Origin of the sequence: Pseudomonas sp. URMO17WK12:I7 (assembly GCF_003269045.1) — a bacterium.
GTDB classification, from domain to species: domain Bacteria; phylum Pseudomonadota; class Gammaproteobacteria; order Pseudomonadales; family Pseudomonadaceae; genus Aquipseudomonas; species Aquipseudomonas putida_J.
Window position 1 is genome coordinate 110,794 of sequence record NZ_QLTL01000012.1, and the last position, 56,754, is coordinate 167,547.

Genomic DNA, 56,754 nt, shown 5'->3' on the forward strand with positions numbered 1-56,754 from the left:
TGAGTGGGTCGCCGGCAGGCGTGGTCCAGGCGTGGCCTTTGAGGGCCGTGCCGATCACCCAGGGCGCCAGCAGCAATACCGCAGCGACCGCGAGGAATGATGGGCGTTCGCGCAGGCGGTGCAGGTTGCACAGCAGCGCGGCACTCAGCGCCAGGGTGAAGGAGATAAGCCACACACCGCCCAGCGGCGCCAGGCCTGCGAGCGGGCCATCCAGCTGGCTGTAACCGGCATATAGCCAAGGGAAACCGGTGAGGAACCAGCCACGGAAGGCCTCTTGCAACAGCCATAGGGCGGCGAAGCAAAGGGCGTCGGCCAGGGGCGCCTCATTACGCCTGAACCAGCGCGCCCACAACCAGGTGGGCAAGGCGAAGAACCAGGCGAGGGCGGCGAAGAACGCCAGCAGCAAGACGATCGCCAACAGCGGCGAGGCGCCGCCGTAGGTGTTCATGCTGACGTAGATCCACCAGGTGCCTGCGCCGTAGAGGCCGAAGCCGAACCACCAGCCACGCCACATGGCCTGGCGCGGGCTGAGCTCGCGCAGGCCGAGGTAGAGCAGGGCGATGGACAGCAGGGCCAGTGGCCAGATGTCGAACGGCGCCAGGGCCAGGAGGGTCGATGCGCCGGCCGCCAGGGCCAGCAGGTTACCGGGCCAGCCGGGGCGGGTGATCCAACGCATGTTTGTCCTTAGCGGGTGATCGGAGTCAGGCGCAGCAAGTGTATCCGCCGGCTGTCGGCATTGAGAATACGGAACTTGTAGGCGCCGATCTCGGTGGTCTCGTTGCGCTTGGGCAGGTGGCCGAAGGCACTCATCACCAGGCCGCCGACAGTGTCGAACTCGTCATCCGAGAACTCGCTGTCGAAGAACTCGTTGAAGTTGTCGATCGGGGTCAGCGCCTTCACCAGGAAGTCGCCACTTGGCAACGGCTTGATGTAGCTGTCTTCCTCGACGTCATGCTCGTCCTCGATGTCACCGACGATCTGTTCCAGCACGTCTTCGATGGTCACCAGGCCTGCCACGCCGCCGTATTCGTCGATGACGATGGCCATGTGGTTGTGGTTGGCGCGGAACTCGCGCAGCAGCACATTCAGGCGCTTGGACTCCGGCACGAAAGTGGCCGGGCGCAGCAGGTCCTTGATGTTGAAGCTGTCGCCGTTCTCTTTGAGGATCAGCGGCAGCAGGTCCTTGGCCAGCAGGATCCCGAGCACATCGTCATGGCTTTCGCCGATCACCGGGTAACGCGAGTGGGCGGCGTCGATGACGGCCGGAAGGAACTCGCGCGGCGATTGGGTCGCCTTGATGCTGATCATCTGCGAGCGCGGGACCATGATGTCGCGAACCTGCAGGTCGGCGACCTGGATGGCACCTTCGACGATGGTCAGCGCTTCGCTGTCGAGCAGCTTGTTCTGATGGGCTTCGCGCAGCAGCTCAAGGAGCTCCTGGCGGTTTTTCGGCTCATGGGCAAAAGCCTGGGTCAGTTTACCCAGCCAGGACTTCTGCCCGTTGCTCGATCGATCTTCGCTCATGGCGGTTCTCGTGATCCTTGGTGTATCAGTGTGTGAGAAGTTCGTTTTCATCGTCGGCGTAGGGGTCGGGGTGACCCAGTTCTGCCAGCAATTCCCCTTCCAGCGCTTCCATTTCCTCGGCCTCATCGTCATCGATGTGGTCGTAGCCGAGCAGGTGCAGGCAGCCGTGGATGACCAGGTGCGCCCAGTGCGCTTCCAGCGATTTACCCTGTTCGGCGGCCTCGCGCTCTACCACTGGCACGCAGATCACCAGGTCGCCCAGCAGCGGTATGTCGAGCAGGTCGTCGGGTACATCGGCCGGGAACGACAGCACATTGGTCGCGTAGTCCTTGTGCCGGTAGGTGTGGTTGAGTTCGCGGCCTTCGGCTTCGTCGACCAGACGGATGGTCATTTCCGAGTCGGCCGTGCGCTGGCGCAATGCCAGTTCGCACCAGCGGCGGAAAGCAGCATCGTCAGGAGCGGCGGCATCCGTGGCCCGTTGCAGGTCAAGTTCAAGCATCTTTGTTGCCGGCCTCAGGCTTGGCTTGACGGGCTTCGAAGCGGTCGTAGGCTTCGACGATACGCTGTACCAGTGGGTGACGAACCACATCTTTGGGTTGGAAGTGGGTAAAACTGATACCCGGTACGTCCCTGAGCACCTCGATCACATGGGCCAGGCCCGACTTGGTGCCACGTGGCAGGTCGACCTGGGTGATGTCGCCGGTGATCACCGCTGTCGAGCCGAAGCCGATGCGGGTAAGGAACATCTTCATCTGCTCGAGGGTGGTGTTCTGGCTCTCGTCGAGGATGATGAAGCTGTTGTTCAGAGTGCGGCCACGCATGTAGGCCAGCGGGGCGATCTCGATCACCTGGCGCTCGATCAGCTTGGCCACGTGCTCGAAGCCGAGCATTTCGTACAGCGCGTCGTACAGCGGGCGCAGGTACGGGTCGATCTTCTGTGCCAGGTCACCCGGCAGGAAGCCGAGCTTTTCGCCCGCCTCGACTGCCGGGCGGACCAGCAGGATGCGGCGAACCTGCTCGCGCTCCAGGGCATCGACGGCGCAGGCTACGGCAAGGTAGGTCTTGCCGGTACCGGCCGGGCCGATGCCGAAATTGATGTCGTTGGCCAGGATTTCCTTGACGTAGCGCTGCTGGTTGACGCCGCGCGGGCGAATATTGCCCTTGCGTGTGCGCAGCGAGACGCTTACCTCGTTGACTGCCGGATTGTCGATGTTTTCGACCGTCGACTCCTGCAGATACAGGTGCACGGTTTCTGGCGACAGGTCGTTGGCCTTGGTCTCGCGATAGAGGCGGCGCAACAGTTGCTCTGCAGCGGAAGTGGTCTTGGGTTCGCCGATCAGCTCGAATTGGTTGCCGCGGTTGCGGATTTCGATAGCCAGGCGTTGTTCGATCAGGCGCAGGTGCTCGTCGAACTGGCCGCACAAGTTGGCGAAACGGTGGGCCTCGAAGGGTTCGAGGATGAAGCGATGGGGTTGTATGGGTGCGTTCAAGGTCGTTTTTAGCCGCTCGACGGCGATGGAGTTGAACTCAAGAATAACCCTTGAAGGGCAGTGGCGAAAGCACTGAAACGTTCAACGGTCTGTACTGCCTGTTCCGGCCCCTTCGCAAGCAAGCCTGCTCCCGCAGCTACTGCGCCACCCCGAGGGCTGCGGATAACCTGTGGGAGCGGGTTTGCCCGCGAAGCGGCCGGAACAGGTATCATGCGCGCCATTTCTTACGCATGTGTTAACCCGCCGAACATGAGCAAACGCGAATCCGCCATTTATAAAGTGATCTTCCTCAACCAGGGGCAGGTCTTCGAGATGTATGCCAAGCAGATCTACCAGAGCGACCTGTGGGGTTTTCTGGAAATCGAAGCGTTCGTTTTCGGCGAGCGCACCCAGGTGGTGGTCGACCCGAGCGAAGAAAAACTCAAGAACCAGTTCGAAGGGGTGATCCGCAGCTTCGTGCCGATGCATTCGATCGTGCGCATCGATGAGGTAGAGCGCCTGGGTACGGCCAAGATCAGCGAGGCCAAGGCCAGCGGCAACGTGATGCCGTTCCCCATGCCGATGCCGGAGAAGTAAGGCTCAGGGGAGTGGCGAGAACGGCGTGCGCCCTTCGGCGTTCTGCAGTTCGAGCAGGTATTTACGGAAGATCTGGCCGAGTACCTGGGTGGCGTGCTCCAGTTCGTCGCGCGGCATCTGCTCGGTGACTTCGTCGGCCATGTCCAGCGCATCTTCGGCGCCGTTCACCGCGGCCATCTTCAGCAGGATATAGGCCTGCACGTTGTTGGCCTTGACCCCTTCGCCATGGAAGAACATGGCGCCAAGGCGGTACTGGGCTTCGGCGTGGCCTTGCAGCGAGGCCTTTTCGAACCAGTCCAGGGCCTTTTTCAGGTCTTTCGGCGTCAGCGTGTAGTAATACTCGCCCAGCTCGAACTGTGCCTGGGCGTCCCCGGTCGCCGCTGTTTCCTCGCAGGCTTTCAGCGCGTTCTGCAGGTCTTCTGGCTGAACATTGAGCGTGCAGCGCCCCGTTGCCGGAATCAGCAACGAGTTACCGCCCTCCGCCAGGGCCAGCAGGGGCTGAAGAAGCAACAGGCAGCCCAAGGTCAGGGCGCGGCCGGTGCGGTTCATGGGGATCGACTTACCTCTGCAAAGCTGCGGCCAATGTCTCTGGTGGCACATTATGGGATAAGCAGCGCCAACCTTACAAAGTTTTACGCGAAATTCTGTCCGGGTGGGGAGGATAACTGATTGTGCAGGACCTTTTATTGCCTGTGCCGGCCTCTGTGGGAGCGGCGGTTCGGCGCCTCGACTTGCCCGCGAAGAGGCCGACACAGTTATTGCATTACTTCAGTGCGGCGAAGGCCTTTTCAGCAGCATCCAGGGTGATCTGCAGCTCTTTCTCCCCATGGACGATCGACGTGAAGCCCGCCTCGAACGCACTCGGCGCCAGGTACACGCCACCGTCGAGCATCAGGTGGAAGAAGCGCTTGAAGCGCTCGGCGTCGCTGGCCATCACATCGTCGAAGGTGACGATGTCGTCGGCACCACTGAAATACAGGCCGAACATGGCGCCCGCCTGTGTGGTGACGAACGGCACGCCCGCGGCATCGGCGCGCTGCTGCAGGCCGTCGAGCATACGGCTGGTAAAGGCGCTCAATTCGTCATGGAAGCCAGGGCGGCTGATCAGCTTAAGGGTGGTCAGGCCAGCGGCCATTGCCAGCGGGTTGCCCGACAGCGTACCGGCCTGATAGACCGGGCCCAACGGGGCGATGCAGCCCATGATTTCGCGTTTGCCGCCGAAGCAGCCCACCGGCATGCCACCACCGACGATCTTGCCGAAGGTCGACAGGTCCGGCTTGATCCCGTAGTAACCCTGGGCGCCGCCCAGCGAAACGCGGAAACCGGTCATCACTTCGTCAAAAATCAGCACCACGCCATGCTTGTCGCACTGCTCGCGCAGGCCTTCGAGGAAGCCAGGCGCCGGTGGCACGCAGTTCATGTTGCCAGCCACCGGTTCGACGATGATGCAGGCCACGGTCTGGCCGACCTCGGCCAGGGTCTTCTCGACGGCGGCGATATCGTTGAACGGCAGGGTCAGGGTGTGCTTGGCGAAGTCCGCCGGTACGCCTGCCGAGCTCGGCACGCCTTGAGTCAGCAGGCCGGAACCGGCTTTTACCAGCAGGCTGTCGGAGTGCCCGTGGTAGCAGCCTTCGAACTTGATGATGGCGTCACGGCCGGTATAGCCACGGGCCAGACGGATGGCGCTCATGGTCGCTTCGGTGCCGGAGCTGACCATGCGTACCATTTCCATCGATGGCACCAGCGAGCAGACCAGGTCGGCCATCTCGGTCTCCATCGCAGTCGGCGCGCCATAGGACAGTCCGTGCTGCAACTGGTTACGCACGGCGTCCAGTACTTCAGGGTGGCCGTGGCCGAGAATCATCGGGCCCCACGAGCCGACATAGTCGACGTAGCGCTTGTCATCTTCGTCGACGACGTAGGCACCTTCGGCATGCTTGAAGAACAGCGGAGTGCCGCCGACGCTCTTGAAAGCGCGGACCGGCGAGTTGACGCCGCCTGGGATGTGTTTCTGGGCTTTGGCGAACAGGTCTTCGGAACGGGACATGGGATCTTCTCTCGAAATCAGGAAGCGAACAGGGCGTTGAAGGCGCGGGCGCGGCGGGTGACTTCCTGCGCGCTGTCGGCACCGAACAGGCCGTGGATCACCGCCAGCAGGTCGGCACCATGGGCGATCAGCGGGGCGGCGTTGTCGAGGGTGATACCACCGATCACGGCGATCGGCAGTTTCACCTGGGCACGAGCCTGCTCCAGCAGGTCGACGTTGGCAGCCGGCGCACCCGGTTTGGTGACGGAATTGAAGAAGCGGCCGAAGGCCACGTAGCTGGCACCTTCGCTGGCGGCTTGGGCGGCCAGCTCGAGGTTTGCGTGGCAGGTCGAGCCGATGATTGCCTGGCGGCCGAGCAGCGCGCGAGCCGGCGTCAGCGGGCCATCGGTCTGGCCCAGGTGCACGCCGACACCCAGGCGTGCGGCCAGCTCGGCATCGTCGTTGATGATCAGTTGTGTGCCGTAACGCTCGCAAAGCTTCATCAGCGCTTCGGCCTCGCGCAACCGGCGGGCGGCGTCGTCGCTCTTGTCGCGGTACTGCAGCAGACACACCCCGCCTTCCAGCGCGGCTTCGACGTGGGACAGGAAACGGCCGGCGAGCAGCTGGCTGTCGGTGATTGCGTACAGACCGCGTAGCTTCATTGAAAGCCTCGTATCAGGAGCAGAAATCCAGGGGCAGGCGGCGCGGGACGAACTGGCCTTTGCCCAGCTGCTCGGCGTCGCGCAGGGTGCGCCAGGTGTAATCCAGGGCGCTTTTCACCGCGCTTTGCAGTTGCTCGCCAAGGGCCAGGCGACCGGCCAGGGCGCTGGCCAGGGTGCAGCCCGAGCCATGATAGCTGCCCGGCAGGCGCTGGCAGGTCCAGGTGTGGCTCTGGCCGTCGCGGCTGTACAGGCGGTTGTGGATTTCGTCCTCGTCGCCGTGACCACCGGTAATCAGCAGGTGTCTACAGAACGGCAACAGTTTTTCGGCACACTCGTCGGCAGTGCCGTCAGGCAGTTCGGCGAGGATGCGCGCTTCTGGCAGGTTCGGCGTGGCGATGGTCGCCAGCGGCAGCAGGCGTTCGCGCAGGGCATAGCCGACTTCGTCCTTGCCCAGGCGGCCACCGCCACCGGCACGCAGCACCGGGTCGCAGACCAGCGGCAGGTGCGGGTGGGCACTGAGCAGCTCGGCGACGGTGTCGACCATGCCGATCGAGCCGAGCATGCCCAGCTTCACGGCGGCGACCGTGGAGTCGGCCAGCACGGCATTGGCCTGGGCCAGGACCCATTCGCGGTCGAGCACCCGGAAGTCGGAAACGTTGACGGTATCCTGCACGGTCAGGGCGGTCACGGTAGGTGCAGCGTGACAGCCTTGGGCGATCAGGGCTTCGATATCTGCCTGCAAGCCGGCGCCGCCACTTGGGTCGTGGCCGGAGAGACAGAGGACAACGGGGCGGGAGCTGTAGGTATTCATGGTCGGCGAGCTTACCACCAAACCCATTTGTGCGGATCGTCCTACAAACGAGATTTGTTGATCGAGCGGTCAAATTTTATTGGCAATTACCTCTGAAAGCATTGATTTAGAGGCTTTTATCCAAAAATTGAAGTGGCCCATCGCCAGGGTTGAAAGCTATGCTAGAGTGCTCGGATAACTCGACAAACGGGCTCTGCCGGATTTCGTCGTCTCAAAAGGATTGGAGGCCATCGCGACGCGACCGGACAGGCCATGCTGGGGCTGTATGCGCTATTTGCTGATCATGCTTCTGGGCTTGCTGCCCGCGCTGGCTGGAGCCGTCGAATTCGACGAGGCGACCCGGCACCTTCCATTGGGCAAAGTCATGCAGGTCTACGAGGACCGTGATGGCAGCGCCAGCATCGCCCAGGTCAGCGCGCCCATTTTCGCCAGCCGTTTCCGTACGCACCGCGAGGATGTGCTGAACGCCGGCTACTCGAATTCGGTGTTCTGGCTCAAGGTCGACCTGCACTACGTCGCCTCTGCCAATGCATTGCCACGTCAGTGGTTGCTGGAGCTGGCATACCCGCCTATGGACCATATCGAGCTGTACTTGCCGGGCAGCGATGGCGAGTTCCGCCTGGCCCAGCGTACCGGCGACGCCTTGCCCTACGACAGCCGCCAGATACGCCAGAACAATTACCTGTTTGAACTACCCCTGCAGCCGGGGCAGTCGACCACCGCCTACCTGCGCCTGCACAGTCAGGGTTCGGTGCAGGCACCGCTGGCGTTGTGGTCCGCCGAGGCCTACATGGAAGATCAGCCGACCCGCCTTTATGTGCTGGGCATGATCTACGGCGTGCTGCTGGTGATGGCGGTGTACAACCTGTTCATCTACCTCAGCGTGCGTGACGTCAGTTACCTCTACTACATCCTCTATATTGCCTCGTTCGGCCTTTATCAGGTTTCGGTCAACGGGGCGGGAGTCGCCTATTTCTGGCCGGACAGCCCGTGGTGGGCCAACGCCGCAACGCCTTTGTTCATTGGCGCTGCGGGCCTGTTCGGTTGCCAGTTCGCACGTCACTTCCTGCAGTTGGGCAAGATCAGCCGCGGCCTGGACCGGCTGCTGCAGTTCCTGATGCTGGGTGGCGTGCTGGTGATGGTGCTGTCGGTGAGCATGCGCTACGGCATCGCCTTGCGCATGGCCACGGTGCTGGCTTTGCTGTTCACCGTAAGCATCTTTGCCGCCGGGTTGTATGCCTGGATACGTGGCTTGCGCGTGGCGCGCTGGTTCATCATTGCCTGGACGGCGTTTCTGCTCGGTGGGCTGGTCAACACCCTGATGGTGCTGGGTTACCTGCCCAACCTGTTCATCACCATGTACGCCAGCCAGTTGGGTTCGGCGCTGGAAGTCGCGTTGCTGTCGCTGGCCCTGGCTGATCGCATCAACAGCATGCGCGAACAGCAGGCGCAGACCCTGCGTGATACAGGCCTGGCGTTGGAGCAGATGAACCAGCAACTGGCCAGAAGCAACCACCTCAAAGACGAATTCCTCGCCACCGTCACCCACGAACTGCGTACGCCGATGAATGGCGTGATCGGCTCGCTCGAACTGATGCACACGTTGCCCATGAGTGCCGAGATGGCCCAGTACCACCGCACAGCGGTCGGTTCGGCCCAGGACATGATGGACATGGTTGACGACATTCTCACCCTGACCGAACTGCAGGCTGGCCGCATGCGCCCGCAGGCCATGCCGTTCAGCTTGCGGCGCACATTGCAGGACCTGCGTGCCGGCTATGCCGGAACGGCCTTGGGCAAGGGCTTGTACCTGAGCCTGGACATCCCCGCCGAGTTGCCGGACGAGTTGCTGGGCGATGCGCAGAAAGTGGCGCGCTGCCTGGGCTGCCTGGTAGACAACGGCCTGAAGTTCACGCACCAGGGTGGGGTGATGGTGCAGGTTCGCGGTCGCCGCCTTGGCCCTGAAAGCCTCGCGTTGAGTTTCACCATCAGCGACAGCGGCATCGGTTTCGACGACCTGGACCAGGCGATCCTCTACCAGCGGTTCTTCCAGGTCGACGGCTCGATGACCCGGCGCTATGGCGGACTGGGTATTGGCTTGTCGATCTGCCGGCAGCTCGCCGAGTTGCTTGGTGGCAAGCTGTCTCATGAGTCGACGCGGGGGCTAGGGAGCCGGTTTGAACTGACCTTGAATGTGGCCATTGCCCAGGTGCAGATGCCGCCGGGCAGAGCTGTTTCGGGGGCTACGCGGTTCTAGGTGCATGCCTTGAGGGCTTGGCGCCTGTGAGACCTTGTGGCGAGCCCCTGGTAGACCTGAGTCTCCCCCCTCGCCACATGTTTAGTCATTAATGTCACTTTGACTGACCCGCAGGGAGTGCTTCACTGGGCCTTTCAGGCATGCCCGGATCCAGGAGCTCCCGATGAACCTGCACCAGTACGCTGAAACCCACGAAGTCACCAACCAGCCGCCACCCCTCGACGGTGCCAACCTCTATCGCCTCGACCTGCCATTGCAGGAGTGGTCACGGCGCTTCGGGGCCGGTTGGGCCGAATCGCGGATCGACGCCTATGGCGCCCTGGCGGGCGGGCCGCTGATGGCCGCAGGCTTCCTGGCCAATGCGCACAAGCCGGAATTCAGCAGCCATGACCGCTACGGCCATCGCATCGACCTGGTCGAGTTTCACCCCGCCTATCACGAGCTGATGCGCACCGCCGTCGAACACGGCCTGCCTTCATTGCCCTGGGCCGAGCCTAGGCCTGGAGCCCATGTGGCGCGGGCGTCGATGACCTACCTGCACAGCCAGGCCGAAGCCGGTAGCGGCTGCCCGCTGACCATGACCTTCGCTGCCGTGCCCGCGCTCAGGCTGCAGCCCGAGCTGGCCGAATACTGGCTGCCGAAGATCCTTGCCTGCGAGTACGACCCGCGCAATGTCGGCGACCGGCACAAGGCCGGGGTGACAATTGGCATGGCCATGACCGAGAAACAGGGTGGCACCGATGTGCGCGCCAATACTACGCGCGCTTACCCGGTCGGCAGCGCCGGCCCGGGGCAGCCCTACGAGCTGGTCGGGCACAAGTGGTTCTGCTCGGCGCCAATGTGCGATGCCTTCCTGACCCTGGCGCAGACCGACAAAGGCCTGAGCTGCTTTTTGTTGCCGCGCCACCGGCCCGATGACAGCCGCAACCAGTTCTACATCCAGCGCCTGAAGAACAAGCTGGGCAACAGCTCCAATGCCTCCAGCGAAGTCGAGTTTCGTGGTGCTTTGGCGTGGATGGTCGGCGAGGAGGGGCGCGGCGTGCCGACCATCATCGAGATGGTCGCCATGACCCGCTTCGACTGCATGGTCGGCTCCAGCGCACTGATGCGTCAGGCGCTGACTCAGGCTGCACACCACTGTGCCCATCGCAAGGTCGGTGGCCGGGTGCTGAACGAACAACCACTGATGCAGAACGTACTGGCCGACCTGGCCCTTGAAAGCGAGGCGGCGCTGGCCCTGAGCCTGCGCATGGGGCAAGCCCTGGAGCAGCTCGACGACCCGCAGCAGGCGCACTTCGCGCGGCTCGTCACGGCAGTGGGCAAGTACTGGATCTGCAAGCGGGCGCCGGCAATGATCAACGAGGCCGCCGAGTGCCTGGGCGGTGCGGGTTACGTCGAAGACAGCATCCTGCCGCGGCTGTACCGCGAAGCACCGGTCAACTCGACCTGGGAGGGCTCGGGTAACGTGCAATGCCTGGACGTGTTGCGCGCGTTGTCCAAGGAGCCTGGGGTGCTCGATGCTCTGTTCGCCGAGCTAGGCGACGGGCATGGTGACCCACGCCTGGCCGCGCATATCGGCAACCTCAAAGGGGCGTTTGCCGATACCAGCGATATCCAGTACCGGGCACGGCAGCTGACCGAGGACATCGCCCTGGCGCTGCAGGCCAAGCTGCTGCTGGAGGCGGGTAATGCCGTGGTCAGCGATGCGTTCATCGGTAGCCGGTTGGCCGGTGGCGGGCGGGTGTATGGCGCATTGCCGCGCGGGGTGGATGCCGTGGCACTGGTGGCTCGGGCAACACCAGCCTGGGCAGGCTGAGTTGCCTTCTTCGCGGGCAGACTCGCACCCACCGGATTATCACCGACCTTGAAGGTGGCGCAGCTTGTGTGAAAGCGGGTTTGCCCGCGAAGAAGGCGACACCGATCAATGGGGATGTATTTACCCAAGAAGGCAGGCAAGATGGCTTACACGCATGTCCAGACAGGAAGCCCAGTGTGAGCCAAGCTTTTGTAGTCGTTGATACCCCCGAACAGGCCGTCGACCGTCTGGCGGCCTTGCATGAACAGGCCACCGGGGCCCTGAGCCAGGCCCTCAAGCGTTACCTCAAGGACCGTACCGAGCCGGATGCCGACGAGCGCGCCTTGTACCGCTATCCGGCCCTGCGCCTGACCTACTACAGCCACGGCGAAGTTGCTGCCACTACCCGCGCCTATGCCAAGGTCCAGGTAGCGGGCACATACAGTGTCACTGTCACCCAGCCCGCGGCATTCCGCGGTTACCTGCTGGAGCAACTGCGCCCGTTGATGCACGACTACACGGTGACCGTGGAAGTCGGCGTCAGCGAACAGAACATCCCGTACCCCTATGTGGTCGACCAGGGCGATGAGCTGGCTGGCAGCGGCATCACCGCCGCCGAGCTGGCGCGGGTGTTCCCCAGCACAGACCTGTCGGCGGCCACCGACAACATTGCCGACGGCCTCTACGACTGGGGCAACGCCGAAACCCTGCCGCTGGCGCTGTTCGATGCCGCCCGCGTGGACTTCTCCCTACGCCGCCTGGTGCACTACACCGGCAGCGACTGGCGCCACGTGCAGCCGTGGATCCTGCTGACCAACTATCACCGTTATGTCGACCAGTTCATCAGCCATGGCCTTGAGCAACTGCGTGAAGACCCGCGCTTCGTACGCATGGTGCTGCCGGGCAACGTGATGATCGAGAAGGGCATGGACCACGGCGAAGCTCAAGCCCTGGTGGCCAGTGTGGTCTGGCACCGCTACCAGATGCCGGCCTACCATCTTATCGCTGGCGACGGCGATGGCGTGACCCTGGTCAACATCGGCGTCGGCCCGTCCAATGCCAAGAACATTACCGACCACCTGGCGGTGCTGCGCCCGCACTGCTGGCTGATGATCGGCCACTGCGGTGGCCTGCGCCAGTCGCAGACCATCGGCGACTATGTGCTGGCCCACGCCTACATGCGCCGCGACGGTATTCTCGACCGCGTGGTACCGCCGAACATTCCGATCCCGGCGCTGGCTGAAGTACAGCTGGCGCTGCAGGAAGCCGCAGCGCAGGTAACCGGCGAGCGTGGCGAAGAGCTGAAAAAGCGCCTGCGCACCGGCACCGTGTTGACCTACGACGACCGCAACTGGGAGCTGCGCTGGGCCCAGGAGCGACCCTTGATCAACCTGTCGCGCGCCGTGGCGGTGGACATGGAGAGCGGCACCATCGCTGCCCAGGGCTATCGCCTGCGGGTACCTTATGGCACCTTGCTGTGCGTTTCCGACAAGCCGCTGCACAGCGAAATCAAGCTGCCGGGTTCGGCCAACGCCTTCTACAACCGTGCGGTCAGCCAGCACCTGAAAATCGGCATCGCCGCCCTCGACCTGCTGCGCACCGAGCTCAATTCGTTGCACTCGCGTAAACTGCGCAGCTTCGATGAGCCGCCGTTCCGCTGAGGATCCATGCCACTGCCCCCCCGTTCCAAGCCGCGCCGCCCCCAGGCGCGGCCTGCCGGCCCCCGTCGCCAGGCCAAGGCGCCACCGGCCGAGCCACGCCTGATTCTGTTCAACAAGCCGTTCGATGTACTGACTCAGTTCAGCGACGGTGAGGGGCGCGCGACCCTCAAGGATTTCATCGACATCCCGGGTGTATACCCGGCCGGGCGGCTCGACCGCGACAGCGAAGGCTTGTTGCTGCTGACCAACGATGGCGGGCTGCAGGCGCGCATTGCCGACCCGAAGCACAAGCTGCCCAAGACCTACTGGGTGCAGGTGGAGGGCGAGCCGAGCGACGAACAGATCCAGCGTTTGCGCGATGGTGTGGAACTGAATGACGGCCCGACCTTGCCCGCCGAAGCCCGGCGTCTGGACGAGCCCGAGCTATGGCCACGCAATCCGCCGGTACGCTTTCGCAAAAGTGTGCCGACCCGCTGGCTGGAACTGGTGATCCGCGAGGGGCGCAACCGCCAGGTGCGGCGAATGACTGCTGCCGTGGGTTTGCCGACCTTGCGCCTGGTGCGGGTGCGGATCGGTGACTGGGCATTGGATGGGCTGGAGCAGGGGTGCTGGCGCGAAGTGGCGCCGAAGCTTTAGACCCCTTCGAGAAACGCCACCACCACGCTCTTGATGATGAAGGCCAGCACCCCCAGCCCAAGCACGAAGAACAGGATCATCGTGCCAAAGCGCCCGGCCTTGGATTTTTTCGCCAGGTCCCAGACGATGAAGCCCATGAAACCGATCAATACGGTGACCAGGACGATCATCATCCACTCTTCGAATACGGCGGGATCCATCTGTGTTCTCCAGGCAGGCTGAGCTTGCGATTATACGCGGGAGGGCCGGCGCTTAGCGCAGGTGGGTCAATGGCAGCTCGGTGCTCGCCAGCACCTGGTTGAGCACGAAGCTCGAGCGCACGCTGGTAACGCCTTCGATGCGGGTCAGGCTGCCTAGTAGCAATTTCTGGTAGTGGTCCATGTCCGGCACCACCACCTTGAGCTGATAGTCGGCATCCATACCAGTGACCAGGCTGCACTCGAGCACCTGCGGCAGGTTACGAATGGCGGCTTCGAAGGTCTCGAAGCGTTCCGGGGTGTGCCGGTCCATGCCGATCAGCACGTAGGCGGTCAGGCTCAGGCCAAGCTTCTTGCGGTCGAGCAGGGCGACCTGGCGCGAGATATAGCCGTCGTCTTCCAGTTGCTTGACCCGACGCGAGCATGGCGATGGCGACAGGCCGATGCGTTCGGCCAGCTCCTGGTTGGAGATGCGCGCGTCACGCTGCAATTCGGCGAGGATGCTCAGGTCGTAGCGGTCAAGTTTGCTCATGGAAAAGGCCTTTTCTGTTCAAATTGCGGTGAATTATCGATCCAGGGTTAAAAATTGCGCAAGTGCTATTTATCTGAGCAATCTTCGCAATCCTCTGCCGCAACCTCTCCCGTATCGTTACCTACAGAATCACTGCCCGGACATCAGTCCACGGCGACGTGCCCTAGGCGGGCGGTCGCGGCCAGCCATCCAACAGGATCTGCAGGCCCCCGGGCTACACAGCTTTCAGAAGACGCTGTGAGGTGAGCCGGCGCCACAAGTGCCGAGCACGGACGACAATTCTCAAAGGGAGGCCAATGGCCTCCCTTTTTTCATGGCCGCGATTTCATCTGCCTGTGGTGCCGGCGCGGTAGACTGGCAGCCTGCCGTTTTCTTTACCGTGAGGAACAACATGAAGTCGCGCATCTGGCAGTTGGCAGGTGTTGGTTTGCTGGGTTTGAGCATCAGCTTCGGGGCCATGGCCGAAGGGCCGGGCGAGGGGCGTGCCAACGAGGGGGGGCCGGGCCGCTCACTCAACGCGCGTGACGAAGTGCAACAGACCCAGCCCGCGCGGCAGGGCTACTACCAGGATATCCCTCGGCACAATGGCGACAATCGCCACTGGCAAGCCGGCGGCCCGGGGCAACGGCCCGGTGGCGACTGGCAGGGGCGCCCGGACGGCCACGGTAACGGCTGGGGCCCCGGGCCGCAGTATCGCCCGGGGCACACCATCGACCACTTCCCGGACCGCTACTGGAAAGTGCCGTATCGCGGCCATGACTACTTCTACTCCGGTGGTTACTGGTACCGCCCGCACGGTGGTAGCTACGTGGTGGTGGCCCCACCCTACGGCGTGCGGGTCAACTACCTGCCGTCCTATGCGCGGGAGGTCTGGCTGGGGGGAGCGCTGTTCTTCCTGGTGGCCGACACCTATTACCAGTACCTGGCTGACAGCCAGGAGTACGTCGTGGTCAGCCCGCCCGCCATGGCACCGGCACCGTTGCCAGCGGTAGCACCGGCCGGCAACAGCTATGACGTGATTGCCTACCCGATGTACGGCCAAGGGCAGGAGCAGCAGGACCAGGACCGCTATCAGTGTCACCGCTGGGCCGTGAGCCAGTCAGGTTTCGACCCGGCAACGGCGCCCTATGCACCGCCCGTCGAGGTGGCGAGCAACTACCGCCGTGCGCTGGGCGCTTGCTTCAGTGGCCGCGGCTACAGCATCAACTGAAGCCGGAAAGCGCGGCTCCCCCAGGGGATCGCGCCAGCTTAAAGAAATTGAGCAAGACAGTTGCTCTCACAGAGATCACACCGGGTCGGCATGCACCATCACATCCGCCTGTGGATAACGCTGGCGGATGACTGCCGATGCCCGTACGCACAAGTCGTGGGCCTCATGCAGCGGCAACTGCCCGGGCAACTCAAGGTGCAGTTGCACGAACCATTGGTTGCCCGACACCCGCGTACGCAGGTCATGCACACCTTTTACGCCAGGAATGCCCAGGACCAGTTCGACCATCCCTTCGCCAATGTCTGCGGGCAATTCCTTGTCCATGAGAATCGCCGTGCTTTCGCGGGCGATCTGCAGTGCACTCCAGAGGATGTAGAGCGCGATGCCCAGACCGAACAGCGCGTCCAGTTGCGGCCAGCCGAAGCGTGCCAGCAGCAGCGCGAGCAGAATGCTGCCATTGAGCAGCAGGTCGGAGCGGTAATGCAGCGAGTCGGCGCGCACTGCGGTCGAGCCAGTCAGGCGAATGACCTTGCGCTGCAATGCCAGCAAGGCGACGGTGAGCGCCAGCGACAGCAGCATCACGCCGATGCCGATGGCGGTGTCACCCAGCGGCTGCGGGGCTTGCAGGCGCTCGACAGCCTGTACCCCGATCAGCACCGCGCTTACCCCGATGAACAATGCCTGGGCCATGCCGGCCAGGGCCTCGGCCTTGCCGTGGCCGAAGCGGTGGTCGTCATCGGCCGGGCGCAGGGCATAATGCACAGCCAGCAGGTTGAGGAACGAGGCGACGGCATCCAGTGCCGAGTCGGTCAACCCGGCCAGCAGGCTGACCGAACCGCTCAGCCACCAGGCCACCGCCTTGCTCACGACCAGGATGCTGGCCACTGCCAGTGAGGCGCGGGTGGCCAGGCGCAGTAAACGCTGGTGTTCTGCCGGGGTAATCATGCCCAGGGTGCTGTCCTCGTGGGTATCAGGCCGCAGGTACCAGGCCCAAGGCCGCCAGCTGCTCGGCGCTGCCGCGGTGCTGGATCAGCCGTGGGTCATCCAGCGGCAGGCGCTGGCCGAGTTCGCTTTCGAGAATGGCCTGCAGCTTGAGGTTGTCGACCTTGCCATCCGGGCTGACGGCATCGCGCAATTTTGCCGGGTCGACCTGGGCGGTGTGCCCGCCCCGGTAGTAGATGGCGCCGGTGGCGAAGTCGATGCCAAAGGCGATCAGGCCCGGGATCACGTAGAACAGGATGCCGATGGCGTCCATGGCGGCGACCACGGGGTCGATCTTGCCGCCGATCTGGCCACGGCGCTCGGGATAGAAAATGGTGCCGCAGGCCGTCAGCTGAGTCAGCAGGGTGACGATCAGGGCCCCACCAATGACGCGGGATGGGATGCGCATGTAAATCTCCGAAAGGTGTTCAGCAGGGCAAGCGAAGCGCCAGCACCTGAAGCTAAGACCATGATAGAGCAGGCTGGGTTCGCCGTTATACTCGCCAGACTGTTCGAGGACCACCATGATTTCTTTACCGATCGATGCTGTCTTGCCTGCCTTGCGCCAAACCCTTGGAAACCGCGACGAAGCCGTGCTCGAAGCCCCACCGGGTGCGGGCAAGACCACCCGCGTGCCGCTGGCGTTGCTCAATGAGCCGTGGCTGGCCGGGCAGACCATCCTCATGCTCGAACCGCGCCGCCTGGCTGCGCGGGCCGCGGCCGAGCGCCTGGCCAGCGAGCTGGGCGAAAAGGTTGGTGAGACCGTGGGCTATCGCATCCGGCTGGACAGCAAGGTCGGGCCGAACACCCGCATCGAAGTGGTCACCGAAGGCATCCTCACCCGCCGGTTGCAGTCCGACCCGGCACTTGAAGGTGTGGGCCTGCTGATCTTCGACGAATTTCATGAGCGCAGCCTGGATGCCGACCTGGCCCTGGCACTGAGCCTCAATGGCCGCGAGCTGTTGCGTGACGACCCACCGCTGAAAATCCTGCTGATGTCCGCGACCCTGGAAGGCGAGCGCCTGTCGCGCTTGCTCGACGACGCGCCAGTGGTCAGCAGCGAAGGGCGCATGCACCCGGTGGATATCCGCTGGGGCCGGCCGTTCCAGCCGGGCGAGTTCATTGAGCCACGGGTTGTGGATAACGTGCTGCTGGCGTTGGCCGAGCAGCCTGGCAGCGTGCTGGTGTTCCTGCCCGGCCAGGCCGAGATCCGCCGTGTGCACCAAGGCCTGCAGGATGCCTTGGGGGAACGGCCAGATGTTCTGCTTTGCCCGCTGCACGGCGAACTCGACCTCAGTGCCCAGCGCGCGGCCATCGACCCGCCAGCCAAGGGCCTGCGCAAGGTGGTGCTGGCCACCAACATCGCCGAGACCAGCCTGACCATCGAGGGTGTGCGCGTTGTCATCGATGCCGGCCTGGCGCGGGTGCCGCGTTTCGACCCGGGCAGTGGCATGACCCGCCTGGATACCCAGCGTATCTCCCGCGCCAGCGCCACCCAGCGGGCCGGCCGCGCGGGGCGCCTGGAGCCGGGGGTGTGTTACCGCCTGTGGTCCGAGGCCCAGCATGACCAGTTGGCTGCCCACGGCAGCGCAGAGATTCTTCAGGCCGACCTTGCCGGCCTGGCTCTGCAACTGGCCCGCTGGGGCGTCAGGCCTGATCAGCTGCGCTGGCTAGACCAGCCACCGGCGGCAGCCTTTTCCCAGGCCCAGGACCTGCTGGCACGCCTTGGCGCATTCAAGGCGGGCAGCCGCGACAACCTCAGCGACCATGGCCAGGCCATGGCCGAATTGCCGGCCCACCCACGCATCGCCCACCTGCTGCTTCGCGGCCAGGACCTCGGGCTGGCGAGCATGGCCTGCGATGTCGCGGCCCTGCTCGGCGAGCGCGATATCCAGCGCGGTGGCGGTGCCGACCTGCAAAGCCGGCTGGCGCTGGTCAGTGGCGAGAGCAAGGCCAGCCGCGCAGGCCAGGGCGGCGTGCAACGCGCCCGGCAGCTCGCCCGCCAGTACCGTGGCCTGCTGCGCGGCAAACCCGGGGCAGCGGTTGTCGACCCCGATCACCCACGCTGGCTCGGCGCCCTCCTGGCGCTGGCCTATCCCGATCGAGTCGCCCAGCAGCGGCGCGAGGGCGGTGCTGAATATCGCATGGCCAATGGCCGCGCTGCCTTGTTCGCCGAGGTCGATGCATTGATGAAATGCCCGTGGCTGGTCATCGCCGACCTGGGCAGCCGGCAAGGCCAGCGGGAAGAGCGCATCTACCTGGCCGCCGAGTTCGACCCGGCGCTGCTCGATGGCGTGCTGGCCGAGCAGGTCGAGCACGTCGATATCCTCGACTGGGACGAGCGCGAGCAGGTGTTGCGTGCCGAACGCCAGTCCAAGGTCGGCGAACTGGTGCTGAGCCGCGAACCATTGCCCGGCCTGAGTGATGAAGCACGCGCCCAGGCACTGGTTGGCCTGGTACGGCGCAAAAGCTTGAATCTGCTGAACTGGACCCCGGAGCTGCGTCAGTGGCAGGCGCGGGTAGCACTGTTGCGTCAGCTGGACTTGCTCAAGGATGGGCAAAGCGAATGGCCCGACCTGGGTGATGAAGCCCTGCTGGCCAGCCTGGAAGACTGGCTGCAACCCTACCTGGGCAAAGTCTCGCGGCTGAGCCATTTCGCTGCGCTGGACCTTTCATCGATCTTGCGCAATCTGCTGCCCTGGCCATTGCCACAGCGCCTGGATGAATGGGCGCCGGCGCATCTGGCGGTGCCGTCCGGCTCGAACATCCGCCTGGACTACAGTGAGAACCCACCGATCCTTGCCGTACGCTTGCAAGAGCTGTTCGGCCTGGCCGACACCCCACGCATCGCCAATGGTCGTCAGCAGGTGAAGTTGCACCTGTTGTCACCGGCTCGGCGGCCGGTGCAGGTGACCCAGGATCTTGCCAACTTCTGGCGTACGACTTATGCCGAGGTGAAGAAGGATCTGAAGGGGAGGTACCCCAAGCACTATTGGCCGGATGATCCATTGGTGGCTGAGGCTACCGCACGGGCCAAGCCGCGCGGCACCTGAAGCGCAGTGTTCAGCTATCTTGCTTGAGCAGGAAGGTGAGCGTTTCGCCGTCTTTCGTGTTCAGCAGGTAATGGGTCTGGTGGTTGTGATGCGGGATGTCCAGGATGGCTCCCGCCCGGTAGCCCTGATGATCACGCAGGTGACAGATCAGGCCGTGCTCCGACAGCTCCAGCGGTTCGCTCTTCCAGTAATCGGTCACTTCCGACCGCTGGTAGAAGCCCAGGTAACCGTTCAGGCTCAAACCCAGTTCCCTGGGGGGATTCGCATTGCCAGAGAGGCTGATGTGGTAATGCAGTCGGTCTTCTGTCTGGGAGTCGAAAGCAAAATACAGGGGTATGGAGTCCTGTAAACCGCCAGCCATGAGCCAGACGTCCTGAGGCGTTATCCCCCAATACCATTTATCGCGGCTCCTGCTTTGCCCCAGGGCACATGCCTGTCGGTGGCAATTGCATACCGTTGGCCGCTGAACGACCCGGCATAACTATCGTGTATTTGCGAGTCCATAGGGAGGCTATCACCGAGTATCAAGGCTCATCGTACAGAGCTTCATGCCTTCCACTTTTGCATCAGGGTCTCAGCTCAAGCGCGAAGGTAGCGACTTCGCCTTTCTTTAAGTTCGGCGTCACCGGCGGGTGGTTGTAACCCCAGTAGCTTGGTGCATAGTTAATGATCTTTATCTTATTCCCACTCTGCTCGCGCAGGTGGCAAACCAGCGTGTCACCGTCCAGGTATTGCTACCGTCGGGCGTGCGAGCAGAACGAAGACTTTTCCAGATGCCTCAGGCCCCGGCTTCACCTTCCAGCAACATGAACAGGCGATACAGCACCACGGTGCTGAACAGCTGCAGGAAGCCACTCAGGCTGTCCAGGGCCAGTTCGACGCCCGGTGCAGGCTCGGGGAAGGCCATCAGCAACAGCCCGTCGATCAGCCAGATCGGGGCCAGCACACCCAGCACGCAGATCATGATGCGCAGGAAGTGCCCGGTGGTCATGCGCGCACTTTCGCGCATCGACTGCACCACCGGCAGGCCGCGCAGCACCAGCAGGTATTCGGCGAACACCAGGTTGATCATGATCCACACGCCCGGGAACACTAGCAGCGCCAGACCGGCCATGATCAGCAGCGAGCTGATCGTGATCAGCAGGGCCAGTTGCGGCCACAGCTGCACAGCGCGGGCGAACAGGTCGCGTTTGCGGATGTCCTGGCCGTTGCTGCGGGTGTCCAGGTAAAGGATCAGCGCCGCGCTGTACAGCGGGTAGAACAGCAGGCTGACCAGCATGCCGTAGGCCGGCGAGGCCTGGTCGCCCAGTTGGCGGTACAGCAGCTGGGTGATGAGGGCTTCGAGCACCACCAGCGGCAGGCACAGCGGGATGATGCTGGCCAGGTGGCGGCGGAAGAAGTACAGGGAGTCGCGCAGAACGCTCAGCGGATTCATCAGTCAACATCGCAAGACAGTAAAAACAGGGGCCTAACTTTAGCCCAGAGCTGTCACTTGCTGAAAAAAGTTTCACCCGTGCAGTGATTGAATCCTTCGCCCGAGCGCCCCATCTTTGCCATGTCCGATGTCCTGCTAGCCCATGAGGTAGCCCAATGAACACTGATGAACAAACCCTGATCGACGGCCTGTTCGGCCGCATCAAGCAAGCCGAAGACCCAAGCCAGCCACGTGACGCGCAGGCGCAGGCACGGATCGAGGAGCACGTCCGCCAGCAGCCGGCGGCGCCTTACTACATGGCACAGGCAATTCTGGTTCAGGAAGCCGCGATCAAGCGCCTGGACGAACAGAACAAGCAGCTGGAGGCCGAGCTCAAGCAAGCGCGGGCCCAGCTTGAGGCGACACGTGCCAGCAGTGGCAATGGGGGTGGTGGGTTCCTCTCCAGCATCTTCGGTGCCGGTGCGCGCAATCCGGAGCCAGCTCAGCCGCAGCGCGCCAGCGCGCCGGTAACGTCGGGTGGTGGCTGGCGTGAGCCGAGCGCACCGGGCTTCTCCCAGCCGCAGCCGCAAGTGCAGGCACAAGCACAACCGCAACAACCCGGCTTTGGCGCCGCACCAGCGCGTAGCGGTGCCAGCAGCTTCCTGGGTGGTGCGATGCAGACCGCTGCGGGGGTTGCCGGTGGCGTGTTGCTGGCGCAAGGCATCAGCAGCCTGTTCAATCACCACTCGCAGCCTGAGGAAGTGGTCGAGGTGATCAAGGAAGAGCCAGCTCCGGCCAGTGACAGCGGCGGCTGGAATGACCAGAGCGGGCAGCAGCAGGTTGCCGACAACGGCGGTTGGGGCAACGACCAGGGCGGCTGGACCGATACCGACTACGGCAACGATGACGGTGGCTTCTTCTCGGATGACGATACGTTCGTCTGACCGGTCTGGCATACTGGCGGCATTTCAGGGGGCGCTTTGCGCCCCTTTCGCGGGCAAGCCCGCTCCCACAGGGTACGTGCAACCTCCAAGTGTGCACTTGACCTGTGGGAGCGGGCTTGCCCGCGAATTCTTCCAGACCATGAGGTTCTCAGGTGAAAAAGATCGCGCTGTTCGCCGATGTGCAGAACCTCTACTACACCGTGCGCCAGGCCCACGGCTGCCACTTCAACTACACCGCATTGTGGAAGGACGTCAGCCGCGAAGGCGAGATCGTCGAGGCCGTGGCCTACGCCATCGACCGTGGCGACAGCAAGCAGCAGCAGTTTCAGCAGATCCTGCGCAACCTGGGTTTTGACGTCCGCCTCAAGCCTTTCATCCAGCGCAGCGACGGTTCGGCGAAGGGTGACTGGGATGTGGGCATCACCCTTGATGTGATCGATGCGGCCAGCCGGGTCGATCAGGTAGTGCTGGCCTCCGGTGATGGTGACTTCGACCTGCTGCTGGAGCGGGTCATCCAGCGCCACGGCACTGAGGCTGTGGTTTATGGCGTCCCCGGTCTGACGGCGTTGTCACTGATTCGTGCCGCCACCCGCTATGTGCCCATCGAAGGCGCGCTGTTGCTCAAGCACTGAGGTTTTTTGTGGAACGTATTGCTGTAATCGACTTTGAAACCACCGGCATTTCACCCGGCGCCGGCTGCCGCGCCACCGAGGTGGCAGTGGTGATGCTGGAACGCGGGCGTATTGTCGAGCGCTATCAGAGCCTGATGAACGCCGGCGTGCCGGTGCCAGCCTTCGTCGCCGGGCTGACCGGCATCAGCACCGCCATGCTGCGCAGTGCGCCGCCGGTGGACAGGGTGATGAACGAGGTCGCCGAGTTCGTCGGTGATACCCCGCTGCTGGCACACAACGCAGCCTTCGACCAGAAATTCTGGGATTACGAACTGGGCCGCATCGGCCGTAGCCGCCAGCAGTCCTTCGCCTGTTCTCTGCTGCTGTCACGGCGCCTGCTACCGGCAGCGCCGAACCACAAGCTGGGTACCCTGACCCGCTGGGCCGGGCTGCCGGACACCGGTACTGCGCACCGGGCCATGGCCGATGCCGAAATGGCTGCCAACCTGCTGCAACACCTGGCCGGTGTGTTACGCCAGAGCCATGGCGTCCAGCAACTTTCCCACGAACTCTTGTGCCGGCTGCAGAAAACGCCTGCGGCGAAAGTTCGCGAAACCTTGGCCAAGTTCGCCTGAGCAGCGCAGCAAAAGTGTGCCGCTCATTTGGAGCGGTTTTGTAACTTATCTTTGCTTGAACACAGCCCTAAACTCGGTCACCCGAAAACGGATTTTTTGAGTTGCCTGCCATGCCTGCCTCCCGTCGCTTTCCGCTGTTGCTCGTCGGCGCCTTTCTGGCCTTGTATCTGGTCTGGGGTTCCACTTACCTGTTCATCCGCATTGGCGTCGAGTCATGGCCGCCGATGCTGATGGCGGGCGTGCGCTTCCTGATCGCCGGCGGCTTGCTGTACGGCTTTCTGCGCTGGCGCGGGGTGCCGGCTCCGACCTGGCCACAATGGCGTGCGGCAGGTGCCATCGGCTTTCTGCTGCTCAGCTGCGGCAACGGCGGTGTGACCGTGGCCGAGCATGCGGGTGTGGCATCGGGCGTAGCGGCGTTGGCGGTGGCCACGGTGCCGCTGTTCACCCTGGTGTTCGGCTTGCTGTTCGGCCACCGCAATTCGCGCCTGGAATGGGCTGGGATCTTCCTCGGCCTGATCGGCATCGGCTTGCTCAACCTCGGCTCGAACCTGCAGGCCAGCCCCATTGGCGCGGCGCTGATCCTGTTTGCTGCGGCTTCGTGGGCGTTCGGTTCGGTGTGGAGCAAAAGCCTGCCATTGCCCCAGGGGCCGATGGCCAGTGCCGCCGAGATGCTGGTAGGCGGTGCGGTATTGCTGCTGGGCAGCGTTCTGTCGGGTGAGCGCATGACGCAGATGCCGAGCGTTGCTGGCTGGGGCGCGCTGGCTTATCTGGTGCTGTTCGGTTCGATCCTCGCCTTCAGCGCCTACATGTACCTGCTCAAGAACGTGCGCCCTGCCGCTGCCACCAGCTATGCCTACGTCAATCCCGCTGTGGCGGTGTTGCTGGGCATCGTCTTTGCTGGCGAAGAGATCGGTGCGGAAGAATGCCTGGCCATGGCGGTGATCATCGGCGCAGTGGTGCTGATCGGCCTGCCGCAGTGGCGCAAGGCGCCCGAGCAGGGGTTGAAGGGCGAAATCTGCAAGTAGCCAGGGGCGATGCGGTAAACTTGCCGCCTTCGCTGAACCCCCTGACGGTATTGCCATGAATTTCGCCCAACTCGGCCTGATCGAACCCCTGCTGCGTACCTTGCAGCAGCTGGACTACACCACCCCGACGCCAGTCCAGGCCAAGGCCATCCCCGCGGTGCTGGCCGGTCGCGACCTGATGGCCGCGGCCCAGACCGGCACCGGCAAGACGGCCGGCTTCGCCCTGCCGGTGCTGCAGCGCCTGGCCTTGGAAGGTGAGAAAGTCGCCAGCAATTCGATCCGCGCGCTGGTGCTGGTGCCGACCCGCGAGCTGGCTGAGCAGGTTCACAACAACGTGCGCGAGTATGCCGAGAACCTTCCACTGAGCACCTACGCGGTGTATGGCGGGGTCAGCATCAACCCACAGATGATGCGGCTGCGCCGTGGTGTCGACCTGCTGGTCGCCACACCCGGTCGCTTGCTCGACCTGTTCCGTCAGAACGCGGTGAAGTTCAACCAGGTGCAGACCCTGGTGCTCGACGAAGCCGACCGCATGCTCGACCTGGGCTTTGCCGAGGAGCTGCAGTCCGTATATGCCGCTTTGCCGCGCAAGCGCCAGACATTGCTGTTCTCCGCCACCTTCTCCGAGCAGATTCGCATGCTCGCGGGCCTGGCCCTGAACGACCCGCTGAGCATCGAAGTCAGCCCGCGCAACGCCGCGGCGACCACCGTCAAGCAGTGGCTGGTGCCTGTGGACAAGAAGCGCAAGTCCGACTTGTTCATGCACCTGCTGCGCAAGCAGCGCTGGAAACAGGTGCTGGTGTTCGCCAAGACCCGCAATGGCGTCGATCAGCTGGTCGAGCGCTTGCTGTCTGAAGGCGTGAATGCCGACGGTATCCACGGTGATCGCCCTCAGGCTACCCGCCAGCGCGCACTGGACAGCTTCAAGGCGCGGGAGGTCCAGGTGCTGGTAGCGACCGATGTCGCAGCCCGTGGCCTGGATATCGACGACCTGCCGCTGGTGGTCAACCTTGACCTGCCGATCGTGGCCGAAGATTACGTGCACCGTATCGGCCGTACCGGCCGGGCCGGCAACAAGGGCGAGGCGATTTCACTGGTGTGTGCCGATGAAGTGCAGATGCTGTCGGCGATTGAAGTGCTCACCCGGCAGACCTTGCCGCGCCATGAAGAGCCTGACTTCATCCCCGAGCACCGGGTACCGATGACCGATGCCAGCGGCCAGGTGATCAAGAAGCCGAAGAAGCCCAAGAAGCCGAAAGAAAACAGCGCCAAGCGCGGGCTGGGGCGCTGGATGGACAGTGCCGAGGCGGGGGCTGGTGAGCCGGCGGTGAAGGCCGTGCGTAAAGTACCAAGCTTCAACGGCGGGCCGCGCAAGCGTAAGCCTTAGTTTCGGGGCCTGTGGGCGCGGGCTTGCCCGCGAACACGGGCGAAGCCCGTGCCGTGCACCGCATTGCCTGCTTCGCGGGCAAGCCCGCTCCCACAATGGACGATGTCTGCCTCAGGGGTTCAGCCAGTGTGCTGCAGCTTGCCCCGCACGAAGCCCGCTGGCAAAGCAGGCCGTCAGCAGATACCCCCCGGTCGGCGCCTCCCAGTCCAGCATCTCGCCCGCACAGAACACCCCCGGCATCCGGCGCACCATCAACCCTTCATCCAGCCCTTCGAAACGCACGCCACCGGCACTGCTGATCGCTTCGTCCAGCGGTCGGGTCCGTACCAGCGTGATCGGCAAGGCCTTGATCGCCTGCGCCAGCGCCTGAGGATCGGCAAAGGTCGGCTGATCCGTCAGTTCCCGCAGCAACCCCGCCTTGACCCCATCGATCCCCAGCTGGCTGTGCAGATGCTTGGCCATCGACCGTGAGCCCCGCGGCTTGGCCAGCGCCTGGGCAATTTTGTCCACAGGCTTGTCTGGCAGCAGGTCGAGTAACAGCCTGGCATGCCCTTCATGCTCGATGGCCTGGCGCAGCTGCGCCGACCATGCATACACCAGGCTGCCTTCGACACCTTGCGCCGTGAGGATGAATTCGCCCTTGCGCGGCGCCATGCCCGGTACGCTCAACGCAATATTCTTCAGCGGGGCGCCCGCGAACTTGTCCACAAGCAGTTGGCTCCAGCCCTCCACTTCGAAACCGCAGTTGCTCGGCCGCAACGGCGAGATATCCACAGCGCGTTCGGCCAGCAAGGGCTGCCAGGCACCATCGGAGCCCAGCCTTGCCCAACTGGCGCCACCGAGGGCCAACACCACGGCGTCGGCTTTGACCTGCAACTCACCCTGTGGATAAGCGATCCGCAAGCTACCGTCGGCATTCCAGCCCAGCCAGCGGTGGCGGGTGTGGATAACTACGCCATTGTCACGCAGGCGCTTCAGCCAGGCGCGCAGCAGCGGAGCGGCCTTCATGTCGGTGGGGAAAACCCGGCCCGATGTACCGACAAACGTTTCGATCCCCAGCCCATGAATCCAATGGCGCAGCGCATCGGCATCGAAGTCGCGCAACAACCCGTCAATCTGGCCCTCGCGCTCGGCATAGCGCGAAACGAACTGTGGATAAGCTTCCGAGTGGGTGATGTTCATGCCGCCAACGCCGGCCAGCAGGAATTTGCGGCCCACCGATGGCATGGCGTCGAACACTTCCACCGTCAGGCCCGCCTGGGCCATGGCTTCTGCGGCCATCAGGCCGGCTGGGCCGCCGCCAATGACGACGGCCAGGGGAGGGGTTGCGGGGGATTTTTCTGGCATGGTGGGCCGCAGGCTGTGGAAAAGGCCGCCCATTCTAGCGCAGCAGGGCCGGCAGAAGTACTGTACAAAAAATGATCAGTGTTCTGCAGGCCAGGCTGGCAAAGGGCTGCAGCGTCTTTCCCGCAGGTTATCCACAAGCGGTTCCACAGTCATTGTGAACAACCCATGACCCGTGCCGCACTGTGGTGAAGAATGCCGTGGCGCTTGGCCAAGGCTTCGCGGTCCTTGCTATAGCCACCACCGATCACGCCGACTACAGGGATATCGCGGCCCAGGCAGTGGCGCATCACCATTTCGTCACGCGCTGCCAGGCCCTGGTCGGTGAGTTGCAGGTAACCCAGGGCATCGTCCTTGTGCACATCGACCCCGGCGTCGTACAGCACCAGATCGGGTTGATAGAGCGGCAGCAGGTAGTTCAGCGCATCTTCCACAACGTTAAGGTAAGCCGTGTCGCCCATGCCGCGTGGCAGGGGGATGTCCCAGTCACTGTGGGCCTTGCGTGCCGGGAAGTTCTGCTCGCAATGCAGCGATACGGTGATGGCGTCCGGGGTGTCGTGGAGGATGCGCGCAGTGCCGTCGCCTTGGTGCACATCACAGTCGAAGATCAGCACCCGGTGCACACGGCCGGCTTCAAGCAGGTAGCGGCTGATCACTGCCAGGTCATTGAAGATGCAGAAACCGGCCGGGTGGTCATGGTGGGCGTGGTGGGTGCCGCCGGCCAGGTGGCAAGCGATGCCGTGCTGCAGCGCCATCTCGGCGGTCAACAGCGAGCCGCCCACCGCACGTACGGTACGCCGCGCCAGGGCCTCGCTCCAGGGCAGGCCGAGGCGGCGCTGGTCCTCGCGGGACAGTTCGCCGTTCATGTAGCGCTCGATGTAGCTGCGGTCATGGGCCAGGGCGAGGATATCGTTGGGGCAGATGTCCGGGCGCAGCAGGGCTTGGTCGGTGGTCAGCCCGCTGCCCACCAGGTGGTCGCGCAGCAGGCGGAACTTGTCCATCGGAAAGCGGTGCTCGGCGGGGAATTCCGGGCTGTAGTCTTCGTGGTAGATCAGCGGCAACGGCATGGGGAGTTCGCAATCGGGGCCAGCGCTGATCTTGCCAGTTATTTCCCTGCGCTGGCCAATACGCGTTGCCAGTCCGGCTCGTTCAAGCGGCCAAGGATCCGCGCCTTGCCGTTGGCGTCCACCGAGACGAACAGTGCGCTGGCGAAATTGCTCTCGCGTTCACCACCGGCCACGCGCTGCTGGCGGGCGAAATGGTCGATGCAGCCATTGTGGGTCACCAGCACCAGGTTGTGCCCTGCACGCTTGCGTGCCAGCGCTTCACTGGCGAATTGGTTGTCGCAGCTTTCCAGCCAGGCTTCGCTGGGTACGCTCTGGCCAAGGATGAAGTGCGCAGTTTGCTGGGTGCGCACTTTAGGGCTGGCGAGCAAATCGGCATTGCTCAGGCCCAGTTGCTTCAACCCTTGGCCTACGCGCGTGGCGGCCTCGCTGCCGGCCACGGTGATGCCGGTGGGGTCGTTCAGGCACGGGCCGGGCGCGCTGTCGCAACGCTCGGCATGGCGGATCATCACGATCACCGCACCGTCGGCCCAGTCCTGCAGCAGGCCGCTTTCGCTCAACTGTTGCTCATTGCCAAGGTCCACGATATGGGTCCTCGTTGCCAGCCAGGTGGTCACAGCCGCAATGACCATGCACAAGCCAAATGCGGCACCGAAGGCTTTGCGTGACATGCGTCGCTTGCGACGGGCGTGGATGGCGGGATGGCCCAAGGTGTTGCCAGGTTGCATGCGTCACTCCAATGGCGCGGCGGTGGATTGGGGGCAGTGTGCGCAGCCGTCTGTCGGGGGCCGGTGAAGGGGTTGTGAAAATTGCATTCTGGGCGCTGCCGGTTGCGTGAAAAACCTGGCCGCGCCTACGCTGTTAAATGCCCCACCGCACAACCGGAGCTCGCCCCATGACCCCCATCCTTCACCTGGAGAGCGCACGCCTGGTGCTGCGCCAATGGCACGATGACGATCTGCGCGAGTTCGCCGCGTTGTGTGCCGACCCGCAGGTGATGCGCTATTTCCCGGCGCCGATGACACGGCTGGAGGCCGCGGCGCTGATTGGCAGGATCCGTGGGCACTTCAATGAGTACGGTTTTGGCCTGTGGGCTCTGGAGCGCAAGGACAGCGGGGCGTTCATCGGCATGACGGGGCTGCTCAATGTCAATTTCGACGCGCCGTTCGCCCCCGCCGTAGAGATCGGCTGGCGCCTGGCGCGGCGCCACTGGGGCCTGGGGTTTGCGAGCGAGGCGGCGTGGACCTGCCTGCGTTGTGCTTTCGCCCAATTGCGCGTGGAGGAGGTGGTGTCGTTCACTAGTGAGAGCAACTTGCCGTCGCAGAAAGTCATGCAGGCCATTGGCATGGTCCAGGACGTCAATGGCAGCTTCGACCACCCCCGCCTGCCCATCGGCCACCCGTTGCGCCCCCATGTGCTGTACCGCATCGACCGCGCACATTGGGAACAGACCCTGCGCACTGAATGAGCCGCCATGCACGGCGTCAATGGCAAACCCTGTATCATTTCCCACCTGAGAGCGCCGTAGAGCTGTGATGCCTTGCTAGGAGAACCCCCGATGAGTCATGTGTTGGACGACCTGGTCGACCTGTTGAGCCTCGAATCGATCGAGGAGAACCTGTTCCGTGGCCGCAGCCAGGACCTGGGCTTCCGCCAGTTGTACGGTGGCCAGGTGCTGGGCCAGTCGCTGTCGGCCGCCAGCCAGACGGTCGAAGATGCGCGCCACGTGCATTCGCTGCACGGTTACTTCCTGCGCCCGGGCGATGCCAGTTTGCCGGTGGTGTACTCGGTCGACCGCGTGCGCGACGGCGGCAGCTTCAGTACCCGGCGGGTGACGGCGATCCAGAAGGGCCAGCCGATCTTCACCTGCAGCGCATCGTTCCAGTACGACGAGGAAGGCTTCGAGCACCAGGTGCAGATGCCCGACGTGGTCGGCCCGGAAAACCTCCCCACCGAAGTCGAGCTGGCCAGCGCCCATGCTGACAAGCTGCCCGAACGCATCCGCGACAAGGTGCTGTGCGCCAAGCCGATCGAGATTCGCCCGGTGACCGAGCGCGACCCGTTCAACCCCCAGCCCGGCGACCCGGTGAAGTACGCCTGGTTCCGCGCCGACGGTACACTCCCTGACGTACCTGCACTGCACAAGTACCTGCTGGCCTACGCCTCCGACTTCGGCCTGCTGACCACGTCGCTGCTGCCCCATGGCAAGTCGGTGTGGCAGCGTGACATGCAGATCGCCAGCCTCGACCACTCGCTGTGGTTCCACCGCAACCTGCGTGCGGATGAGTGGCTGCTGTATGCCACCGACAGCCCGTGGGCCGGCAATGCCCGTGGTTTCTGCCGCGGCAGCATCTTCAACCGCGCCGGCCAGTTGGTGGCGTCGTCGACCCAGGAAGGGCTGATTCGCCACCGCAAGGACTGGGCATGAGCCTGGGCCAAGTCCGCAACTGGGTGTTCGACATGGACGGCACCCTGACTGTAGCGGTGCACGATTTCGCTGCCATCCGTGTGGCGCTGGACATCCCGGCCGAGCACGACATTCTTACCCACCTGGCAGCGCTGCCGGCAGCGGAATCGGCAGCCAAACATGCCTGGCTGCTGGAGCACGAGCGCGACCTGGCAATAGCCTCGACAGCGGCCACCGGGGCGGTGGAGCTGGTGCGTGAGCTGGCCGGGCGCGGTTGCCGCCTGGGCATTCTGACCCGCAATGCGCGGGAGCTGGCGCATGTGACGCTGGAGGCCATCGGCCTGGCCGACTGCTTCCAGGTCGAGCATATTCTCGGGCGCGATGAGGCTGAGCCCAAGCCCAGCCCGGATGGGCTGTTGAAGATTGCCAGTGCCTGGGGCGTGGCGCCCAGCGAGCTGGTGATGGTCGGGGACTACCGCTTTGACCTGGACTGTGGGCGGGCCGCTGGCGCGCGCACGGTGCTGGTGAATTTGCCGGACAACCCGTGGCCTGAGCTGGTGGATTGGCATGCTGCCGATTGCCGGGCATTGCGGGTGCTTTTGGGCTGACTCATGTGTCGCCTGTGGGGGCCTGTTCGCGGGTAAACCCGCTCCCACAGGAGCGCTGCAGGCCTGATTCCTGTGCGATACCTGTGGGAGCGGGTTTACCCGCGAAAGGGCCGACACTGGCTATGCTGAACCCCAGTCTTTCTCTGAATGGAGCCCAGTCATGACCAGCAAGGCCATCTATGTGCAACCCGGCGGCGGCTACGACAAGGTCGAAGTCGGCACCCGTGAAGCCCTCGCACCCAAGGCCGGTGAAATCACCGTGCGCCTGCACGCCAGCTCCCTCAATTATCATGACTTCGCCGTGGTCAGCGGCATGTGGGGCCCGACCGAGCGGCGTATCCCCATGGCCGACGGTGCCGGTGAAGTGGTCGCGGTCGGTGCAGGCGTCAGCGAGTTCAAGGTAGGCGATAACGTTGTCAGCACCTTCTTCCCCGACTGGCTCGACGGTCAGGCCAATGTCGAAGGCTTTGCCCAGGTGCCTGGCGACGGCATCGATGGCTACGCCCGCGAACAGGTAACCGCGCCGGCTACCTCCTTCACCCTGGCGCCCCAAGGCTTCAGCCACGCCGAGGCAGCCACCCTGACCACGGCGGGCCTCACCGCCTGGCGTGCGTTGATGAGTGATGACCACCTCAAGCCCGGCGACACGGTGCTGGTGCAGGGCACCGGCGGCGTGTCGATCTTCGCCCTGCAGTTCGCCAAGCTGGCGGGGGCGACGGTCATTGCCACGTCGTCCAGCGACGCCAAGCTCGAACGCCTGAAAGCGCTCGGCGCCGACCACCTGATCAACTACAAGAGCACCCCGGCCTGGGGCGACAAGGCGCGTGAGCTTACCAGCAATCGCGGCGTCGATCATGTGATCGAAGTGGGTGGCCCGGCGACCCTGGAGCAGTCCATGATCGCCGCGCGCATCGGCGGGCATGTTTCGCTGATCGGCATCCTCACCGGCGTGGCCGGGCAGCTGCCGCTGGTGCAGGCACTGGTGCGGCAGGTCCGCCTGCAAGGCGTGCTGGTGGGCAGCCGTGCGCAGCAGCAGGCGATGATGCGGGCGATCGATGCCAATGGCTTGCGGCCTGTGGTGGACAAGCATTTCGAGTTGGAGCAGATCGTCGATGCGTTCCGCTATCAGGAGAGCAACCGGCATTTCGGCAAGATCTGCCTGACGTGGTAACCCGCTCCCACAAGGGAAAGCGCAATACCTGTCAGTTATCAGTCCGGCAACAGTCGATCCCGGCTGTTGGACAGGTGCAGGCAGATTGCTGCCCGAGCCGCATCCGGGTCCTGCCGGCGGATGGCATTGAGGACCGCCTCGTGCTCGAGGTTGGCCAGGTACGCATGCCGCGCCAGCCTGGCCCCGGCGCGTTCGGCCAGGGCCATGCGGTTACGCGGGATCAGGCCATTGCCCAGCTGCGCCATCATCTCGCTGAAATACAGGTTGCCGGTGGCCTCGGCGATCAACAGGTGAAAGCGCCGGTCCGCCTCGATGCAGCTGTCCCCGGCTGCCGCCAGGTCTTGATAGTCATCCAGCGCCTTGCGCATGCGTGCCAGGTGCTCGTCACTGCGGCGCACGGCGGCGAGGGCGGCCGCCTGGCCTTCCAGGCCGATGCGCAGCTCAAGCAGGTCACGCACGCTTGCGGCGTTCTCTGCCCCCACGCGCAAACCCGCCTGGCCCTGGCGCTCCATCACGAACGTGCCGATGCCATGGCGCGGCTCCACCAGGCCTGAGGCCTGCAACTTTGACAGCGCTTCGCGGACCACGGTGCGGCTGACGCCATGCTCGCGCACCAGGGTGTTCTCTGACGGCAGCTTGTCCCCCGGCTTGAAGGTGCCCAGCAGAATCTGCTGAGTCAGGCTCGACACCAGGTCGTGGGCGCGGCTGTGGCTGCGTTTGGCTGGGGAAGTATTCATGAGGTTTCCGGGTCAAGGCTGCTTGTACGACAAGTTAATCACCAAAAATTTTTTTTGCCTGTTTTTTCTTTGCACGGTACAGGGCTGTTGAAAGCGTTTTCATCATGATCGACACAATATTGCCATCTATCAGCTTGTATTTTGCTGTTTAGGCGACATTTACCGTCTTGTCGTACAACCTCGCTGCGCATATGCTCCGTGCCACTGTCATGTCAGACAACTTCGACCCGCACAAAAACAATTAGTGGGAGATCCACAAGTGAACGACACCCTCGCTCCGTCTGCCCGGCATGAAGGCGACGCGTTGGCCAGTGCCGTGGCCAAGGTCAAGCGCCACGTCCTGCCGCTGTTCGTCATCATGTTCATCGTCAACTACCTCGACCGCGTCAACATCGGCTTCGTCCGCCCGCACCTGGAAAGCGACCTGGGCATCAGTGCCGCCGCCTTTGGTTTCGGCGCCGGGCTGTTCTTCATCGGCTATGCGCTGTTCGAAGTGCCCTCGAACATGCTGTTGCAAAAGGTCGGCGCGCGGTTGTGGCTGACCCGCATCATGTTCACCTGGGGCCTGGTGGCGACCGCCATGGCTTTCGTGCAGAACGAAACCCAGTTCTACGTGCTGCGCTTTCTGCTGGGTGTTGCCGAGGCGGGCTTCTTCCCCGGCGTGATCTATTACTTCACCCGCTGGCTGCCGGCCGCCGAACGCGGCAAGGCGATTGCCATTTTCCTCAGCGGGTCCGCCCTGGCGTCGTTGATTTCCGGGCCGCTGGCCGGCGCACTGATGCAGATCCAGGGCCTGGGCCTGCATGGCTGGCAGTGGATGCTGTTCATCGAAGGCATGGCCTCGGTGACCCTGTGCTTCTTCGTGTTCTTCTGGCTCGACTCCAAACCGCAGGATGCCAAGTGGCTGAGCCAGGCCGAACAGGACGCGCTGGTCGCCACCATCGACCGTGAGCAGCGTGAGCGCGAAGCCGTCGGCGCGGTGAAGCCTTCGACCTGGAGCCTGCTCAAGGACCGCCAGATCGTGCTGTTCTGCCTCATCTACTTCTGCATCCAGCTGACCATCTACGCTGCCACCTTCTGGCTGCCGAGCATCATCAAGCGTATGGGCGATCTCAGCGACCTGCAGGTCGGCTTCTTCAACTCGATCCCATGGCTGATCTCGATCATTGCCATGTATGCCTTCGCCGCCGGTTCCACGCGCTGGAAGTTCCAGCAGGCCTGGGTGGCCGGCGCCCTGGTGGTCGCTGCCATCGGCATGTTCATGTCCACCACCGGCGGGCCGGTGTTCGCCTTTGTCGCGGTGTGCTTCGCCGCCATCGGCTTCAAGTCGGCCTCGTCGCTGTTCTGGCCGATCCCACAGGGCTACCTGGACGCCCGCATCGCGGCGGCAGTGATCGCCTTGATCAACTCGGTCGGTAACCTCGGCGGCTTCGTCGCCCCCACTACATTCGGCCTGCTCGAGCAGCAGACCGGGTCGATCCAGGGCGGGCTGTATGGCTTGGCCGTGACCTCGGTGCTGGCGGCCATCGCCATCTTCTTCGTACGCATTCGCCCGAAGGGCGCTCCTTCTGACGACCTCAAGGCCCCTTCGGCCTTGGGCCAGACCCACTGATGACTGCGAGACAACAACCATGAATATGCAGACCAATCCCGCCGTTCACACCAGCACCCCGGTTGTCACCGAGCTGCGCGTGATCCCAGTGGCAGGCCACGACAGCATGCTGCTCAACCTCAGTGGCGCCCACGGCCCGTACTTCACTCGCAACGTCGTGGTGCTGCGCGACAGTGCCGGTAACACGGGCCTTGGCGAAGTGCCCGGTGGCGAGAAGATCCGCCAGACCCTGGAAGACGCCCGCAGCCTGGTGGTCGGCCAACCGATTGGCCATTACCAGCGCGTGCTCAATGCCATGCGCCAGACCTTCGCCAACCGCGACTCCGCCGGCCGCGGCCTGCAGACTTTCGACCTGCGCATCACCGTGCATGCGGTGACGGCTATCGAGGCGGCGCTGCTCGACCTGCTCGGCCAACACCTCAACGTGCCGATGGCGGCACTGCTGGGCGAGGGCCAGCAGCGTGAGGCGGTGAAGATGCTGGGTTACCTGTTCTACATTGGTGACCGCCAGCAGACCGACCTGGCCTACCGCAACGAAGCCGATGCCGATGATGACTGGTTCCGCCTGCGCCACGAAAAGGCCCTGACCCCGGAAGCCGTCGTGCGCCTGGCCGAAGCCGCCAAGCAGCGCTATGGCTTCAGCGACTTCAAGCTCAAGGGCGGCGTGCTGCGTGGCGAGGAGGAAATGGAAGCGGTGACAGCCCTGGCCGAGCGCTTCCCCGAAGCGCGCATTACCCTCGACCCGAACGGCGCCTGGTCGCTGAAGGAGGCCATCGCCCTGTGCCGCGACAAGCACGATGTGCTGGCTTATGCCGAAGACCCGTGCGGTGCCGAGAACGGCTACTCGGGACGTGAAGTGATGGCCGAGTTCCGCCGAGCCACCGGCTTGCCGACGGCCACCAACATGATCGCCACGGACTGGCGGCAGATGGGCCATGCGATCCAGCTGCAGTCGGTGGACATCCCCTTGGCCGACCCGCACTTCTGGACCTTGCAGGGTTCGGTGCGGGTGGCGCAGATGTGCAACGACTGGGGCCTGACCTGGGGCTCGCATTCGAACAACCACTTCGACATTTCGCTGGCGATGTTCACCCAGGTGGCGGCGGCGGCGCCGGGTGAAATCACGGCCATCGATACCCACTGGATCTGGCAGGACGGCCAGCGCCTGACCCGTGAGCCGCTGCGCATCGTCGATGGCCATGTGCGGGTGCCGGCGCGGCCGGGGCTGGGGGTGGAGCTGGATGAAGACCAGCTGGCCAAGGCCCATGAGTGCTACCGCAACATGGGGCTGGGGGCGCGGGATGACAGCGTGGCGATGCAGTTCCTGATTCCGGGCTGGAGCTTCGATAACAAGCGGCCTTGCCTGGTGCGTTAAGGCATAGCTTGTCAGCACTTGTAGGAGCGGCCTCGTGTCGCGAAAGGGCTGCAAAGCGGCCTCAGGATGTCAGCGCAGATGCATGAATTGCTGGGGCTGCTTCGCAGCCCTTTCGCGACGCAAGGCCGCTCCTACAAAAAGCAGTGCAGCTCGGGTTCATTCAGGCTCGAAGAATGCCCGCGCCATCTCCACAAAACCCCCGAGCACCGGGTTCGGGTTGTCCCGGCAGAACGCCAGAAAGATCTCCGCCTGCTGCTCGATCCCCACCAACGGCTTGAATACCACCTGCTCCAGGCGCAATGCCTGCGCCGAAGCCGGCACCACCGCGCAACCCAGCCCGACATTGACCAGGCCCAGGATCGAATGCGTCTGCCCCAGCTGATGCAGATACCGCGGCTGCACCCCATGCCGGGCAAACAGATTGGCAATGCGGTCATGGAAATACCGCCCTTCGTTAGCGCTGTACATCACGAACGGCTGCCCATCGAAATCGCTGGGCCTGAGCCGCTCGCGCGCCGCCAGCGCATGCCCGGCGGGCAGGGCGGCGACGAACGCTTCGCGGTGGACCGGCAGGTATTCCACGCGCGCACTGGGCAGCACCTGGCGCACCAGGCCAACATCGATCAGGCCGGCCTCCAGGTCATGCACCTGGGTGGAGGACACGCGTTCGCTGAGCACCAGTTCGATGTCCGGCAGGGTCTGCCCGGCATGCACCAGCAAACGCGGGATCATGCTGTAGGCGCCGACAGCGGTGAAACCCAGGGTCAGGCGGCCCGCTTCGCCATGGGCGATACGCCGCGCCGACTGGCTGGCCGATTCGGCGACTTGCAGGATACGCCGGGCATCTTCAAGAAAGCTTTGCCCGGCCAGGGTCAGGCGTGCCTGACGGTTGTTGCGCTCCAGCAACAGTACCCCAAGGGCGTGTTCCAGCAGCTGTATCTGACGGCTCAGCGGCGGCTGTGTCATGTGCAGGCGGGTGGCGGCGCGGCCGAAATGCAGCTCTTCGGCGACCGCGACGAAGCAGCGCAACTGATGCAGCTCCATGATTCAATTCCTGAATTATTCGATCCATTATCTATATTAGACCTGTATCAAATGCGGGCCTAGCATCGAGTCATGTCTTCGAACTGCCGGATGCCCAGGATGAACAACAATCCCATCGACGTACTGTTGACCCAGCCCGTCCCAGAAGCCATCGAGGCCCAGCTGGTCAGTGCCTACCAGGTGCATCGGCTGTATCAGCATGACCACCCGCAACAGCTGCTCGCCGAGGTTGGCCCGCGCATTCGCGCTGTAGTCACCGGCGGTGCCAAGGGCTTGTCGAACGCGCTGATGGACCAGTTGCCCAGCCTTGAGATCATCGCCATCAGCGGTATCGGCACCGACGCCGTGGACCTGCGCCACGCGGCCAGCCGCGGTATCCATGTCACCACCACACCGGGTGTGCTCACCGCGGATGTGGCCGACCTGGCGATGGGCCTGATCATCAGTACCCTGCGCCGCCTGGGCGAGGGTGAGCGGCTGGTGCGCGACGGTTTGTGGGGCACGGTCAACCTGCCACTGGCGCGCAAGGTCAGCGGCATTGAACTGGGTATCGTCGGGCTTGGCGAGGTGGGCAAGGCCATCGCCCGGCGTGCCGCTGCATTCGATATGCGCATTGCCTACAACGGGCGTCGCGAGCAGCCAGAAACGGGTTATCGCTACGAGGCCAATCTGGTCGAGCTGGCGCGCTCGGTGGATGTACTGGTGGTGGCGGCTTCTGCCGATGGCGGCCAGGTGCTGGTGACGGCCGAGGTGCTCGATGCGCTGGGGCCGGAGGGGTACCTGGTCAATGTGGCGCGCGGCAAGTTGGTTGACGAGGACGCGCTGGTCGAGGCGTTGCGGGAACAGCACATCGCCGGGGCCGGGCTGGATGTGTTTGTCGACGAGCCGTATGTGCCGCCGGCGTTGCGTGATCTGAACCAGGTCAGCCTGCAGCCGCATCGAGGTAGCGCCACGCTGCAGACCCGGTTGGAGATGGGGCGCATGGTGTTGAACAACCTTGAAGCCTGTTTCAGGGGCGAGGTGCCGCCGAATCGGGTGATCGACCTTTAGGGCCCTTTCGCGGCTAAAGCCGCTCCCACAGGGTTCTCCACAGGTGCTGAAAACTGTGGATGACCTTGTGGGGGCGGGTTCTCCCGCGAAGAGGCCTGCACAGGCAACACAAGGCCCCAAAGGGCCACACCTTCTCTGTACAAAAACAATCGCTTCCACCGAGAAGCAAGAGGGTCCACATGAACAGCAAATCCGCCGTCGCCGCACCGCAGGCCGTGGCAGGGGTCGGCCGCCATCGCTTCCTGGTCCTGGCGCTGATCTTCGTCATCACCGTCATCAACTACGCCGACCGCGCCACCTTGTCGATCACCGGCACCGAGGTACTGAAAGACCTGGGCCTCGACCCGGTGATGCTGGGCATGATCTTCTCGGCCTTCGCCTGGGCCTACGCCCTGGGCCAGGTCCCCGGTGGCTGGCTGCTCGACCGGTTCGGTGCGCGCCGGGTCTATGGCATCAGCCTGATCCTCTGGTCACTGTTCACCCTGCTGCAGGGCACGGTTGGCTGGCTGGGCCTGGCCGGGGTGTCGGCGGCGGTGGCGCTGTTCTCCATGCGCTTCATGCTCGGCCTGGTGGAGTCACCGGCATTCCCGGCCAACTCGCGTATCGTCAGCTGCTGGTTCCCCACCCGTGAACGCGGCACGGCGTCAGCCTTGTTCAACTCGGCGCAGTACATGGCGGTGGTGGTGTTTGCCCCGCTGATGGCGTGGATGACCCACACCTTGAGCTGGGAGCAGGTGTTCATCTGGATGGGCGTGCTGGGGTTGGTGCTGAGCGTAGTGTGGTTCCGTCTTTATCACGAACCGCACAGCGCACCGGGGCTTAGCCGCGAAGAGCTCGACTACATGCGCGAAGGCGGTGCCCTGGTCGACCTGGAGCAGGAACGCAAGACGGCCAAGAGCAAACCGACCCGCGCCGAGATCGCCCAGCTGTTCACCAGCCGCAACCTGTGGGCGGTGTACCTGGGCCAGTACTGCATCACCGCGCTCACCTACTTTTTCATCACCTGGTTCCCGATCTACCTGATCAAGGGCCGTGGCATGACCATCATGGAAGCCGGCTGGGTCGCCGCGCTGCCGGCCATCTGTGGCTTCAGCGGCGGCATTCTCGGTGGCTTCGTTTCGGACTGCCTGATCCGCCGCGGCGTGCACCCGTCCAAGGCACGCAAGACGCCATTCGTGATCGGCATGGCACTGTCCACCAGCCTGGTGCTGGCCAACTATGTGGATGGCAACGCGGCGGTGATCGCCCTGATGACCCTGGCCTTCTTCGGCAAAGGCCTGGCGGCGGTGGGCTGGGCGGTGCTGTCGGATGTGGCACCGAAAAAGATGGTCGGCCTTTGCGGCGGCGTGTTCAACGGTATCGGCAACATCGCCGGCATCGTCACCCCGTTGGTGATCGGTTACGTGGTCGCCAGCACCGGCTCGTTCCACAACGCACTCTGGTTCGTGGCCGCCCATGGCGTGCTGGGGATCTTCGCTTACCTGTTGCTGGCCACGCGCTTCGAGCGCACTGGGCAGGCGTAGGCAGACGCCTGAGCAACAGAGGCCCCGGGAGACCGGGGCTTTTTTGTTTGTGTCACGGTGGTGATCCTGTGGGAGCGGCGGTTCGGCGCCCCGACTTGCCCGCGAAGAGGCCGGGCCTGGCGACACACATCCAGATGAAAAACAAAAGCTTCAAATGCCCCGCTGGCGTAATCGGATATGCCATTCGCGACATCTGGCGTTTCTGGAAATGCGCTGTCGTGATCGAACAGTTCCGAGGCGTTCTCGTGTAATTTCCCACAGCCCCGCGGGGCTTAAATGAAGCCCGAACCACACCGGCATCTTGCTCTGTGACGCGTGCCAAAGATCAACAACAGACCGCCAGCAACATGTCGACTTATTGATTTGAAAGGAGATATTTTCGCCTACGCCTGCCCGTCCTTCCTTGTGTCAGCAAAAAGAGAACAAGATCAATGAACACCGTGGGATCTGATGGCAACCTTGCACAAGGTTTCAAGCCACGTCATGTAACGATGCTGTCCATCGCCGGCATCATCGGCGCAGGACTTTTCGTAGGCTCAGGGCACGCCATCGCGGCGGCCGGGCCAGCCACCATTATTTCGTACTTCGTGGCCGGGACCTTGGTGGTACTGGTCATGCGCATGCTCGGCGAAATGGCCGTGGCGCATCCGGACACTGGATCGTTCTCTACCTATGCTGACCAGGCCATCGGCCGCTGGGCCGGCTATACCATCGGCTGGTTGTACTGGTGGTTCTGGGTGCTGGTGATTCCCATCGAGGCACTGGCGGCGGGGCATGTGCTCAACGCCTGGTTCCCCGATATCCCCAGCTGGATCTTTGCCCTCGCCTCGGTGCTGTTGCTGGCGGGCACCAACCTGTTCAGCGTGGCCAAGTACGGCGAGTTCGAGTTCTGGTTCGCCATCCTCAAGGTCACGGCGATTCTCGGCTTCATCGGCCTGGGCTTTGCAGCGCTGATGGGCTGGCTGCCGAACCGTGAGGTCAGTGGCTTGAACGGTTTGATCGCCGAGCATGGCGGCTTTGCGCCCAAGGGCTGGTCTGCAGTCATCGGTGCGTTCATCACCGTGATGTTCAGCTTCATCGGCACCGAGGCCGTGACCATCGCCGCCTCCGAATCCAGCGACCCTTCGCGCAACATCGCCAAGGCCACCCGCTCGGTGATCTGGCGGATCAGCACTTTCTACATCCTGTCGATCTTCGTGATCATCTCGGTGGTGCCGTGGAACGACCCGCAGCTGGCGGTGGTGGGCTCGTACCAGCGCGCACTGGAAATCATGAACATCCCCAACGCCGCCTTCATGGTCGACCTGGTGGTGCTGGTGGCAGTGACCAGCTGCATGAACTCGTCGATCTACATCGCTTCGCGGATGATGTATTCGCTGGCCAAACGCGGCGACGCCCCGGCGTTCCTCAACAAGACCTCCAAGGTCGGCGTGCCACGCGCCGCCGTGTTCGGTAGCACCCTGATCGGCGCCGCCATCGCCATTCTCAACTACTTCGCACCCAAGGGCGTGTTCGAGTTCCTGCTGGCCAGCTCCGGTGCCATCGCGCTGCTGGTGTACATGGTCATCGCCATCTCGCAGCTGCGCATGCGCCGCCGCCTGGAGCGCGAGAACACCGAGCTGAAGTTCCGCATGTGGCTGTTCCCGTACCTGACCTGGGCGGTGATCATCTTCATCGCCGGTGCACTGGCGGTGATGATGTACACGCCTGAGCACCGGGCGGAAGTGAGTTCGACCTTGGGCCTGGCGATCGTGATTTCCTTCCTGGGGATCGTGACCTCGCGGGGCCATGCGCAAACGGTGGGGGCGCGGTCGATAGGGTGATTGAGTTCACCTTGCAACAAGGGCGAGGGCACCCGTGGATGGGTGCCCTTGTTTTTTTGTTTTTCCACGTGATGGTTTCAGCGCCTGGTAGATCGAGCGCCGCCCCCGCGGCGCATCGCGTTGCAACGTGCCGAACCTGTAACGCCATGGTTGTCAGCCGCCCTGTAGGACTCAAGTCATGTGTCAGGGCTGACAACCATGGCCTCACAGGCATGGCCACGTTGCAACAGATGTAGGAGCGGATTTATCCGCGATGCGCCGCGCGGGCGGCGCTCGATCTACCAGGCGCTGAAAACATCACGGCGAACACCAGGCAGCAGATAAAAGTCTCACCAGTCGTGAGACAAATTGTTCGGCCACTAATCGCCCACCATCTCGATGTACCTGTTCACCGCCGGCGCTTTCTCGAAGCGCCGGTAAACCAGGCTCAACCACGAGCTGGGCTGGCAATCGGCAATCCGCCGGTAGTTCACTTGCGGCAGGCTGATGCGCTGCACCACCGACTCCGGCACGACTGCGATCCCTTGCCCCAGCGACACCAAGGTAATCACCGCCACCAGGCTGCCCGGTTGTGGCCCGAGCTGCGGGACGAAACCACCCTGCGCCGCCGCCTCCAGCGTGCCGGAAATCTGCTCCGGCAGGATGAAGGTCTCGTTGGCCAGGCGCGCGGCCGGAATCTGCGCCAGTTCGTTGATCCGTGAGCTGGCGGGCAGGGCGAGCACGAAGCCTTCCTGATGCAGGGCGATGGCTTCGAGTTCTTCTGGCAACTCCATCGGCGAGCGCACATAGGCCAGGTCGAGCAGGCCATCACGCACCATGCCCGGCAACTCGACCATGGGCAGTTCACGGATGTTCAGGCGCACACCGGGGTGTGCATCGCTGAAGCTGATCACCTGCCGCTGCAGCATGCCCGAGTATGCCGCCGACGCCACGTAGCCCAGCTCGATGCGCCCGCTTTCCCCGCGCCCGGCACGCTGCGCGCCCAACTGCGCGGCATCGAACTGGCGCACTGCCTGCTCGGCTTCGATCAGCAACGCCTGCCCGGCGGCGGTGAGGTTCACTTCGCGCTGGTTGCGCTCGAACAGCCGCACGCCCAGCTCGCGCTCCATGTCCTGGATCTGCCGGCTGAGCGTGGGCGGGGCGATGCCCAGCTGCTCGGCGGCACGGGTGAAGTGACCGTGGCGGGCGACGCAGAGGAAGTAGCGGAAGTGACGGATTTCCATGCGGTGTTACCTGCAAGCTAATGACGCGGTCCCTTGAGGCTAACAAGCTTCGGGGCTGCTGGCATTAAGGTGAGTCCAACATGCAGGAGGCCGCTGCGCGACCTATCGCCGGCAAGCCAGCGCCCACAAGCTATGCGTTCCCTTGCAGGAGCTGCGTTGCCGGGGGCGCCGGACCGGTCGGAAAGGGCTGCAACGCAGCCCCGGCGATCCCACAGACCAGCCAACCAGCTCACTCACCGGAGCCATCCATGCCCTCAGCACGCTTCACCCTGCTCACCGCCTCCCTGGTCTGCGCCCTGATCATCCTCGACACCAACATCGTCGCCGTCAGCCTGCCCAGCATCGCCCGCGACCTGTCCGGCTCGTTCGCCGATATCGAATGGGTGGTCAGCGCCTACCTGCTGGCCTTTGCCGCCTGCCTGCTGCCCGCCGGCAGCCTGGCCGACCGCTTCGGCCGTCAGCGTATGCTGCTGATCGGCCTGGCCGTGTTCGCCATTGCCTCACTGGCCTGCGGCGCTGCCCCCACCTTGCTGTTCCTCGACCTGGCCCGCGCGGCCAAAGGCGTGGGCGCGGCAATGCTGCTGACCTCAGCCCTGGCCGCCATCGGCCACCGCTTCCACGAACCCCAGGAACGCATGCGCGCCTGGGCATTCTGGGGCGCGTGCATGGGCGCGACCATCACCTTCGCGCCACTGCTCGGCGGCGTGATCGCCAGCACCCTCGGCTGGCGCTGGATTTTCTACATCAACCTGCCGCTGGTGGCGGTGCTGGCGCTGATGGTGCTGCGCAGTATCGAAGAGTCCCGCGACAGCGATGCCGCCCGGCTCGACCCGATGGGCAGCTTGACCTTCGCTGGCAGCCTGGGCTGTTTGATCTGGGCGATGATCGAGGCCAACCAGGTTGGCTGGACCAGCGTGGATACGCTTGGGCGGCTGCTGATCAGCGTGTTCCTGTTCGGCCTGTTCATCATGGTCGAACGCAGCCAGGAACGGCCGATGATCGACCTGCAGCTCATGCGCAGCGGGCGCTTCATTGGGGCCTTGCTGGGGATGTTCGCGTACGCCGCTTGTGCGCAAGTGATGATGACGTTGTTGCCGTTGTATCTGCAGAACGGGCTGCAACTGTCGGCGCTGGCGGCCGGGGCGGGGATGTTGCCGTTTGCCGTGGCGATGTTACTGACGCCGCGGTGGGGGATGCGGTTGGCTGTGCGTTTGAGCCCGGCGCAGGTGTTTGCCCTGGGGCTGGTGCTGGTGGGGGTGGGGAATCTGCTGTGCGCCTGGGCTGTCGGGATTGGCGGGTATGTGGCGTTTGCCCTGGCCAGCCTGGTGTTGGGCGCGGGGGCGGGGCTGCTGAATGGGGATACGCAGAAGAACATCATGGCTTGTGTGCCGCGGGAGCGTACCGGGATGGCTTCTGGGTTGAGTACGACTACGCGGTTTGGGGGGATTGTGTTGGCGATTGGTGTGCTCGGGGGCGTGCTGGCTGCACGCAGTGGGGAGCTGTTGCGTGAGGCCATGGTGGGCTTGGCACCTGAGCAGGTCGGCAAGGTGGGGGGGATGGCCACGCGTGTCGCTGCGGGTGACTTGCAGGCTGCTTTGGCGTTGCTGCCACCGGGCTTACGTGAAGCAGCGGCGCCGTTGGCGCGTGACGCGTTCATGGGCGGGTTCGAGGCTTTGTTGCAGGTTGCCGGGGTGTGCGCGTTGCTGTTGGCGGTGGTGGTCGGCGTATTGCTGAGTCGCCCTCTTGCGCAACAGGAGGGCGGTGTAACGCGAAACACAATGGCTGAAAACTTTACACGTACTCGGGGTTAACAGTGCATCTCGAAGCGTGTGGTGTGTCCGATGATCCGAAATCCGCTGTGTTTGTTTACCTGTGTTAATGCACAGCTTGGACGGGATGGTGGCTTTTTGCTTAGGGTATTGGCAGACAGTCGATCAACCAGGAGTGATCAGCCATGAAGAATATCTTTGCCGTTGTCGGTTTTATCGTGGTCGCCACCAAAGGCTATGAGCTGTACCGCGAGTACAGCGAGATGAAGCGCGAGAAAGAGGCGCGGGAGGCAGCAACAAGCGAGGTGTGATGTGCGCTGAATCATGGCAAAAAGCTATCTTCCGGGATAGGCTGGGAGCGGCTTAGCGCCCGCCGATCACACAAGGAAACGGATCTTGGCAACACAAACCATCGAGCAGTTCTTCACCGGGAAGACCCTGGAGATTCCCGCCTACCAGCGCGACTACGCCTGGACGACCAGCAACATCGATGACCTGTTCGAGGATATCGAAGAGGCCATGGAACTGGATGGAGGCCATTACCTGGGTACTTTCATCCTCTCCCAGACGGGCAAGGCGGCACCGGTCAAGGTTGTGGATGGCCAACAACGCCTGACGACGCTGACGCTGCTGCTCGAGGCGCTGGTAGATGCGGTGGAGGAGCCGGCGATCAAGGAGCATTACCGGGGCACTTACATCAAGCATCCGGTGCACGGCCCGAAATTCACGGTACTTGGCGTCAACCAAGCGTTCTTCTCAGCGCTGCTTAACGATCAGCACCCACAACCGGAGTCAGATGGGCAGCAGCGTCTGTTGTTAGCCCATCAGTGGATTCGTCAGCGGGTGGCAGATATCAGGACCCGCCAGGGACAGGAAGCCATCAAAGATTGGCTGCTGGCGATCAGCCGCCTTGAGGTGCTGGATTTCACCGAGGTCAACGAAGGAAAGGCCATCCGCATGTTCCAGTCGGTGAATGATCGTGGCGTGCCGCTGGCCAAGATGGATATCGCCAAAAGCCTGTTGATCTACTACTCCAACCGCTTTCTGGACGGCCAGTTGGATGCCTTGGTTTCCGAACGTTTCGGCGAGGCGTTCCGCTGCTTCAGCCGCTTGAAGAAGCTGGCTGGAGAAACGGGTTACCAGATTCGTGTGATAAATCGCGACCCTTTTCGTGAAGACGATGTGCTGCGCTATCACTACTTCGCCTTTGACGGCGAAAAGCATGACGTGCAAGCGGGTGCGGATCATGGCGCTACTTCGGAGACGGTGCTGGAGTCGTTCCTCAAGCCTGCACTAAAAGGCATGCGCAACGACCCTGAGCGTCTGGCCGCTTTCATCGAAGATTACGTATGCGACCTGGAACGGTTCTTCAAAGGCCTGCTGGCACTGGCTGAAGCTACCCGCAGTAATCGTGAACTGTACTTGCTGCTGGTGGTGCAGGACCTGGCTGCGACTCTCTACCCGCTGCTGGTGCGCTTGCACAATGAGCAGATGCTTGATGTTCGCGTGCCGGAGCATCTGGATTACACCTTGCTGCAACTGGTCGAACTGGCGGACTTGCGCGTATTCAAGTTGCAGGGCACCAACCCGCAGGCGGACATGGCCGCACTGATGCGCGATTTCGGTCGTTTGAGCCCGCTGCAGATTGCCGAGCGCCTGGTGTATTTCTGCCAGCGCTTCATGCCCAGTGCCCGCTTCGAGGCCAAATTGGCCAATGACGACATGTTCAGAAACCCAGGCCTTCCGCGCATTCTTCTCGAGGCCGAAGGTACGGCGAGACGTGGTATGGGCCAGCCTGATCTGGATATCGCCGACCTGGTGCTGATCAACACTGAGGGTCTGACGATCGAGCACATCCTGCCTCAAGAAACCACGTTCGGTGTGCGCATGTATGGCTTCCACAGTACGGAGTCGTACTACGAGCATCTCCACCTGATCGGTAACCTGGCGCCGTTGGAAAAACGTATCAACAGTGCATGCAGCAATTGTTCTGCTGAGAAGAAGATGAGCGAACCCAAGCTCTACAGGAATTCGCAGTTCAACGTGATCAAGGCATTAGCCGCCGGTGGTGCCAACGCTAGCCCCGCTTACTCGAAGAACGCCGTAGTGGAGCGGAGCCAGGCGCTGGCCAGTTTTGCGGTGAAACGCTGGCCGCTGACGTCGGCTGACCTGGTCGAGGTGTAAACCGCTACGACTGACGAGCACGAACCGCCGCTCCGATTCCGGGCCTTGGCCAATTTGGCACAGGGGTGGGCGGCGGTCAGGCTGCTCAACGGATCACTTGCGTGCCTTGGAATGGATGGCAGGTGAACTATGCAGGGGAAAGACAATGCCGATTCGTCCGATGCCTTACAGGTTTGAATGTTCGAAATGTAGCTGGAGCAAGACTGTCGCCCCCGCCAGCGACGCCTTGTTACCAGGGCAGTGGTACGAGTGCTGTCCACGCTGTGGCGGCCCTCTATGCAGAAAAGTGCTGAGCGGGCCGATACAGCAAATACTCGCCAAATGGTGGGTGTCGATGCGACCCAAGTGAACTTGACAGTCGTAATGGCAAAATGCAACTTTCCGGGCGAATTGGATCCGGCCGAGGACGATTAGGGAACGATATGAGTAAGGCTCAAGATTTCTCCAAGCTTTACGCTCGGGTAGCGAGCGACATTGCCACTGCCCTGGACGATGTCTCCAGACTGGATGTCAGCAATGACAAGGGAAATGCGCACCTTGCAAGCGTCAAGGAAAAGCTCGGTGAAATGAAGTCGCGCTTCGACGGCGAAATTGCCTACCTGGAAAAGCACGCCGAATGGGAGAACTTCACCATTGCGTTCTTCGGTGAAACCAACGCCGGCAAGAGCACCATCATCGAGAGCCTGCGCATCCTTTTCGAAGAGAAGAAGCGCCAGGCCCTGATTGAGCGCAACCAGGCGACTGCCAGCGATATCCAGGCGGTGTTCTCGAGCAAAAGCGACGAACTTATCGAAGCGCTCAGCACCCGCTATGTCAGCTTCTGTGAAGACATTGCCACGCTCGGCGACGACATCGGCGCGTTGGTCAACCAGACCCAACGTGATCTGCAAAGCACGCGTCAGCAGCTTGAACACACCCAGCAGGATTACGCTTACTGCAAAGAGCGCCTGAGTGTTGCGACAACCGATCTGGACAGCACTCGGCAGACGCTGCAGGGCACCGAAACGCGTCTGGCGGATAGCCAGAGAGCGCTGGACAGAAACCAGGGCGAACTGCAGCAAGTTGGCCAGCAGTTGCAAGGTGTGCGCGCAGACTTCCAGCGCAGTCAGCAGCAACTTACAGAGCAAGGGGCTCAGTTGCAGGCCGCTCAATCGCAATTGAGCGAATGCCTGCGCCAGAGCGAAGCTGCCCGCACTTCGCTGGAACAACAGGCAAAATTGAAGCTGGTGATCGGACTGGTAGGTGGTGTGGTGATCGGTGTCATCGCCGGTGCCTTGGGCTACGCGCAGTTGCTGTAAGCCTGGACATAGATGGCTCTGTAGTTACCTCCCTCCCGTAGAATCCGGACCCAACTCATGCGCGAACAACATTCCTTGAGCGAGTTGGTCAGCGACAGGCTGCCAACCCTGCTGAAACAACAGCAACAACTCGAGCGCCTGCAGCGCACTGCGGGCCAGGTCGATGGCGAAATCGTCGGCACTGGCCAGGCAGACTTCACCCAAGACAACGTGATCTATCAGTTCAGCCACCAGGGCAAGAGCTTTCAACTGATCGACGTGCCGGGCATCGAGGGTAACGAGTCGAAGTATGAAGCGATGGTTCAAGCGGCCATCGCCAAGGCCCATTTGGTGTTCTATGTGAACGGCACCAACAAGAAGCCAGAGAACAAAACCGCCGAGAAGATCAAGCATTACCTCAACCGTGATGCCAAGGTTTACGCCATCTGCAACCTGCGCGGCAAGGCCGACTCCTACGAGTACGACCAAGACCGTGAAGCGCTGGAGCGTACCCACAAAGACGCCGTCGAGACCCGTGAGCAAACGCGCGAAGTGCTTGAAGGCATTCTTGGCGCGGAACTCGTCAGTGGTTGCCAGAGCCTGCAAGGTCTGCTCGGTTTTGCCGGTGTGGCATTTGATGAGCGTGGCCTGAGCAGCATTCATCCGAGCCGCACCGATCTGATCAAATCGCAGCGCGCCTACAAGCAGGACTTTGCCAGCCAGCAGGCGATGCGCAACTTCAGCCAGCTTGATCAGTTGCACAAAGTCATTGGTGATGGTTGCGCCAACTTTGAAGTCGACATTGTTGAAAGTAACAAGCGCAAGGTGCTGCGTTTGCTGCAGGACACCGTGAATGACCTTCAGAAGCAGCGGGATGAGCACCAGGCGTTCTCCGACAAGATGGGTGCGGAGATCGAGGAATGCCAGAGCGTAATTCGCAAGAGTTTCGAAGACCTGAAGAGCAATTTCAGCAAAGAGCGCAGCAATGCGCTGAATAGATTTTTCACTGAGTTGAGTTCGGCAGCGGTTGAGGCTGTGCAAGAGCATTTCAGTGACAAGGATGATGTGGAGCGAGCGATCAACCAACTCGTCGAAAAAGGGCAAGAGCAGCTCGCGGAAGAACTTGAAACGGCTCAGGAGGCGTTGGTGGAGGGCATCTCGCAAGCGATAGCGAGGGCGCTAAAACGCTTGCAGGAGAACGCAGAGCGCGTGAACTTCCAGCAACGCTTGAGTCAGGCAGCCAGTAATTCGTTGTCGCTTTCCAGCGCGATGGATGCCATCAGCTTCAATTTTTCAGACGTCGGTGGGCTGCTGCTGAGTATCGGTGGATATGCATCGAGCGGCTTTGTGATCGGCTCGATCATACCGGGCGTGGGCAATATTGTCGGCGCAGTCATCGGCGGCTTTGTGGGGCTCTTGGCCGCGGGTCTGCTTTATGTCTTTGGCGGGCGCAACAAGAAAATCCAAGACGCACAAGAAAAAGTCCGCGCCGCGATCAAGAAGCAGCACTCAGACAGCAAGGAAGCGTTCGATCAGGATACTCGAACCATGGTGGCCAATATCAAGGACCAGATCGAGAAAACCACGCTCGCCCAGTTGAAGGACGAGCGCCGAAAAATGGCCGACATCACCGCCTTGTTCGACCAAAAAATTGCCTCTATCCAGGCACTGAAAAACCAAGTGGAAGCCAAACCTCATGGAACAATTTAAGCAGTTCAATGCCAGCAAGACCGAGGTCATCAAGTCGCTCGACAACCTCCGGAAACTGGTGGGTGCGCTTGAAGCGCTGGGGCTGGATGTTTCCCAGGACATCGACAAGATCAGGAAAGCCATTGGCGATGTCCAGTCGGATGCATTGCGCATCGCCCTGCTGGGCGCGTTCTCCGACGGCAAGACCAGCGTAGTGGCCGGCTGGCTGGGCCAAGTCATGAAAGACATGAAGATCGACACCAACGAGTCCTCGGATGCGCTGGCGATCTACCGCCCGGACAACCTCCAGGACCGTTGCGAAATCGTCGATACCCCCGGCTTGTTCGGTGACAAGGAAAAGGCCGCAGAGAGCGGCGCACTGGTGCAATACGGCGATATCACCAAGAACTACATTTCCGAAGCGCACCTGATCTTCTACGTGGTCGACGCCACCAACCCGCTCAAGGAAAGCCACCAGGACATCGTGCGTTGGGTATTGCGCGACCTGAACAAACTGAGCTCGACCATCTTCGTCATCAACAAGATGGATGAAGTGGCCGACCTGCGCGATGCCGAAGAGTTCGAGCAGCAGAGCACCATCAAGAAGAACAACTTGCTGGATAAACTGCAGCGCTTCGTAGACCTCACGGCTGCCGAGCGTGAAGCGATCAACGTGGTCTGTGTTGCTTCCAATCCGAACAGTCGTGGCCTGGAGTTCTGGCTTGCGCAAAAAGACCTCTATGACCAACGTTCGCGAATCAGCGAACTCAAACAGGTCACTCAGCAGGTGCTTGACGGCAGTGGCCGTGAAACCCTGATCAGAAAAACCGGCATCGATGTCGTGCGCGATGTACTGGGTAAGAAAATCACTTCAGCGAAAGATGAGTTGATCAAGTTCGAGCTGCTGGCCAGTAACCAGCGTCAGGACGCGAAACGTATTCAGGAGGACATCGACGAGGGCAGGAGGAAAGTCCTGGCCACTGTGGACAACCTCTACAAGGAGTTGAACAACCTTGAAGCTGATCTGCTTAACAGCATTCGCACCTTGCCCCGAGATCAGGTGCGCGCTTTCCTTGAGGCGGAAATTGGCTTCTCCAAAGATGACATCGGCGAAAAGCTGCGTTTTCGCATCGATCACCTGTTCCGCACGGCATTCAACCAATCTTCAAGCATCATGAGTGGCATCAGCGCGAAGATTGAGCATCAGCTGGACAGCTCTTCGAATTTCGCCGACAGCATCACCGCCTCGGCGCTGACTGCCTCGAGCCGCGCACTGACTGCCGTTTCGAAGATCCCGGTCGAAAGCATCAAGAGCGGTGTGTTCCTGGCCCGTGAGACCCTGAAAAACCTCACCGGTTATGTCTACAAGTTCAAGCCCTGGGAGGCGACCAAACTGGCCGCCAACATCAGCCGCTGGGCCGGGCCGATTGGTGCAGGTATCCAGGTGCTGACCGATGTCATCAGTGTCGTCCAGCAACAGCGGGCCGAGACTGAGCTTAAGCAGCTGCAGAATGACTTGGGCGAAATGGTCAAAGCCCATTTTGTCGAACCCATGAAGTTGCTTCAGGATCATGACAAAGTCATTGAAGTCTTTGCCCCGCAGATCATGGCGTTCGAGAAGATCCTGGCCGAGCAGCAAGCCGGTCTCGAGAGCCTGAGCAAGCGCCAGGCACAGTTGGCAGAACTTGAGGCACATTTAAGCCAGGCGTTCGGCTCGCAGTCTGTGATCGAAGGCGAGTATCGAGTGGTCTGATCCGCCAGACCCCTGGCCAGCCACAGGGCTGGCCAGGCTTCTTCAACGGGTCAGAGCAACCCTTCGTTATCGAGCTTGAAGCGGGCGTAGAAGAGAATCGCAACGGCGGGAATCAAAGCTGAGTAACCCGGCTTTACCGCGCTCTTCAAGTTGGTCACCGCAGCCTTGATGCGCTGGGTCGGAATCAGATCAGCCAACGTCGACATTGCCGATGCGGAAATCAGCGTCAGTTCTTTGCTGGCTTTTGCAGGGGCAGTCTTGCGGTATTCGGGCTTGGGCGCTTCAGGCGTCGAGAAGTAGGAAGTCATGGTCAGGCTTGCCGCCAACGCATCGACCTGCTCGAAATAACCCTTCTCGGACATGGCATCCATCTGCGCCACGATATCCTTCCTTGCCGCCAGCACATGACCCTCGCCGAATGAAGAGCGGAAGCACTTGCTGATGAGCAGCGCCTCCATTTCGATCACCTGCGCACAGTCGTGCAGCTCTGCCACCAAGTCGTAATGCTCGGCCAGCATGAGCAGAATCTGCACGTACTTGAGGCCACGCCCTCGCGCCAGATTGACCAGGCAATGGCCGCCCAGCAGTTGGAATTCCTTGGCCAGCGGATAAACCGAGTTGTCGATCTCAAGGCTCGCCCAACTGCTGCTGCGTACGTGCTTGACGACCTGATCGCGGATCCGGCCACTGGTCAGTTCGAGCAGGTCGTAAAGCAAGTGGTCGGTGACGACAGGGTCGGGCTTCTCGATCGTTGGCTGGGGCTGGTTCAGAGCGGGTATCCCGCCTCTGTAGCCCTGGAAACCTGATGCGCGCAGAACCTTTTCCAGGCCGGGCCAATAGTCGGTATGACCGAAGCCAGGCATCGGCACATCCACGCAGTGTTCGACTTTTTGCCGGCCCGCGCTGCTTTCCCCCAAGTTCAACAGCAATACGTAGTCATCGCTTGAGCGAGCATTGTAGAGCTTGCCCTTGATACGTTTGCCGATGGCGAACGCTTGATCCCCCGACAGTTCGGTGGCGGCCGCCATTAACAGCACGTCGCCAATCTCCAGGTTGCCGTCGGTAGGCTTTTTTATCAAATCGAGCAGGGCACTGACTACCACTCGACCGCCTAGAGAGTGGCCAATCAGGTTCACCCGCGAGATATAAGGGTGGTGTTGGAAGAGATAGCGCTCAAGTTGCTGAAGCAGTGTCTTGCCCATCTCCGTGGCACGGTTGCGGCTGGTGTTGAAGTGCACCGCCCGATCGGCCACCGCGGCGACAGTGCCGGCGACTACGTTGAACCGGGCAAGCGCCGACACACCGCCACTGGTCATTGTGTCGAACTGACTCCAGTGCCCCGACGGCCAGAAGGCGAAGATGTTGATGCAGTTGTGCAGGGAGGACGGAATGCACTTGCGCAACGCACAACGGTCTTCCATGTCGTGGCCGGCGGAGTAACCGTGAATGAAGACGTTGGCAACTTCACCGGCGCGCTGGGGGAGGGTATGGAACTTGAATTGAGGGTTCACGACTTAGATTCAAGGCTAGGGTGGAAGCCGGATGATGGCAGTTGGCCTTTTTCTTGTAAACCTGGTGATAGCTACTAATTTTTCAAATCGTCGTGAGCTGTTTGCAGAAAAACTGATCGGCTTTTGTTGAAGTTCGCGGTAAGTAGTTAAGGCGCTCGAAAATAGCCGAAGCAAGAATATTTTCGGCGCCGCATGCCTAGTTCGAAGCCGTTGCTCCATTCTGGGGAGCAGCTTCGAACTTCTTGTCCATCACAACGCGTGGAGCAGCAGTTCTTGCAGGCGCTACTTCAGAGTCTTCCTTCCGCGCTTGGGTTTAGGCGCGGCGACGTGTTGGGCCCTGATTCGTTCCAGTATCAAACTGGCCGGTTCTTCGTTTGGGTCCTGCGGTACCAGTTCGCCTCGGAAGGCTTTTGCGAGAATGCTCTGGGTTAGCCGGTCGATACGTGTTTTGGCCTCGTTGACCTTCTTTTCTAATTGGTCAACAAGGGAGAACAATTTTTCGATACGGCAGACTATTTCGGATTGTTCGGAAAGCGGCGGTAGAGGGAACGGTAGAGACTGAACCGCTTTCTTGTTCAAGGCTTGCTGGTTGTTACCCGAGCCGAGGCGTCGTGTCTCTTCATACCGCTCACATAGGTAGTAATACAGGTACTCAGATTTGCAGTAGTCCGGATGTACTCGAAGCGCTGCTGTGTTTTGGTTGTGGCAGGCCTCTATGCTTAGAATGGCAGGTTGCCCACGGGTTTTTCCCTGACCAATCATCGCTAGCATTACTGTACCGGACGGGTGAACAACCGTGGATGCTGAATGATAGCCCGCCTCGGTGATCGACTCTCTCGTATTGTTTATCCGGCAGAAAGCTACTTCTGAGCTGCTCACCCACGGAATAGGCCCTCCCCAGAATTCGGTATTTTCACGACTCGGAGTGGCACCGACGTAAACATCGAAAACTTCGCCCACCTTAGTCTCTACCCATGATGGAGGTAAAGTGTATCCAAGCCCTCCAGGAAGCAAGTCCATTTCCTTGTACTTCTTGCCTTGCAGCCGATAGGTGTCAGCCCAAGCCTTGTTTAGGTCTTTGGTCGATATAGGGGGATGACTCGGATTTTGTGACCGCCACTCTTCAGTCAGTCTTCCAGATACTGCGGTAGTTAGGACGGATTGGCGGAAGCGGTTGAGCAGCGCGGGAATTCCGTCCATGCGGGCTTTCAGGTTATCGACCTGAGTCAGTAGTTCCTCGAGCTTGGCGGCGATGCGCGTTTGCTCAGTAAGCGGGGGGAAGGCAATTTCGGTTTTCTCAAATGTTCCCTTTGTTACGTGCCGTAAGCCCACCCCGCCTTGAGCTGAGCCAATCAGTTCATCAAGCTTTTGATTGATCGCGTAGCGAAGGAAATCACGATCTATGTCAGAATCTGGAAATTCAATTTTAAAAATATGCTGATTTAGTGCCGCATCACCACGGTTCCAAATGTGTGCACCGAAGGACGTGCCCGGCGTTCCTGACCAGGCGAAGAGAAGATCGCCGTCCCTGACATGATGTTTACTCTCAAGTTGCCCGGAGAAAAAATTGAACTTAGCCTCTGGATTGTTGAGGTTCTGGATTCTAATAATCGGCAGGCCGGAGTTTGACCACTCTTGAGGTTTGAATGCGCGACCATTTATTAGATTGCACAGGGCGCCAATTGGTGCATATTCCCACCCTTCTGGCAGATCACTCATCTCCATTCTCCTGAGTCACCGCCAACCCCATCACCTCAGCCATCAACTGTCTTTGCGCCAACACTTCATCCCCCGCTCCCAGCGCTTTCATTAGCTCTTCCAGCTCATGAAGCGCTTCGGTCAGTTCGGCCATCGCTTCGCCGGCTAGTACCTCCGGAGCGGGCAGGTCGGAGGCATCCAAGCTGCTTTCGTCTTTGAGCCAACTGATATCCAGCGAATCACCACGTTCGTTTCTGATGTAATCGCGGGTAAAGCAACGGAAGCGGCTGGCCTCACCGATGCCTTCGACGTTCTCAGCACGCGGGCTCGCGCCGTTCGAGTCTTCGCCATAGGCATTTTCGAAATCCTTGAGGTAGCCGGGGCCAAAGGGGGTTCTTTTGCCGAAGCTGGGCATGTTGCTGCGCAGGTCGTAGAACCATACCCGCTTGGTGCACCCTTCGTCTTGGCGCGGGTTGTCCTGGCTGCCTTTCTGGAAGAACAGTACGTTGGTCTTCACGCCTTGCGCGTAAAAGATGCCGGTCGGCAGACGCAGGATGGTGTGCAGGTTGCATTTGTTCATCAGGTCGCGACGTACATCGGTCCCGACGCCGGCCTCGAACAACACATTGTCCGGCAGCACCACGGCGGCACGGCCGCCGGGCTTGAGGCCACGGTAGATGTGCTGCAGGAACGCCAGCTGCTTGTTGCTCGTGCGGTAGGTAAGGTCGTCGCGGGTCGGGCCTCCGCCGCCTTTGGCAGTACCGAACGGCGGGTTGGAGAGTATGACGTCGACCTTGGGCAGGTTAGCGCCGGTCTGGCCCAGGGCGTTGCCAAGGTGCACCACACCTTCTTCATCACCTTCCATGCCATGCAGCAAGGTGTTCATCAACGCCAGACGGCGAGTACCTGGCACCAACTCCACCCCGACAAAGGCGCGATTGCGCTGGAAGCTGCGGGCTCTTTCGTCGAGGTTGTAGTGGTCGTCGGTCTGGCTTTTGATGTAAGCGTCAGCGGCAATCAAGAAGCCTGCGGTGCCAGCGGCCGGATCCTGGATGGTCTCGCCGGGCTGCGGCTTGATACAGCGAATGATGCTGTCGATCAACGGGCGCGGTGTGAAGTACTGGCCAGCACCAGACTTGGTCTCGCTTGCGTTCTTCTCCAGCAGGCCTTCATAGAGATCGCCGAGGCCATCTTCGCGGGCGCTGAACCAGTCGATGCCATCCAGACTCTTGATCAGTTGCTCCAGATGACGCGGTTCCTTGAGCCGGGTCTGGGCGTCGGCATAGATGGCGGCAATCAGCGGGTCGCTGTTCTTGCCCAGGTCCAGCAACATTTGCCGGTAGTAGTCGAGCAGGTTGAGCCCGGATTTACCCGCCAGGTCTGGCCAGCGTGCGCCCACTGGCAGCTTGTGGTTGAAGGCGTCGTTGTTCTGGACCTGTTCGTATTCCATCTTGATGAACAGCAGCAGTACCAGTTCGGTGACGTAATCGCTGTAGTTGATCCCGTCGTCGCGCAGTACGTCGCACAGGTTCCAGAGCTTCTGGACGATGTCGGAGTTGGTCATGGTAACTCTCAAAAAAGATAGGAATGCGAGCCCGCGTTGCTTGAGCAGCGCGAATTGCAAAGGAATGTCGAGGCCGGGTTTGCTGGAAAGCTGCCGGGCAAAGAAAACCCGCTCAATGTGTGCGTAGCTGGCGGAGTAACCATAGGCATGGCGGGTGTATTGCGGGGGAGGTTATGCACGGCAGGTCTGTTTTGCAAGCTGATTCGGGCACTGGCCCAGTGAGCGGATAACACGAATTTCCGCTCGACCGGGGCGCAGTATGGACACCTTCTGACAGGTCTTCGAGTCAACCAAACGCTCAAGCCGCCGACCACAAATTATCGTTCAACGCTTCCAGCACCTGATCAAGCTTACCGCCAAGATTGCGGTCCAGGCCTCTGATGCCGCCATCGACCCGGAATGCGTCATTGACTTGCTGCGTATCGATCACCACCTCATGCACCAACTGCCTGGCAAGGCGATCCAGCCAGCGGCGCTGCACTGGGGTCCAGGCCTGCATGGCATAAATGCGTTTCATGGCCTCTGCCACACGTTGATCGAACGGCAACAGTGCCTCGCCAATAGCAGCCTGGCGAATATACCCAAGGATGCTTGCCGCGATTTCCTGGTTGGTCTGATTACGCCAGGCGCTTTTCAGGCTGGCTTCGTTGAAACCGTTCTGATCGAGCAGCAACCGCACTTCGCGCAAGTGCTCGCGAGTCAGATCCTTGGGGCGGTTTACCACAACGCTTAGCGCGGCCGACTGGTTCAGCTGCTTGTGGATGAACTCGTGGAAGCTTTCCAGGAAGTCAGCCGGCTTGCCATAGTTGCCGTAGTTCTGCTCACGCACCACCAGCTCGTCTTCGTGCGCAGAGATGATCGGATACCGCTCCGACCCGAGCAGGGCACTGACAGCCGCCAG

The 56,754-nt window shown here is 62.2% G+C and carries 51 protein-coding genes (2 of these 51 cut by a window edge); 27 read left to right on the forward strand and 24 right to left on the reverse strand.

From position 1 onward, the window contains the following. The 4 genes in view from lnt to H040_RS17855 are tightly spaced (at most 25 nt apart) and all read right to left on the reverse strand, a layout consistent with a single transcriptional unit that may run on beyond the window. Positions 1-676: the beginning of an apolipoprotein N-acyltransferase gene (lnt, locus tag H040_RS17840; RefSeq protein ID WP_027917760.1), read on the reverse strand. It extends 842 nt beyond the left edge of the window; 676 of the gene's 1,518 nt are visible here — the first part of the coding sequence; its start codon is at positions 674-676; its stop codon lies off the left edge, out of view. A gap of 8 nt (positions 677-684) precedes the next feature. Next, complete coding sequence (locus tag H040_RS17845; protein ID WP_027917759.1) at positions 685-1,524, reverse strand: HlyC/CorC family transporter; 840 nt, start codon at positions 1,522-1,524, stop codon at positions 685-687. Between the two features lie 25 nt (positions 1,525-1,549). Beyond that, positions 1,550-2,023: an rRNA maturation RNase YbeY gene (gene ybeY, locus H040_RS17850; protein WP_027917758.1), complete on the reverse strand. Its 474-nt coding sequence runs from the start codon at positions 2,021-2,023 to the stop codon at positions 1,550-1,552. Beyond that, positions 2,016-3,014, reverse strand: a complete 999-nt coding sequence (locus H040_RS17855; RefSeq protein WP_027917757.1) for a PhoH family protein — start codon at positions 3,012-3,014, stop codon at positions 2,016-2,018. The genes ybeY and H040_RS17855 overlap by 8 nt, the downstream gene beginning before the upstream one ends. A 249-nt stretch (positions 3,015-3,263) precedes the next feature. Between H040_RS17855 and H040_RS17860 the strand changes: the two genes are divergently transcribed. Next, positions 3,264-3,590: a DUF1820 family protein gene (locus tag H040_RS17860; protein ID WP_027917756.1), complete on the forward strand. Its 327-nt coding sequence runs from the start codon at positions 3,264-3,266 to the stop codon at positions 3,588-3,590. A gap of 3 nt (positions 3,591-3,593) precedes the next feature. On the opposite strand, the gene H040_RS17865 is transcribed toward H040_RS17860, so the two are convergent. The 4 genes from H040_RS17865 to H040_RS17880 all read right to left on the reverse strand — a co-directional run bounded on the left by H040_RS17865 (position 3,594) and on the right by H040_RS17880 (position 7,089). Further along, positions 3,594-4,139 (reverse strand): tetratricopeptide repeat protein, encoded by a 546-nt coding sequence (locus H040_RS17865; RefSeq protein WP_027917755.1) that lies wholly within the window; start codon positions 4,137-4,139, stop codon positions 3,594-3,596. 214 nt (positions 4,140-4,353) lie between these two features. Further along, the gene (hemL, locus tag H040_RS17870; protein WP_027917754.1) at positions 4,354-5,637 is read right to left on the reverse strand and encodes a glutamate-1-semialdehyde 2,1-aminomutase; all 1,284 of its coding nucleotides are present in this window, start codon (positions 5,635-5,637) and stop codon (positions 4,354-4,356) included. Positions 5,638-5,654: 17 nt separating this feature from the next. Next, complete coding sequence (thiE, locus tag H040_RS17875) at positions 5,655-6,278, reverse strand: thiamine phosphate synthase (RefSeq protein ID WP_027917753.1); 624 nt, start codon at positions 6,276-6,278, stop codon at positions 5,655-5,657. A 13-nt stretch (positions 6,279-6,291) separates the two neighbouring features. Beyond that, entirely contained in the window at positions 6,292-7,089 is a 798-nt protein-coding gene (locus tag H040_RS17880) for a hydroxymethylpyrimidine/phosphomethylpyrimidine kinase (RefSeq protein WP_027917752.1), read from the reverse strand. A gap of 265 nt (positions 7,090-7,354) precedes the next feature. Between H040_RS17880 and H040_RS17885 the strand changes: the two genes are divergently transcribed. The 4 genes from H040_RS17885 (at position 7,355) to H040_RS17900 (ending at position 13,438) form a co-directional block, all read left to right on the forward strand. Beyond that, complete coding sequence (locus H040_RS17885) at positions 7,355-9,346, forward strand: sensor histidine kinase (RefSeq protein ID WP_027917751.1); 1,992 nt, start codon at positions 7,355-7,357, stop codon at positions 9,344-9,346. A 163-nt stretch (positions 9,347-9,509) separates the two neighbouring features. Further along, the gene (locus H040_RS17890; RefSeq protein WP_027917750.1) at positions 9,510-11,162 is read left to right on the forward strand and encodes an acyl-CoA dehydrogenase family protein; all 1,653 of its coding nucleotides are present in this window, start codon (positions 9,510-9,512) and stop codon (positions 11,160-11,162) included. Positions 11,163-11,338: 176 nt separating this feature from the next. Further along, positions 11,339-12,802 carry an AMP nucleosidase gene (gene amn / locus H040_RS17895; protein ID WP_027917749.1) on the forward strand — a complete coding sequence of 488 codons (1,464 nt, stop codon included), beginning with the start codon at positions 11,339-11,341 and terminating at the stop codon, positions 12,800-12,802. A 6-nt stretch (positions 12,803-12,808) separates the two neighbouring features. After that, positions 12,809-13,438, forward strand: a complete 630-nt coding sequence (locus tag H040_RS17900; protein WP_027917748.1) for a pseudouridine synthase — start codon at positions 12,809-12,811, stop codon at positions 13,436-13,438. Here the strand turns inward: H040_RS17900 and H040_RS17905 are convergent. Continuing rightward, a complete protein-coding gene (locus H040_RS17905; protein WP_027917747.1) occupies positions 13,435-13,638 on the reverse strand; it encodes a DUF2788 domain-containing protein in 204 nt (67 codons plus the stop codon). The genes H040_RS17900 and H040_RS17905 overlap by 4 nt on opposite strands. 52 nt (positions 13,639-13,690) lie before the next feature. Further along, the gene (locus H040_RS17910) at positions 13,691-14,167 is read right to left on the reverse strand and encodes an Lrp/AsnC family transcriptional regulator (RefSeq protein WP_003249795.1); all 477 of its coding nucleotides are present in this window, start codon (positions 14,165-14,167) and stop codon (positions 13,691-13,693) included. A 391-nt stretch (positions 14,168-14,558) separates the two neighbouring features. Here H040_RS17910 and H040_RS17915 point away from each other — a divergent pair, with 391 nt between their 5' ends. Further along, complete coding sequence (locus H040_RS17915) at positions 14,559-15,377, forward strand: DUF6515 family protein (RefSeq protein ID WP_027917746.1); 819 nt, start codon at positions 14,559-14,561, stop codon at positions 15,375-15,377. 75 nt (positions 15,378-15,452) lie between these two features. Here the strand turns inward: H040_RS17915 and H040_RS17920 are convergent, their stop codons facing one another. Both H040_RS17920 and H040_RS17925 read right to left on the reverse strand, forming a co-directional pair. Further along, on the reverse strand, positions 15,453-16,322 hold the full coding sequence (locus H040_RS17920; protein WP_027917745.1) for a cation diffusion facilitator family transporter: 870 nt from the start codon (positions 16,320-16,322) through the stop codon (positions 15,453-15,455). A 25-nt stretch (positions 16,323-16,347) separates the two neighbouring features. Next, positions 16,348-16,767 carry a hypothetical protein gene (locus tag H040_RS17925; RefSeq protein ID WP_027917744.1) on the reverse strand — a complete coding sequence of 140 codons (420 nt, stop codon included), beginning with the start codon at positions 16,765-16,767 and terminating at the stop codon, positions 16,348-16,350. A gap of 115 nt (positions 16,768-16,882) precedes the next feature. Here H040_RS17925 and hrpB point away from each other — a divergent pair, with 115 nt between their 5' ends. After that, on the forward strand, positions 16,883-19,411 hold the full coding sequence (hrpB, locus tag H040_RS17930; protein ID WP_027917743.1) for an ATP-dependent helicase HrpB: 2,529 nt from the start codon (positions 16,883-16,885) through the stop codon (positions 19,409-19,411). A gap of 10 nt (positions 19,412-19,421) precedes the next feature. Here hrpB and H040_RS27960 read toward each other — a convergent pair whose 3' ends face one another. Together H040_RS27960 and H040_RS17940 are read right to left on the reverse strand one after the other, a co-directional pair. Beyond that, positions 19,422-19,652 carry a hypothetical protein gene (locus tag H040_RS27960; protein WP_335740028.1) on the reverse strand — a complete coding sequence of 77 codons (231 nt, stop codon included), beginning with the start codon at positions 19,650-19,652 and terminating at the stop codon, positions 19,422-19,424. 537 nt (positions 19,653-20,189) lie between these two features. Beyond that, entirely contained in the window at positions 20,190-20,846 is a 657-nt protein-coding gene (locus H040_RS17940) for a YciC family protein (protein WP_027917742.1), read from the reverse strand. Positions 20,847-21,001: 155 nt separating this feature from the next. Between H040_RS17940 and H040_RS17945 the strand changes: the two genes are divergently transcribed. The 5 genes from H040_RS17945 to H040_RS17965 all read left to right on the forward strand — a co-directional run bounded on the left by H040_RS17945 (position 21,002) and on the right by H040_RS17965 (position 25,427). Then, complete coding sequence (locus tag H040_RS17945; RefSeq protein ID WP_027917741.1) at positions 21,002-21,769, forward strand: DUF2076 domain-containing protein; 768 nt, start codon at positions 21,002-21,004, stop codon at positions 21,767-21,769. Between the two features lie 152 nt (positions 21,770-21,921). Next, positions 21,922-22,401 carry a LabA-like NYN domain-containing protein gene (locus tag H040_RS17950; protein WP_027917740.1) on the forward strand — a complete coding sequence of 160 codons (480 nt, stop codon included), beginning with the start codon at positions 21,922-21,924 and terminating at the stop codon, positions 22,399-22,401. An 8-nt stretch (positions 22,402-22,409) separates the two neighbouring features. Next, positions 22,410-23,015: a 3'-5' exonuclease gene (locus H040_RS17955; RefSeq protein ID WP_027917739.1), complete on the forward strand. Its 606-nt coding sequence runs from the start codon at positions 22,410-22,412 to the stop codon at positions 23,013-23,015. Positions 23,016-23,125: 110 nt separating this feature from the next. Further along, positions 23,126-24,040 carry a drug/metabolite exporter YedA gene (gene yedA, locus H040_RS17960; protein ID WP_027917738.1) on the forward strand — a complete coding sequence of 305 codons (915 nt, stop codon included), beginning with the start codon at positions 23,126-23,128 and terminating at the stop codon, positions 24,038-24,040. A gap of 55 nt (positions 24,041-24,095) precedes the next feature. Then, positions 24,096-25,427 (forward strand): DEAD/DEAH box helicase, encoded by a 1,332-nt coding sequence (locus H040_RS17965; protein WP_027917737.1) that lies wholly within the window; start codon positions 24,096-24,098, stop codon positions 25,425-25,427. Positions 25,428-25,538: 111 nt separating this feature from the next. Here H040_RS17965 and H040_RS17975 read toward each other — a convergent pair whose 3' ends face one another. From H040_RS17975 to H040_RS17985, 3 genes are all read right to left on the reverse strand, one after another. Then, positions 25,539-26,774, reverse strand: coding sequence for a TIGR03862 family flavoprotein (locus H040_RS17975; RefSeq protein WP_027917736.1), 1,236 nt, complete (start codon positions 26,772-26,774; stop codon positions 25,539-25,541). A gap of 149 nt (positions 26,775-26,923) precedes the next feature. Continuing rightward, positions 26,924-27,838: a histone deacetylase family protein gene (locus tag H040_RS17980; RefSeq protein ID WP_027917735.1), complete on the reverse strand. Its 915-nt coding sequence runs from the start codon at positions 27,836-27,838 to the stop codon at positions 26,924-26,926. A gap of 38 nt (positions 27,839-27,876) precedes the next feature. Then, the gene (locus H040_RS17985) at positions 27,877-28,563 is read right to left on the reverse strand and encodes an Ais protein (protein WP_027917734.1); all 687 of its coding nucleotides are present in this window, start codon (positions 28,561-28,563) and stop codon (positions 27,877-27,879) included. A 167-nt stretch (positions 28,564-28,730) separates the two neighbouring features. On the opposite strand from H040_RS17985, the gene H040_RS17990 reads away from it, so the two are divergent. The 4 genes from H040_RS17990 (at position 28,731) to H040_RS18005 (ending at position 32,021) form a co-directional block, all read left to right on the forward strand. After that, the gene (locus H040_RS17990; RefSeq protein WP_027917733.1) at positions 28,731-29,303 is read left to right on the forward strand and encodes a GNAT family N-acetyltransferase; all 573 of its coding nucleotides are present in this window, start codon (positions 28,731-28,733) and stop codon (positions 29,301-29,303) included. A 90-nt stretch (positions 29,304-29,393) separates the two neighbouring features. Then, positions 29,394-30,263 carry an acyl-CoA thioesterase II gene (gene tesB, locus H040_RS17995; protein ID WP_027917732.1) on the forward strand — a complete coding sequence of 290 codons (870 nt, stop codon included), beginning with the start codon at positions 29,394-29,396 and terminating at the stop codon, positions 30,261-30,263. Continuing rightward, positions 30,260-30,850 (forward strand): HAD family hydrolase, encoded by a 591-nt coding sequence (locus tag H040_RS18000; RefSeq protein ID WP_027917731.1) that lies wholly within the window; start codon positions 30,260-30,262, stop codon positions 30,848-30,850. The genes tesB and H040_RS18000 overlap by 4 nt, the downstream gene beginning before the upstream one ends. Before the next feature lie 160 nt (positions 30,851-31,010). Continuing rightward, complete coding sequence (locus tag H040_RS18005) at positions 31,011-32,021, forward strand: zinc-dependent alcohol dehydrogenase family protein (RefSeq protein ID WP_027917730.1); 1,011 nt, start codon at positions 31,011-31,013, stop codon at positions 32,019-32,021. Between the two features lie 38 nt (positions 32,022-32,059). Here the strand turns inward: H040_RS18005 and H040_RS18010 are convergent, their stop codons facing one another. Next, on the reverse strand, positions 32,060-32,758 hold the full coding sequence (locus H040_RS18010) for a FadR/GntR family transcriptional regulator (protein ID WP_027917729.1): 699 nt from the start codon (positions 32,756-32,758) through the stop codon (positions 32,060-32,062). A gap of 259 nt (positions 32,759-33,017) precedes the next feature. Here H040_RS18010 and H040_RS18015 point away from each other — a divergent pair, with 259 nt between their 5' ends. Both H040_RS18015 and gudD read left to right on the forward strand, forming a co-directional pair. Further along, positions 33,018-34,370, forward strand: a complete 1,353-nt coding sequence (locus H040_RS18015; protein ID WP_027917728.1) for an MFS transporter — start codon at positions 33,018-33,020, stop codon at positions 34,368-34,370. 19 nt (positions 34,371-34,389) lie between these two features. Continuing rightward, a complete protein-coding gene (gene gudD, locus H040_RS18020; RefSeq protein ID WP_027917727.1) occupies positions 34,390-35,745 on the forward strand; it encodes a glucarate dehydratase in 1,356 nt (451 codons plus the stop codon). Between the two features lie 156 nt (positions 35,746-35,901). Here the strand turns inward: gudD and H040_RS18025 are convergent, their stop codons facing one another. Continuing rightward, on the reverse strand, positions 35,902-36,789 hold the full coding sequence (locus tag H040_RS18025) for a LysR substrate-binding domain-containing protein (RefSeq protein ID WP_027917726.1): 888 nt from the start codon (positions 36,787-36,789) through the stop codon (positions 35,902-35,904). A 99-nt stretch (positions 36,790-36,888) separates the two neighbouring features. Between H040_RS18025 and H040_RS18030 the strand changes: the two genes are divergently transcribed. The 3 genes from H040_RS18030 to gabP all read left to right on the forward strand — a co-directional run bounded on the left by H040_RS18030 (position 36,889) and on the right by gabP (position 41,185). Continuing rightward, a complete protein-coding gene (locus H040_RS18030) occupies positions 36,889-37,839 on the forward strand; it encodes a 2-hydroxyacid dehydrogenase (protein ID WP_027917725.1) in 951 nt (316 codons plus the stop codon). A 179-nt stretch (positions 37,840-38,018) separates the two neighbouring features. Then, the gene (locus H040_RS18035) at positions 38,019-39,362 is read left to right on the forward strand and encodes an MFS transporter (protein WP_027917724.1); all 1,344 of its coding nucleotides are present in this window, start codon (positions 38,019-38,021) and stop codon (positions 39,360-39,362) included. 431 nt (positions 39,363-39,793) lie between these two features. Continuing rightward, a complete protein-coding gene (gene gabP / locus H040_RS18040; protein ID WP_027917723.1) occupies positions 39,794-41,185 on the forward strand; it encodes a GABA permease in 1,392 nt (463 codons plus the stop codon). A gap of 359 nt (positions 41,186-41,544) precedes the next feature. Here the strand turns inward: gabP and H040_RS18045 are convergent, their stop codons facing one another. Beyond that, the gene (locus tag H040_RS18045) at positions 41,545-42,408 is read right to left on the reverse strand and encodes a LysR family transcriptional regulator (RefSeq protein WP_027917722.1); all 864 of its coding nucleotides are present in this window, start codon (positions 42,406-42,408) and stop codon (positions 41,545-41,547) included. Positions 42,409-42,656: 248 nt separating this feature from the next. Between H040_RS18045 and H040_RS18050 the strand changes: the two genes are divergently transcribed. From H040_RS18050 to H040_RS18070, 6 genes are all read left to right on the forward strand, one after another. Beyond that, the gene (locus H040_RS18050; RefSeq protein WP_050437186.1) at positions 42,657-44,219 is read left to right on the forward strand and encodes an MFS transporter; all 1,563 of its coding nucleotides are present in this window, start codon (positions 42,657-42,659) and stop codon (positions 44,217-44,219) included. A 143-nt stretch (positions 44,220-44,362) separates the two neighbouring features. Next, positions 44,363-44,488 (forward strand): hypothetical protein, encoded by a 126-nt coding sequence (locus H040_RS27810; protein WP_256208038.1) that lies wholly within the window; start codon positions 44,363-44,365, stop codon positions 44,486-44,488. Positions 44,489-44,573: 85 nt separating this feature from the next. Then, entirely contained in the window at positions 44,574-46,361 is a 1,788-nt protein-coding gene (locus tag H040_RS18055; RefSeq protein ID WP_027917721.1) for a DUF262 domain-containing protein, read from the forward strand. 371 nt (positions 46,362-46,732) lie between these two features. Further along, on the forward strand, positions 46,733-47,659 hold the full coding sequence (locus tag H040_RS18060) for a hypothetical protein (protein WP_256208037.1): 927 nt from the start codon (positions 46,733-46,735) through the stop codon (positions 47,657-47,659). Between the two features lie 57 nt (positions 47,660-47,716). Then, a complete protein-coding gene (locus H040_RS18065; protein ID WP_027917719.1) occupies positions 47,717-49,348 on the forward strand; it encodes a dynamin family protein in 1,632 nt (543 codons plus the stop codon). Then, positions 49,335-51,080, forward strand: coding sequence for a LeoA/HP0731 family dynamin-like GTPase (locus tag H040_RS18070; RefSeq protein ID WP_027917718.1), 1,746 nt, complete (start codon positions 49,335-49,337; stop codon positions 51,078-51,080). The genes H040_RS18065 and H040_RS18070 overlap by 14 nt, the downstream gene beginning before the upstream one ends. Before the next feature lie 50 nt (positions 51,081-51,130). Here H040_RS18070 and H040_RS18075 read toward each other — a convergent pair whose 3' ends face one another. The 4 genes from H040_RS18075 to hsdR form a co-directional block, all read right to left on the reverse strand. Next, positions 51,131-52,591: a DUF726 domain-containing protein gene (locus tag H040_RS18075; protein ID WP_027917717.1), complete on the reverse strand. Its 1,461-nt coding sequence runs from the start codon at positions 52,589-52,591 to the stop codon at positions 51,131-51,133. A 282-nt stretch (positions 52,592-52,873) separates the two neighbouring features. After that, positions 52,874-54,310 carry a restriction endonuclease subunit S gene (locus H040_RS18080; RefSeq protein ID WP_050437185.1) on the reverse strand — a complete coding sequence of 479 codons (1,437 nt, stop codon included), beginning with the start codon at positions 54,308-54,310 and terminating at the stop codon, positions 52,874-52,876. Further along, complete coding sequence (locus H040_RS18085) at positions 54,303-55,853, reverse strand: class I SAM-dependent DNA methyltransferase (RefSeq protein ID WP_027917716.1); 1,551 nt, start codon at positions 55,851-55,853, stop codon at positions 54,303-54,305. The genes H040_RS18080 and H040_RS18085 overlap by 8 nt, the downstream gene beginning before the upstream one ends. Before the next feature lie 298 nt (positions 55,854-56,151). Further along, positions 56,152-56,754, reverse strand: partial view of a type I restriction-modification system endonuclease gene (gene hsdR / locus H040_RS18090; protein ID WP_027917715.1) — the final stretch only. 2,871 nt of this gene lie beyond the right edge of the window; 603 of the gene's 3,474 nt are visible here — the last part of the coding sequence; the start codon falls outside the window, past its right edge — the gene reads right to left on this strand; it ends in the stop codon at positions 56,152-56,154.

What these genes read in the sequence shown, in the direction of transcription:
- H040_RS17845 (WP_027917759.1), bottom strand. Translation starts at nt 1,524, where the DNA reads ATGAGCGAAGATCGATCGAGCAACGGGCAGAAGTCCTGGCTGGGTAAA.
- ybeY (WP_027917758.1), bottom strand. Translation starts at nt 2,023, where the DNA reads ATGCTTGAACTTGACCTGCAACGGGCCACGGATGCCGCCGCTCCTGAC.
- H040_RS17860 (WP_027917756.1), top strand. Translation starts at nt 3,264, where the DNA reads ATGAGCAAACGCGAATCCGCCATTTATAAAGTGATCTTCCTCAACCAG.
- H040_RS17865 (WP_027917755.1), bottom strand. Translation starts at nt 4,139, where the DNA reads ATGAACCGCACCGGCCGCGCCCTGACCTTGGGCTGCCTGTTGCTTCTT.
- hemL (WP_027917754.1), bottom strand. Translation starts at nt 5,637, where the DNA reads ATGTCCCGTTCCGAAGACCTGTTCGCCAAAGCCCAGAAACACATCCCA.
- thiE (WP_027917753.1), bottom strand. Translation starts at nt 6,278, where the DNA reads ATGAAGCTACGCGGTCTGTACGCAATCACCGACAGCCAGCTGCTCGCC.
- H040_RS17880 (WP_027917752.1), bottom strand. Translation starts at nt 7,089, where the DNA reads ATGAATACCTACAGCTCCCGCCCCGTTGTCCTCTGTCTCTCCGGCCAC.
- H040_RS17885 (WP_027917751.1), top strand. Translation starts at nt 7,355, where the DNA reads ATGCGCTATTTGCTGATCATGCTTCTGGGCTTGCTGCCCGCGCTGGCT.
- H040_RS17890 (WP_027917750.1), top strand. Translation starts at nt 9,510, where the DNA reads ATGAACCTGCACCAGTACGCTGAAACCCACGAAGTCACCAACCAGCCG.
- H040_RS17900 (WP_027917748.1), top strand. Translation starts at nt 12,809, where the DNA reads ATGCCACTGCCCCCCCGTTCCAAGCCGCGCCGCCCCCAGGCGCGGCCT.
- H040_RS17905 (WP_027917747.1), bottom strand. Translation starts at nt 13,638, where the DNA reads ATGGATCCCGCCGTATTCGAAGAGTGGATGATGATCGTCCTGGTCACC.
- H040_RS17910 (WP_003249795.1), bottom strand. Translation starts at nt 14,167, where the DNA reads ATGAGCAAACTTGACCGCTACGACCTGAGCATCCTCGCCGAATTGCAG.
- H040_RS17915 (WP_027917746.1), top strand. Translation starts at nt 14,559, where the DNA reads ATGAAGTCGCGCATCTGGCAGTTGGCAGGTGTTGGTTTGCTGGGTTTG.
- H040_RS17920 (WP_027917745.1), bottom strand. Translation starts at nt 16,322, where the DNA reads ATGATTACCCCGGCAGAACACCAGCGTTTACTGCGCCTGGCCACCCGC.
- H040_RS17925 (WP_027917744.1), bottom strand. Translation starts at nt 16,767, where the DNA reads ATGCGCATCCCATCCCGCGTCATTGGTGGGGCCCTGATCGTCACCCTG.
- hrpB (WP_027917743.1), top strand. Translation starts at nt 16,883, where the DNA reads ATGATTTCTTTACCGATCGATGCTGTCTTGCCTGCCTTGCGCCAAACC.
- H040_RS17940 (WP_027917742.1), bottom strand. Translation starts at nt 20,846, where the DNA reads ATGAATCCGCTGAGCGTTCTGCGCGACTCCCTGTACTTCTTCCGCCGC.
- H040_RS17945 (WP_027917741.1), top strand. Translation starts at nt 21,002, where the DNA reads ATGAACACTGATGAACAAACCCTGATCGACGGCCTGTTCGGCCGCATC.
- yedA (WP_027917738.1), top strand. Translation starts at nt 23,126, where the DNA reads ATGCCTGCCTCCCGTCGCTTTCCGCTGTTGCTCGTCGGCGCCTTTCTG.
- H040_RS17965 (WP_027917737.1), top strand. Translation starts at nt 24,096, where the DNA reads ATGAATTTCGCCCAACTCGGCCTGATCGAACCCCTGCTGCGTACCTTG.
- H040_RS17975 (WP_027917736.1), bottom strand. Translation starts at nt 26,774, where the DNA reads ATGCCAGAAAAATCCCCCGCAACCCCTCCCCTGGCCGTCGTCATTGGC.
- H040_RS17980 (WP_027917735.1), bottom strand. Translation starts at nt 27,838, where the DNA reads ATGCCGTTGCCGCTGATCTACCACGAAGACTACAGCCCGGAATTCCCC.
- H040_RS17985 (WP_027917734.1), bottom strand. Translation starts at nt 28,563, where the DNA reads ATGCAACCTGGCAACACCTTGGGCCATCCCGCCATCCACGCCCGTCGC.
- H040_RS17990 (WP_027917733.1), top strand. Translation starts at nt 28,731, where the DNA reads ATGACCCCCATCCTTCACCTGGAGAGCGCACGCCTGGTGCTGCGCCAA.
- tesB (WP_027917732.1), top strand. Translation starts at nt 29,394, where the DNA reads ATGAGTCATGTGTTGGACGACCTGGTCGACCTGTTGAGCCTCGAATCG.
- H040_RS18000 (WP_027917731.1), top strand. Translation starts at nt 30,260, where the DNA reads ATGAGCCTGGGCCAAGTCCGCAACTGGGTGTTCGACATGGACGGCACC.
- H040_RS18005 (WP_027917730.1), top strand. Translation starts at nt 31,011, where the DNA reads ATGACCAGCAAGGCCATCTATGTGCAACCCGGCGGCGGCTACGACAAG.
- H040_RS18010 (WP_027917729.1), bottom strand. Translation starts at nt 32,758, where the DNA reads ATGAATACTTCCCCAGCCAAACGCAGCCACAGCCGCGCCCACGACCTG.
- gudD (WP_027917727.1), top strand. Translation starts at nt 34,390, where the DNA reads ATGAATATGCAGACCAATCCCGCCGTTCACACCAGCACCCCGGTTGTC.
- H040_RS18025 (WP_027917726.1), bottom strand. Translation starts at nt 36,789, where the DNA reads ATGGAGCTGCATCAGTTGCGCTGCTTCGTCGCGGTCGCCGAAGAGCTG.
- H040_RS18030 (WP_027917725.1), top strand. Translation starts at nt 36,889, where the DNA reads ATGAACAACAATCCCATCGACGTACTGTTGACCCAGCCCGTCCCAGAA.
- H040_RS18035 (WP_027917724.1), top strand. Translation starts at nt 38,019, where the DNA reads ATGAACAGCAAATCCGCCGTCGCCGCACCGCAGGCCGTGGCAGGGGTC.
- gabP (WP_027917723.1), top strand. Translation starts at nt 39,794, where the DNA reads ATGAACACCGTGGGATCTGATGGCAACCTTGCACAAGGTTTCAAGCCA.
- H040_RS18045 (WP_027917722.1), bottom strand. Translation starts at nt 42,408, where the DNA reads ATGGAAATCCGTCACTTCCGCTACTTCCTCTGCGTCGCCCGCCACGGT.
- H040_RS18050 (WP_050437186.1), top strand. Translation starts at nt 42,657, where the DNA reads ATGCCCTCAGCACGCTTCACCCTGCTCACCGCCTCCCTGGTCTGCGCC.
- H040_RS27810 (WP_256208038.1), top strand. Translation starts at nt 44,363, where the DNA reads ATGAAGAATATCTTTGCCGTTGTCGGTTTTATCGTGGTCGCCACCAAA.
- H040_RS18060 (WP_256208037.1), top strand. Translation starts at nt 46,733, where the DNA reads ATGCAACTTTCCGGGCGAATTGGATCCGGCCGAGGACGATTAGGGAAC.
- H040_RS18065 (WP_027917719.1), top strand. Translation starts at nt 47,717, where the DNA reads ATGCGCGAACAACATTCCTTGAGCGAGTTGGTCAGCGACAGGCTGCCA.
- H040_RS18070 (WP_027917718.1), top strand. Translation starts at nt 49,335, where the DNA reads ATGGAACAATTTAAGCAGTTCAATGCCAGCAAGACCGAGGTCATCAAG.
- H040_RS18080 (WP_050437185.1), bottom strand. Translation starts at nt 54,310, where the DNA reads ATGAGTGATCTGCCAGAAGGGTGGGAATATGCACCAATTGGCGCCCTG.
- H040_RS18085 (WP_027917716.1), bottom strand. Translation starts at nt 55,853, where the DNA reads ATGACCAACTCCGACATCGTCCAGAAGCTCTGGAACCTGTGCGACGTA.